This window comes from Micromonospora sp. R311 (assembly GCF_056780015.1).
The window spans coordinates 1-41,699 of record NZ_JBSWCE010000049.1 but is presented as its reverse complement, the minus strand read 5'-3'; the positions used below and the strand labels follow the sequence as shown (position 1 = coordinate 41,699).

Here is a 41,699-nt window from a genome sequence, read left to right as displayed (position 1 = left end):
CGGAGATCACCTGCACCCAGGCATCATCAACGACCGTCCTCACCGGACAGACATCGGGGTTACGAGACGTCCCTTAGTCGCGTCATTCTGGGACTCCAATCCCGGACAGGTGGCCAAGGCGATCGACATCGAGGAGAAACACATCGAGAAGCTGTTCGACTGGATCGCCGACAAGGACCTGGTCGGAGAGTTGCTCACCGTGCAGACCATCGACCTGCCGGACACGCTCTCGGTGGAGTTCCGCAAGCCGGGCACCGGGTATGAGCCGATTGAGCAACTAGCCCACGGGGAGAAGTGCACGGCGATCCTCATCATCGCGATGGCCGACGGTGCCGAACCGCTGATCATCGACCAGCCCGAGGACGCCCTGCACGCACCGTGGATCGAGGAACACCTGGTCGACCGCCTACGCTGCCTGCGCGGCAGTCGCCAGTACATCTTCGCGACCCGCAGCCCCGGGCTCGTAGTCTCAGCCGACGCAGACATGATCATCACCCTGACCTCGGACGCAACTCGCGGCCGGGTCGAGGCCAGCGGCTCCCTCGAACGGCACGACATGAACAAGCTGACTCTTTACCACCTCGAAGGAGGCGCCGAGCCATTCAAGCGGCGCACCATGAAGCTTGCTCCATCCATGACCTGAACAGGTCGAACGCCGCCCATGCCCGGCCGCCGACAACCGTGACGGCCGGGCTGACGGCGATGGATTTGTGTGTTGACCCCGAAAGCCCAACCAGATCCGTAGCTGGGGCCGGCTGGCATATTTTCCGCGCCGCGACGCCCCGGTCAGCGTCATGGTGCGCCCATCGCATAGCCGAGATTGCGCCGGGAGTACACGTCGATGGCGGTGGCCAGGTACAGCTCCCATCGCTGGCGCGAATCTCGGTCATGTTCTCCTACCCCCAGCCCACGTCCGGCGCTGGCGTACGGAGCATCCGCCTGATCAGGTCCACGCGGCCACTTCCCTGCCGGTTCAGGACGCGTCTGTCCTTGATCCCGGCCACCAGCCCTCGTTCGACCATCAGCTGCGCGACCGTCTTGTGTCGGGGAGCTGCGATCTGCTGGAGCAGCTTGAGGCCACTGGGTCGTAGTTGAAGCCTCCGCACGCCTACCTAATATCGTCCCGATCATCCTCTATAAGATCGCCAAGGCTGCCGATGACACCATCGCGCAAGTGCTCTTTGAGGAGCCGAACTCCCTTGTTCATCAGGATCTCTACGGCGCGATACGGCTCCTCCTGAACCTCGGAGGCGGGATAGTAGATCCGGACTGTACCGGCCATGAGACCTCCGGTATCGAGGCCAGGGCTGTCGTAGTTGCTACCGCCGCGGGTGCCAGGGTCGCGGGTGAGATCGGCTCCCTGCTGGACGGCGTATGCAAAGCCGAGGCGGATCAGGTCCATCTGCTCGGTGATGCCGAGCACCTGCCGCAGGTCATTGACGATCTGGGTTGCTTCGACCGTCAGAGCAATGTTCTTGAGGTCGGCCATTAGATCGTCCTCCGGAGCTGAACGCGAGTGTGTTTGGAGGTAATGCGCTCCAGCTCGTACTCGGCCACAAGGTTGGGACCGAGGGCCTTAAGCGCTTCGGTGCGGTCAAACTCGCCGTCGAACGACAGCAGGACCACTTGGCGGGCCATCCGCGGGAGCGCCGCCACGACCCGCGCCGTGTTGTGGGTGTCGAGTCGACCGAAGGGGTAGTCCATGACTACCGGGCCGCGGACGGCAGCACTGTCCTGAAGAGCCGCAATGAGCGCGAGAGCAACGAGGTGCTCGTAGCCGGCGGACCGTCGAACGACCTCGCCATCTGAGTCAATGATTTCTAGCCCATAGCGGTCGGTGATTCGCAGTCCGACGTAGTCGGCCTCCGAGGCCAGCTGCCTAAAAATTTCAGAGGCGCGTGCCTCCACCCGCCTCCGCAGCTTCGCCCGGTACGCGTCGATCGAGCTAGCGAACAGCTGCATCAGTGCCTGTGAGATTTGCTCCTTGAGCGCAATGCTTGGATCAGGCTGGACCTGCTCTTTGCGCAGTCGCCGCTTCAGCTCTTCGATGACGAGCGACTGTTCATGGAGCTCTCTGTCGCAGGCTTGCAAACGTTCACGTTCGCGGTTGAGCTGGGTCTGGCGCTCAACGCGCTTGCCCGTGAGGTCGCGAAGTGCGGTCTCGGAGCCGAGTTCGGCCAGTTCCTGTTCCAGACCGGTGATGTCTTCACGGACTTCTTGCTGCTCAAACCGGACGGACCGCAGGGCTTTGTCCCGCTCGGCTACCAGCCGGGCGTCCTCGCTGGCAAGTGTCTGCAAAACCTTGCGTCGGCTGCGCGCCTCTGCCAGCCGCGCCTCGATCGCTTCATGGTGAGCAGCGGAAGCAGCCGCCTTCAGCTCAGCCGTGAGCTGGCTTCGAAGCTCCTCCGGCAGATCACGGTGGCAGACGGGGCAGTCAGTCTCGACGTGTAGGTGGGCGAGGTCGCGGACGGCGGCGGAGGCCGCAAGGAGATCAGCCTCGGCGGCTTCGACCTCGGCTTCTACGGCCGGCAGCCGCTGGGCAGCCGAGCGAGAGAGCACCGCCTTCCAAAGGGCGGGGGTCAGCTCTTCGAGTGCGGCAATGGCTTCCTGCTCGCGAAGCTGCAAGGCGGTCTGCCGCTGTCGCAGGTTGTCGAGGGCGCCGAGGATGCGCTCTGACTTCTCCTGTTCGCGCAGCTGGAGCTCGAGATCTGCAATCTTGCCTTGGATCTCATCGATCTGCGCCAGGATCTCGTCGCGGGCCTGCTGCTGGCGTGCGGCGATGTCTTGGGCTTCCTTGAGAGAGAGCGCCGTGCGCCTGGTCTGGTCCGAAGCGGCGTACTGCTCCGTGAGCTGCCGATCGGCAACCTTGTGCAGATCGGCGACGTCCGTCATGGCGTTGCCGACAATGGGGATGCCGAGTACGCGCTCGATGGACTTCTCAAGGGCCTCGCCCTCCTCACTGTCCTTGTCAAGGAGATTCTCGTACTGGCGCAGGAGCTCACCGTCGAAGAGGAAAAACTGGCTGACGGAGTGAGGCGCGACGATCTGAAGAGTCTTCTCCATGTCGTCCTGCGCCAGTGGGACACCGTCGCGTTCCAGCAGTACCAGCTCGTATGGCTGCTCGCGTTCGTCGTAGCGCCGAGTCAGCCGGTACTGGATCCCATTATGCTCGAAGTCGAGGATGGTCTCGAATGAACCGTAGCCAACCTGCTTCTTTGCTTCCGTATTGGCCAGGTCCCGGGCCTCCTCGGCGCGGCGGCGGCCGAGGATCTCGCCGTAGAGTGCGTAGCGGAAGGCGTTGTGCAGCGTTGTCTTCCCCCGGCCGTTCGGTCCATAAACAATGTAAACGCCTCGGTCACGGGAGAAAACCATGTCTTGCCGGCCGCGGTACGGGCCAAAGTCCCGCACGGTCAGGCGCTGGAGCGTGAGCATTAGTGGCCTGCCCCCGATGCCAGCTGGCGCGCAGTCCACCGGTTGATGATCTGGTCAGTTCGCTTTCGGGCTTCGCTACGGTCCTCTGCGAACTGGTGCTGGACCGTCAGGATTTCGCCGACCAGCTTTGGGTCAAGGCTGGCGAAGTCACGCGCCCGGATCTCTTCGACGGTCGCCAGCAAGTCGGCCGTCTCCTCTGGCGTCTCAGTCACCGGTGGGGTCTCCTTCGTCGTCGTCCACTTCAACGCCTGCGGCCTGCAACTGGTCGATCTCCGCCAGCTGCATGCCCATCGACACCCATTTGTCCTCCAACCTGGAAGTAGCGGCCTGGCCAATTCCCCAGCCCGCGAACTGGAGTGCCCGCGCCAGCTCACCGACCACCAAGGACCACGTCGGGTCCCGTTGGTCGAGGGTGTCGGGTAACACGAGTACGTCGAGTAGCGTAGCGACGGTCTTGTTCGGGGAGCGGCGCAGCACCCGGCCCCGACGCTGGATGAACTCACGGGGGTTCCGGGAGCTCGCCAGGATGAGAGCGTGGGTGGCTGAGGGGATGTCCACCCCCTCATCAAGGCACTTGATGGCCACGACGATGCCACCCGAGACGTCGAACAATCTGAGCGTCGCCTCCGGGTCGCCGCGCATTTGTCGGTGGTACTCCCAGGAACGGATACCCCGGCGGTCGAGTGCCTGACGCACGTCTGCAAGCTGTGACTGGCTATCGCAGTACACCAGCCACTTTTGGTCGGAGCGGTAGTGCCCGGCGATGAGGTCAGCGGCGGCCGGAACCTTGTTCGCCGCGCCCTTAGCAATGCGCGCGCGCTCGATGAGTTTCATGCGGAGCTGGTCAGCAGTGTGGGGCTTCGCAGCGGGAGCCTTCGCTATGGCGTAGCGCCGGCGGATCTCGGTTGTGAGTGTGTCCCAGCGCAGCTGCTCGGCCTCGGTCAGACCGATCCATGAAGGTTCGTACACGTAAGGAGCCAGCACACCATCGTCCAGCGCGTCTTTCAGCGTGTAGCGATGGATGACACCGCCAAAGTAGTCGAAGACCGCCGCCGTTCCGTCGACATCTCCAGCTCGCTCCGGGGTCGCACTGAGCCCCAGCCGCCAGGGAGCGTCGAGCCACTCGAGGATGGTGCGGAATTGCGGGCTGCCGAAGCGGTGCGCCTCGTCGGCGACCACGAGCAGCTTGTGTGCCATCGGGCGGACCTGCGAACGGAAGACCGGGCTGACGGCCGTGTTGGCGACGGCCACAACGGCGTATGGCCGCTCGGCCCGGGAGGATTCGATGGTGCCGCGCAGCACGCCGCCGCGCGACCATTCGTTATGGCCACCACCCGCAAGCACGACTCGAGCACCCAACAGCTGCCGGACTTGGTTCCCCCACTGTTCGAGGAGAAGCTGAGAGGGCACCAGGATGAGCGGCACGAGCCCGGCCGCCAGAGCCCTCTGTGCACAGTAGAGGCCGGTGATGGTCTTGCCCGATCCCGTGGCATGGGCAAGCAAGCCTCTGTGCTCTTCCGCCACCCACTTATCAAAGGCTTTGACTTGGTGCCCTCGCAGCTCGATGCCGCCCACCGCGGGAGACTCGACGGATAGCTCGATGGACTGGTTCTTGCCCAGGAAACGCAGCAGCGCCTCGAGGTCAACGTCGACGGCCAGGCGCTCCAGTTCGTGGCGAATCTCGTCCGGCAGTCCGGCTACTCTGACGCCAGGTACCTGCCCCTGCCACAGCCGTTCGAAGCGTATGACAGCGTTGCGGGCCCGCTGCGCGTCACGGCCGCCCTCCCATGATGGCCAGACGTCAACCGACTCGATGTTGCCGTCGGGGGCGAGGCCGAGGTAGCTCTCGTTGAGCGAGCCTCGGAAGCCCACTACGTCGCCGGCCGCGTCCGCGAACAAGCCAACCTTGTCGTGGAACATACGTTTGTCGGCCTCGGAGACGCTCGTGGCGACCCGAGCAAGCTTGATGTCGAGGCGACCGGAGGCGACGAGGGCGGCAAGCAGCTTGGCCCCGGCGGCGTGGGCTGAGTTCAGCATCTCGGCCAGCTCAGCCTGAAGCGCCTCGACGAGGGCGGTGTTCGTGCGGGCGGCATACCCGAAGATCACACTGTCGGCGTCGGGGCCGCTCAGCCGGGGTGAACAGAGCAGGCGCATCGCTCCGCCGTTCTCGGTAACGAAGACAGCGAGCGCCGGGTGGATGAGGTGGAAGACTGTGGAGCTGAAGAAGCCGGTGATCCGGTCATAGGTCACCGACTCGCGTAGGCAGGGGGCGTAGAAATCACGGGCGATGTCGCTCGTGTCGCTGGTGTACTCGGTCGCCAAGGTCCCGAGGTTCTTGAGCATCAGAAGAGCCCACCACAAAGGGCCTGGTTGCTCAGCCGAATGCGCAGGTGAAGAGCTTCGGCAAGCTGACGAGGCCTGGCGGCGACGATGGATTCAGTCATTGATGGCCGCTTGAGTCGGCGCGTGCCCTGGCTTATGCCCCTCGCCACGGCCTGCCAGATGAGGTTCGGCGGGGCTTGGACATTTTTGGAGTACGGGAAGCCGTCGCCGATGTCGTGCAGGTCGGCGTCCCAGAGGATGAAGACGTTCAAGTCGGGCTGGTATCCAGCGAGGATGGGACGGATGTCGTCGGAGCGGTCGAAGTAGCGGTTTCTCGGCGCGGACTGGTCGTCTCGAGGCACCCCGCAGGTCAGCTGAACCTTGAACGTGCCCTGCTGTCGTTCGGACGGGTGCTGGGTGGCGCCATACAGGTAGATGCGCAGCTTCGAGGGCAGCGGCAGTGCCAGGTCGATCACGAGAGGCTTCGAGCGGAGAGCCTCGTTGGACGGCAGCCGCGCCACGGCCGGGCCGAGCGCGCGTATGAGGACCCGGTGCAGGTAGCTGCTCGTCAGGTTTCGGGTCGGCCGGTACCAGTCCTGAAACTCCTGCTCAGGCATCTCAAGCCATTCGGGCAGTGCTTCGGCCACGTCGCGGTCTCCTCCCCCACACTGAGCTGGAGCCTCGAGCCCCAATGAGAAGAGCGTCTCAGCTGCCACAACAACTTACGTTCTGCAACGGCGGCACCGCATCCCGCAGCGTTCCCACCTCTCAGGGCACAGCGACTAGGTCCACTCCCGCAGATCGCGATCCGCGCCTGACTTCTCAGCGGTCCACACATATAGTGTGAATTGCTCTATTTGATTGACCTGGCCCGCTTGTCGAGCTCACGGGCCGCCAGGCGAGGTCTACGGGATCTTGTCTATGTACCCGGGGGAGGGCCCTCGGCAACGGACAATCACACGGTAAGGTGGCCGCGATGACCAGGCGGAAAGAGGGCAATGCGCGATCTACTTGATCATCTGACGTCCGGTCAGGTCTGCTACCTGACCCGCCTCGGCGCGATGATCAGCGGAGACAGCCTGGAGCTGCTCGCTCAGCTACCTGCAGACAGCGTTGACCTCTTCGTCACGAGCCCCCCCTTCCCTCTGCTACGGCAGAAGGCATACGGCAACGAAGATCAACAGCGGTACGTCGCCTGGCTGACCGAGTTCGCCAAGCTCGCGAAGGACGCCCTCAAACCGACCGGCAGCCTGGTGATCGACATCGGTGGGGCGTACCAGCGGGGCCGGCCGGTCCGATCACTCCACCAATACAGGGCGCTGCTTGCCTTCGTTGACGACGTGGGCTACCGACTAGCGGAGGAGTTCTACTGGTACAACCCCTCGAAGCTGCCGTCGCCCATCGAGTGGGTCAATAAGCGCAAAATCCGAGCAAAGGACGCAGTCAACACGGTGTGGTGGCTGTCCAAGACCGATGAGCCGAAAGCCAACGTCGGCAACGTCCGGGTGCCCTACTCCGAGTCGATGAAGCGCCTCTTGGCCGACCCAGCGCGGTACTACACCCCTAAAGGCCGGCCGTCGGAACACAGCATCGGCGAGGCGTTCGGCCGCGACAACGGAGGTGCGTTGCCCTCCAACCTGCTCGCCATCCCAAACAGCCAGTCCAATGACGCCTACCTGCGAGCCTGCAAGGCCCTCGGGCTCCCCGGCCATCCGGCACGGTTCCCGCTCAAGCTGCCGTCGTTCTTCATTCAAATGTGCACGGAGCCCGGCGACCTCGTGGTGGACTTCTTCGGCGGTTCCAATACCACCGGTCGGGCCGCCGAGGACCTCGATCGACGGTGGTTGACATTTGAGCTGGACCCAGCGTACGCCGCTCAGTCGGCGGTTCGGTTCACCCAAAGCCAAGAGCCGGAGAAAGTACTCAAATTCATCGAGCAGATGACAAAGGGAAAATCACTGGTTGTCGATGCCCCAGCCTGAACGGACCCTCGGCGCGATCCTGCTCAACCCACCTCTTACAGCAGGTGCTGCCACAATGCGCCACCTGCAGGTAGCCGCAGGTGTGCTCGGGTGCGACCGCGTGCAGGTGGCCAACCTGTTCACGCTCCCGACAGCTACTGTCGCGGAGATCAATGAGGTGGGCCGCGGCACTCGCGGTTGGGAGGAAGCCCGCCCGGCGGTCGAACAGGTGCTGATGACATCGCATGCTGTCGTTGCTGGTTGGGGTGTGAGTGGCCTTTACGGCCCGGCCCGCCAACATCGACGAGCCCAGGCTGCATGGGTAATTCAGCAGACCCTGTCAGCGGCTCATTTGGGTGGTCTCTGGACGCTTGGTGGCGAGCCGCGCCACCCGTCACGCTGGCACCAATACGTCAGCGACCGGCACGGGCGCGCCACTGGCACGAACCTCTATGAACGTCTCTTCTCGGTTCTTCGATTCGTGGATCTCATGCCCGCATCTGAACGCCCGGGGCATGGCGGGTCGGGGTTCGACCAGCCCCTACGCGCGGGACCTGTGCTCGACACCCGACTGGATCGCGGTCAGCGGTAGCTGCGACAGCCGGCGCGCCGGGTCAGGAAGCGCAGGGCACGCCGGACCTAATGAGCGCGGCCTTCTGCGCCTCGGGGAGTCGCCACCCAGCCGGGTAAGCCGGATGCGCCTGCACACCCTGATCTTCGCCAGTCCAAGCAAGTGAGTTCCTCGAACGTCGGCGGCTGCTGCCATGCAGCAGGTCGTCATCCAGCACGTGGCATGCTATCGGGCGGTCCCCCTCCAGGATGGCAAGCGGAGGACGGGTCGGGACGGCGGTCTCGTCCCTCGTCACGGCCACCATCCTGCCGTTTGCCGATACCGCTGTGCCAGATCCCGCCGATCGCAGGGCCGGGGCCGCATGTACCAATAATTGCCATTCTTGGTGCCGCAGGCCGGGTTGCGGACTCGGCGCGGTGCGTAGCTCTCACACGCGCACTCAGAGAGGGCTGGACTCACGTCCACCGAGCGGCTCTGGCCGGAGTTCTTGCACGGCTGTTGCAGCGGATTCTAGGGCTTGGGTCAGCTGCCGCAGCTGTGCTGCCAGGTCAGCAAATTCGTCCGGAGTTCCGGGTGCCGCCACTTCATCAAGCAGGGCGGCGAGGTATTGCTGGTGGAGGAGGTGTACTTGGTCACCGGTGAGCCCCCATGTCCGGGCTACTTCGATGAGGGATGCCACCTCGGCACGGCTGAGGACGTGGTCGGCAAGGGCACGGTCGAGCATGTCGAGGTAGGCATCGGCACGGGAGTCGCCAGTGGTTGCGGCGTGTACGCGGGCGGCTACACCGGCGAGACTGATGTGGGGGCTGGTCTTGCGCGTAGCGTTGCCGACGCCAGCCGATGGGCGCGCCAGGGTGGCGGCGTGCCCGGGCGGCGCTGTCCAAGCGAGCGGGAGTTCGAGGGGATGGCAGCCGAGTTCGGCCAGGTCGGTGACGCCGGCTTGCCGGGCGCGGTCCAGGTATTGGTTGAGTAGGTGTGCGGTGGCCATTGCGTCACCGAGCGCGGAGTGCGCTGCTTGTAGGGTGATGCCTTCGGCACGGCAGGAGTCTGTGAGTCGGCGGGTTGCGCCGCGGCCGAACCGGTGGGACATGCTGAGGGTGCAGAGTGCGGGCCATGCCGGTGCGGGGTAGCCGAGGTGGTGGTACTCGGCGTCGAGGAAGCTGAGGTCGTAGCGTGCGTTGTGTGCAACGACGATGGCGCCGCGCAGGAGGTTGGCGAGTTCGCCGGCGATGTCTTTGAAGCGTGGAGCGAGGGCGAGGTCGGCGGCGGTGAGGCCGTGTACGCGGGTGGGTCCTGGGTCTCGGTCGGGGTTGATGAGGGTGGTCCATTGGTGTTCGATCTGCCCTGCGGGAGACAGACGGACGACCGCGACTTCGATGATCCGGTCGCCTCGGTGTGGGGCGAAGCCGGTGGTTTCTAGGTCGACGACAGCGAAGGGGGTCTGCCCGAGCAGAGCCAGTGGCCGCATAACAGGCTGCGTCGCTGATTGGTCAGGTGCGGGGCGGGGTGCAGGCGGTGTGTAGCTGCGATCGTGGTTCCCGGTCCCGCCAGCGAGCATAGAAGCTTGACCGGGGCGAGGCATTGCGGCCATCGACCGCAGCGTGTGCCACGTTGCCGGCACGTCGAGGGCCCGTGCCGCGTAGGCGACGGTGAGCAGCTCGTCCGTGAGGTATTGGTCGTATTTGTCTGCGGTCTTGTTCGGCACCGCCGCGGCGAGTACCAGGGGGTCGGGTGGTGACTCATCGGCGAGGCGCCTGATGACTTCCCAGAGGCCGGCAGGGTCGGTGCCGCGGATGGTCAGTGCGACACCGTCATGGCCCACCTGCAGTCCTTCTCGCGTGAGGGCCACAGCGAGAGTGTTTATGATTCTGTCCCCTCGCCACGGAAACAGGAGGGTGTCGTTGCCCCAGCCGAGGATCGCGTGGCTGTCCAGCGCGTATCTGTTGAAGGCTGCACGTCCTTCTTCGAGGAGTGCTTGTGCCTGGCGGTCGAGGTAGCGCGGCATCTCGGTCGTCGTGTAGATCGTGCGCATGCGTTGTCGGATCGCGTCGGCGACTTCGCCGCCGCTTCCTGAGAAGCTCGGGGGGCGGCCACCACCGGATCTGACCAGGTCGATGACTTTCTGCCGTGCGTCGATCGCGACGATCTTCCAGCGTCGGCCGCTGAAGATCAGCAGCATTCCTGGGGTGATCGGGTTGTCGACAGGCAGCGATCCGATGGTGCGGCCGTCCGCGACGAGGCGGAACTCCTCTGGGGTCGTGAAGGCTGTGTAGAAGCTGTAGTGGTTGACGAGGCGGTCGCCGACGCCGCCGGGCAGCAGAAGTCCTTGCGAGTCTTGTGTGAGCAGGTCCTGCTTGCCCATGCAGCGCAGGAGAGCGATGAAGGTGCTCTTGTCGACGCGTGCGAACGGGCCGTATCCGCACAATGCGTCGTAGAGCTGTTGAGGGTGTGCGCCGCCGCGTTGGGCGATGACCGAGAGGATCTGTTGGGTGAGGGTCGACAGGTGCATGCTCGCGGTGTCCGGTGGCTCGTACCACTTGGCGAGCAGTAGGTCGACCATTGCGACGCTTTGGACGAGCTGGCTGCGCAGCGTGTCGGCGGGGGGTGTGCGATCGGTGAGTTCGGGTTCCGAGACGTACATCCGCAGCACGGCGGGCTGGTCGGCTCGGCGTCCGGAGCGGCCGAGTCGCTGCCGCATTCCAGCGACGCTGGCTGGTGCTCCGATCTGGGCTACCGAGTCCACGGAGCCGATGTCGATTCCCATTTCCAGAGTTGACGTGCAGATCGCGGTGACCGGCGTGGTGCGGTCTTTGAGTCGTGCTTCGACGTGCTCGCGGATTTCTTTCGAGAGGTTGCCGTGGTGCGGGAGGAACTCGCTGGGGACGTTGTTGTTCTTGCAGCGCCGGTCGAGCATGTCGGTGTAGAGCTCGACGGCGCTGCGGGAGTTGGCGAAGACGAGGTTGTCGCTTCCCCGCAGGGTACGGAAGAGGTGGTCGGCGATCCCAGCCTTGTCCCACGATTCTTCCTCGTCGTCGGAGTCAGCGGTGGTGCCGGAGTGAGGTGTGGTGGGCGCCTGACCGGGGGGACGGGGGGCTGCGGCGACGTAGCCGCGAAGCTGAAGCCGTATCTCTCGAGCGTCATCGTCGGACGCGATCACGGTGACGGCGTCGCCGCGGCCTGGCCGGAGGAATTCTGCCGCTGCGGTGAAGTCGCCGAGGGTGGCCGACAAGGCGATCCGCGGGATTCTGCGCCGCAGGACAAGGTCCACCCGATGCAGCAGTGATTGCAGTTGGGCACCGCGTTCGGTGCCGATGAACGCGTGCAGCTCGTCGATGACGACGTGGCTGATATCGCCGAGGATGCGCGCGACCTTGTCCCCGTGGTTGACGAACAGTGACTCCAGCGACTCGGGGGTGATCAGCAGAATTCCGTCGGGCTCGCGCAGAACACGCGACTTGCGCGATCCCGCCACGTCGCCATGCCACCGGTGGACCGGAACGTCGAGCCGTTCGCACAGGTAGGCGAGCCGTTCGTACTGGTCGTTGATCAGCGCCTTGAGCGGCCCGACGTAGAGCGCGCAGACCCCGGCGACGTTGTCGCTCGCTTCCCGCCGAGTTGCCGTGGCCGAGCAGATTGGCAACCAGGCTGCTTCGGTCTTCCCGCTGGCGGTCGCGGCAGCGATGATGACGTCAGTGCCACCCGCGAGGATCGGCCGAGCGGCGCGTTCCTGCGCGTCCCGCAGTTGGTCCCAGCCTTGATCGTGGATCCACCGCTGCACTTTGGGGTGCAGGAGGTGGAATGCCGACGATGGGACGGCAGCGCGTGACGGCTCGGCTGTTGTCGTGGGCTGCCGCTGGGGGTCAGAGGCGGAAGGAAGCAAGTTCGTCGTCATCGGGAGGCAGTTGGCTGGCGGCCACCGTCACGGCCGGCGCGTGGGAGAAGCCGTGGCCTCCGGTGGAGGCGGATTCTCCTCGACGTTCGTCGGTAGGCCGGCCAGTTGGGTCGCTGGCGTCGTCGAGGGGTTCCAGGTCGGGGTCCGTCTCGGCGGCGATGTGGATCGCGCCGATGAGGGAACGCCAGTCCTGTTCGGGGTTCTGTTCGAGGATCGCGAGCAGATCCAGAAAGCCCTTGATGGTGTTACGCGGTGTGCGGAAGTAGGCGTCCCCGATGCGGGACGCGCAGTGGTTCATGTAGGCGTGTAGGGCTTCGTCGGACAGGAGGTAGGCCGCCGGGTCGCCGGCGGCGTAGACGTGGCGCAGCTTGGCCAGCAGGACGTAGAAGTCCTCAGGTGACAGGTTGGCCAGGCGCAGAACGGGGCCGGAGTAGTCGACGAGCCCGGCGGTGGCGTAGGTGTTCTCGGCCAAGCGGGATTGCAGGGCAGCATAGGAGTAGAGGCCGCGACGGGTGTCGAGCAGGAAGTCGGGTGTTCCGCCGAAGAGAAAACCGAGGCCTGACGCAGTTCCTTGCAGGCTGTCGTTCAGGATGCGCAGGATCTGCTCATAGTTGGCGTTGCGGGCTTGGGAGTTCGCCAGCTTGTACAGGTTGACCATCTCGTCGAGGCAGACGAGCAGACCGTCGTAGCCGGCCAGGCGGACGAACCGGGACATCAACTTGAGGTGGTCGTAGAAGGATGCGTCGTCGACGATGGTGCGCACGCCGAGGGCGTTGCGGGCGTCGGTTCGGGTGGAGAACTCACCGCGCAGCCACCTGACGGCGTCGATCTTGAGTTGCTCGTTGCCGGTGTCGTGGCCCTGCCAGTACTTGGCGATGACGTCGGCGAAGTCGTAGCCGCCCGTCAACTCACTGAGCGCGTCGAGGCGGACGCGGATGATCACCTGCGGGTTCTGGCCGGTGTCGCGTGCCTCGGTCAGCGCTTGGGTCACGAACCGTTCGACGACGCTGGCCAGCGCGCCGCCGTCGGGCTTGGCGCGGGTGGCCATGTTGCGCATCAGTTCGGCGTACAGGCTGCGTGCTTGCCCGCCGGTGGCATGCAGCCGGCGGTCGGGTGACAGGTCCGCGTGGACGGTGACCAGACGCTTCTCCAGCGCGATGGAGCGGATCAAATGTAGGAAGAACGTCTTGCCCGAGCCGTACTCACCGATGACGAAACGGCTGCCGGCCCCTCCGTCGGCAATGCGGGTGATGTCGGCGACAAGTGCCTGCACCTCCGCAGCCCGACCCACCTGGACGTGCTGTTGCCCGGCGCGCGGCACCACTCCGGCGCGTAGCGACTGGAGGATCGCGTCGCGCTCGCGGGGCCTGATGCGGGTGCTCTGTCCGGTGGGGGTGGTAACGCTCATCGCAGTAGCTCCTGAAGCGCGTAGTCGTTGATCACGATGTCGTCGTCGCCCTCGGCGACAGGTTCCCCTGCAGTGTCCATGGCGACCTCGTTGAGCAGGTCCAACGCTCCAGCTGGCATCACGCCGTGCCGCTCGGCGAGGTCCTCATACGCCGCGCGGGTCCACCTCGGCTGAGCGGCCAGGGACCGCAGGAGTTCGCTGTGGACCGCGTCCAAGCCGGGAATGAGGGCCTGCGTGGTGGGCTGAGCTGTTGGTTCGCCGTGACGGGCAGCGGGCCTTGGCTGGGGCGCGGGGGCTTCCTCGTCGGTGAAGATGGTCGACAGCAGCGCCGAGACGGCCGCCGTCTCGGCCAGCTTCGCGGCGATGACGTCTTCGTCGAGGACGACACCGGCAGCCCCTGGCGGAACTCGTTGACCGTTGCCCTGGGTAGGTGACCCGTGGGCCGCCGGTGCGGGCGGCAGGGTGTATCCCGCCGGGGCGGGCCCTGCGGGGCGCACGACGACGGGCCCTGCGGCTGGGGGTGGGGTCGCCGCGGGAGCGGCGGGACCGGTGACCTGTTGGTGAAGGCGGCCGTAGATGAGGTTCGGGTCAAGGCCGAGGAGCTTGTAGATCTTCGTGAGGCTCGTGACCTCCTCCGGCGAGATGACTCCGTCGGCGGCGGCAACCGTGATCAAAAAGTCGCCGATGGTCTCACGTTGGTCGGCCCGGAGCAGATCGAGGCGTTTCTTCAGCCCGGTGAGCTTGACGCCGGTGACGGCAAGCCACCGTAGGTGCGCCTGCAGGCGGGTTCTTTCGGGAGCTGTCAGATGCAGCGCGGCTTGGAGGTGGGCTGTCAGGTGATGCTGCTCGTGGTCGCTGATGGTGCCGTCCGAAGCGCTGACCGCGACCGCGAGGTGCAGCAGGGTGGCTGCGGCGGTGTAGGCGGGCGTTGCGGTATGCGGGGCGTCGGCGGTAGTGCGAAACAGGACGGCAGGACCGGTAGACAGTGTTGATCCACCGAGGCGGACGTCCGGTTCCACACCGACGCCGACACGCCCGAGGAGTTGGGCGAGGGACACCGCCTCAGCCTTGGTCATCTTCTCGGGCTGAGCGGTTGGCCAGAAGGCGATGAGTTCCGCCGCGTCGACGACGACGTGGGTCTCATCTGCCAGGCGAGCGTCGCACCAGGCGCGCAGGGCGCCGACCTGCCCTGCCTGTTGGTCGAGCAGCTCGGGAGGCAGCACTGCGGCTGCGGCGAGCGATCCACGACCATCCGGGTTACGGCCAAGCCATCGGCTGTAGGCGTCCAGGTCGTCGGTGACGGCATCGACAAGTTCGGTCAGCTTGCGCGCCGGTCCGGCCAGTTCGACGACGTCAGGCAGATCGAGCCGCACGTTGGCGCTGGCGATACCCGCACTGGCCGCACGGTAGGTCACCTCGATTCGTGCCTTGCCCGGCCTGACACGGAAGCCGTCCTTGAACCGCTGCGTGTACCGCCTGGCGAACAGATGGTCGAACTCTTCCGGACAACGGGTCTGCGGCGTGCGTGGGTACAGCGACGGCAAATACCACGCCCAGGCACGGGCCCACGCGGCTGGCACTGGAGTGCCGCTGGCGGCGAATTCACCCAACGCGAGTCGTAGCTGCATCGGGATGGGCCACCGGTCAGACGCAAGCGCTGGTGGTTGTCCTTCACTGGCGTCGGACTCAGCCGCGCCGATCAACTCGAGAACGTCGAGAAATCTGCTGGCGTAGGAGCGGAACGAGCTGTTGGCACCATAGATGTCAAGGAGCCGACGGACCTCGGCGGCGATCGCCGGCATCTCCCGCCGCAGCGCCCGGTCGTTCGGCATGTCGACCAGAACGCGCCGCTCAAGGCCGTAGAAGAAGAGGAAGACGTAACCGATGGGCGCGGCGCCGTAGCGGCGCCCGTCGGCCAGCCACGTCAGGTATGCGGCCCTGCTGCTCGCAGGGAGCGTGTCGTACGACGGCCAGTAGTCCAGCCCGCTCCCGCCCCAGTCTGGCCGATTCCTGTCGATCCGAAGCGTCGGGTCAATGAGCGCAGGCTCGGTCCGACCATTGGGAGCTGTCAGATGCTTGCCGACATAGAGAAGACCTCCCGGGATCGGGTACCCGGCGACGGTCGTCGGCTGCCCGGCTGGAACCCAGATCGTCTGTTGGCTCGCAGCCGGGACCGGCGGAGCTACCTGCCTGGGTGCCGTCGCGTGGGGCCATGCGGGCGCAGGCTGCCCCGCTACCACACCAGTGGCTGGGCCTGGTCCCTGATGCTGCGGTGCGCTACGTCGGAACCTGTCGAAGAAACCCACACAACCCCCACTACCCATGACCGGCGACGCTTGTCGCCATGCCAGTCAGGCGTCCCACCGCCTGCTCCTGGACCCGCCAAACCTCGCACATGTCCGCCACATCCCGGGTGCGAGCGAATGGAGCGGACCAAAGCCTAGGTTGTGACCCATCGTGGCGAGGACCGTACTTTCGGTCGGAAAGCGGCACTGATGGATCAGGGACCGTGGTTCTGATGTCCGCCCAGGACAGTCGGCCCCGGACACCGCAACGCTGGCCGTCGCCCGATCAATGACTGGATGGGCGATCGAGGGTCGGCAGGGGTGGCAATCGTTGATCCTGACGTCACCTCGCACTATGCCGCCTCCGGCAGAGAGGCGGGCCGGGGTGACCGCCGCCGGAATGGGGACGCCGGTGGCCGCGCGCGTGAGGTGGTGAACCAGCCGCGAAACGCCGACGACCGGGGTGCGACCACGGCGGCGTGTCCATGCGCTCGTCGGGTCGTGGCTGGGGTGGCGGCTGGCCGCGCTGGGCGGGCCAGGTCCATGGCTCGGCGGGCGGTGCGGACAGCGGCGCACATGCCTCGCTGGCCGGCGCACTGTAGGTTGCGGCAGTTGCCGCAGTTGTCGGGCTGGTGTGCGCCGATGACATCGAGGGCGAGCCGCCACAGGAGCGGGTCGGTCACATCGTCGGGGGCCACAACGAGCCGGCTGAGGCGTTCACGAGGCATGGCGGAACCCTTCGTCGATAAGTCATGTCGTCCGCCATCCAGAAGCGGGCGGACAGGACACGATCGACGCTCGCCTTTGGCAGAAGGTCAAGTCGTCTCGCGTGGGCGGCTATCCCGGGCTGGCGGCTTAGCGGTATGCGTGGCAGAGAATCCGCTGGTCGCTGGTGTGAGGAGGGGCGTGGAGGCGGTTCAGGCAGTCCCTCGATCGCCGGAGGTAAGGTTCGGTAGCGCTTGCCGCCGAACCGCCGCGCGAAGCTGGTACGGCAAGCAGCTTGTCAGGCTGGCGGCGCCCCACGACGACGCGGACAATGCCGCCGTCAGTGACGCTTGTGAGTGCCACCACTGCCTGATATGACTTCGGCCTGTCGTCGGCGCGCCGAGGCTGGCCGGTCACGGGCTCCCTGATGGGACGTCCGCCGATCAACCATGCCCGACCCCGGCCACGGCCGAGGCCAGCGCGCCGGTGACGTTTCGTAGTGTTCAGGCGGTGGTGGTGACGGTTCTCGGTGGGAGTGAGCGGTGGCGCGTACCTGGCTGTCCGTACGGGTCGAGTTGGTCTCGGGTCGCGGTGTCGACCTGTGGCCTCGGCCGGGCAGGGTCTTCGCGGCGAGCCGGTCGCATACCTTCGCCCAGCTCGCTGACGCGATCGATGTGGCGTTCGCCCGTTGGGACCTGGCCCACATGCACATGTTCACGCTGGCCGACCAGACCCAGATCACGCCGCTTGAGCTGTGGGACGGCGAGGCGCCCGAGGGCAGCGTCGACAGCGACCGGACCAAGTTGAGTCGCCTGGGTGGCGGTGAGCAGTTCGCGTACGTGTTCGACTTCGGTGACGACTGGGCGCACCTGTGCACGGTCGCCGAGTCCCGCATCGACCCGCTGGAGACGCTCGGCGGCCTGCCCGGCGAGCCGATGCCGTACTTCGGGTGGGGTGACCTGCCCGATCAGTACGGACGGTGCTGGGACGGCGACGACGGCGAGGCACCGCCGCCAAAAGCGCCGCGGCGACCGCTTGCCGAGCTTCCGCCGCTGCTGCCGTGGTGGGGACCCCGCCAACGCGGACAGTAGTAACGGCCCGAAGTCGCCGGACGGGGCGCGCCCTGACGTGCTGACCTGCCTCTGCATGAGCGAGTTCGTGCTACGGGCTTGTGATCGACGAGATGACCGGCCGGAAGAGGTAAAGGCAGCCTGTTCGCCGGCCAGGCTCTGATCGTGTGCCCCGGCCTGGGGCGCTCGGCGGCAGGCCATCTCTCGCTGGGCCGGGTGCGGAACCGCAGGTTGCCTTCCCGCGCCTCAGCTGGGGCTCGGGCGCACGCGGCCGGCGGCAGGGCAAGACGGCCGATGGTGGGGGCGGGTCAGTTCGAGGTGCGCTGACAACCGCGGGCCGGCAGGGTGACGGGAACCCTCGCTCGGGGCGTGAATTGGTGCCACCGCGTGCTGGTAGGTCGATGGTGACCGCCGTTCCGGGTGTTGGCCCACTCGGCGCGCCTATGATCGATCTTGGGCCCGTCTGCGGTCGTCTCTTCGCATGTCGCGGTTCACTGCCCGGCGGCGGCGCCACTTTCGTCTGGCGGCGCTGCCGCCGTCAGTGCTGAGCAGGCGGCGGGTTCCAGTCGTGCTCGTGATGTTGCTGTCCGCGTTCGGGACGGGCCGGTTCGTTGCTTCCTGGGCATCGTCTACGTCACCGGCACGGGGCCTGGACCGCATGGCGGAGCGTTCGAGATGCGTTGGGCCGTCGCGCCGGTAGAGGTTGATGTGCTCATCATTCGTCGTGGCTGGCTGGGATCACCAAGTCCACGTTCGGGGCTCCGGGTCCGGCCGAGCAGCGTGGTGGCGAGGGGCGGCAACCAGCCGACCGGCCGCGAGGGCGGGTGGGCGAGGTGACGCGGGCGACGCCGAGCTGCGGGCGGGGAGTTGTTGCTGATCTTCTGAGGGTGGGTGGTCTTCGACGATCGCTCTGGTGCGATGAAAAGTCAACGGCTTGCGCCGGTCACCTTCACGGCGGCGTCTGGCGAACGTCGTTGTCGTCCTGGCGGCCGCGGACACGCGCCCATTATCGCTTGTCAGACTCGGCCCGGTCCACGGGCGGCAGCCTGATCATTGGTCACCACGTGGGACCTTCTCGACCCTGCCGTCGTGGGATGTCAGCGGCCTCCTTGGGGGAGGAAGCGGAAGGAGACTCCCTCCTTTCGGAGGGAGTCTGGAACTGTCACCGCCGGTCACGAGGGCCGGTTACCGGCGGTGTGCTGCGCTGACAGCCGCCTTCAGCCGTTGCGCGGGGTGCGACGGTGGTGAGCGGGTGGTGAAGGCACGGTGAAGCCCCGGACGAAGGGGTCACTGAAGCCCCAGAACGAGTCGCCGGATGGCCGCTCGCCGACGATCTCTCCGCGCCCCTCACCTGCCAGCCGTCGAGCGCCGCCTTTGTGGGCGGTCATCGACGAGCCCGACGCCGACCTCCCGGGCCCAGTCGGCCCGCGTGGGTTCGCGGTCCGGCCTTGCGGGCGTCGCGTGGAAACTCCCACGTCCTCAAACCGGCTCCTGTCAGCTCTGGCGAACGCCCCGGGCCTCTTACAACGATCTGACACGGCTCCGACAAGGGCAGCCGCCGGGTCTGACAGAGCAGCTCAGCGGCCATGCGCCCGTCAAGCAGCTTGGGGAGGCCCCGGCCGCCGGCGTTCAGGCGTTTCCGTCACGGCCGGTGTCCGGCGGTAGCGTCAGGATCCAGCCGCGATGCTCTGACATCTGGCGCGCCCGACCGCCGAACCGGTGAGATCGGCGTGCGAGGCGAGATTCTCCTGCCAGGGCTGTCAGGGCAGCCTCGCCGCTGTTAGAGGTCTGTTAGATCAGGGGGGCGTTCGCCTGAGCTGACAGAGCCCGTTTTGAGGGTGTCAGCGAACAGCACGGCGCGGAGCGGCCTATCCCGTCCAGCCGGGGTTGGGTGAGCTCCAGTGGCGGGGAAAGGGCGTGGGCGATCTAGGCGCGGTTGTCAACGGCCAATCAGATCTCCCCGTAGGCGGCCAGTAGTTTTCCCCGCTGGCGGCCACGGTTTCTCTCCAACGGCGGCCAGATAGTTCCCCGCCCTCGGGTGGTGCTGGTTTAGGGGTCCTAACAAAATGATCTCTGGATGTCGCGTCCCTTGTAGAGGTTGATCTACGATGTCGGGCCGTGAGGCGTGGCGAGCAGCCGCCGTGGATCGTGCCTGACGGGCTGTGGCAGCGCATCGAGCCGCTGCTGCCCAAACCTGAGCGCAACCCGCGGCACCCGGGGCGTAAGCGGATCCCGGACCGGCAGGTGCTGTGCGGGATCTTGTTCGTGCTGCACACCGGCATCCAGTGGGAGTTCCTGCCCCAGGAGCTGGGGTTCGGGTCCGGGATGACCTGCTGGCGGCGCCTGGAGGAGTGGAACCGGGCCGGGGTGTGGCAGCGGCTGCACGAGCTGCTACTGGCCGAGTTGCAGGCGGCCGGCAAGTTGGACTGGTCCCGCGCCGTGATCGACTCCTCACATGTGCGGGCCGCCCGACGCGGCCCAAAAGCGGCCCGAGCCCAGTCGACCGCGCCCGCCCGGGCTCGAAGCACCACGTCCTGACCGAGGGCGCCGGCATTCCCCTGGCCGTGTCGCTGACCGGCGGCAACCGCCACGACGTCACCCAACTGCTCCCGCTGATCGACAAGATCCCGCCGGTGCGAGGCCGTCGTGGCCGGCCCCGCCAGCGCCCGGATCAGGTCTTCGCTGATCGTGCCTACGACCACGACAAGTACCGTCGGGCGGTGCGGGCCAAGGGCATCCGGCCGCGGATCGCCCGCCGAGGTCAGGCCCACGGCTCGGGGCTAGGAGTGTTCAGGTGGGTGGTCGAGCGCACGATCGCCTGGTACCACGGCATGAAACGGCTACGGATCCGCTGGGAACGCCGCGACGACATCCACGAAGCCTTCCTTGCCCTGGCCACCTGCATCATCACGTACCGACACGTCGTACGACTTTGTTAGGACCTCTTAGTGCAGGGCTTTGACGCCTTGTCCGGCGGTGGCTTGGTTGAACCGGTAGCTGTCACCCTGGGTCACGACGACGTGGGCGTGGTGCAGGAGCCGGTCGACGGTGGCGGTGGCCAGAGTTTTGGGCATGATCTCGTCGAAGCCGGACGGGTGCAGGTTCGAGCTGACCGCGAGGCTGCGTCGTTCGTAGGCGGCGTCGACGAGGCGGTAGAAGCCTTCGGCGGCGTCCGGGGAGACCGGTAGCAGGCCGATGTCGTCGATGATGATCAGGTCGGTGCGGATCAGCCTGGTCATCGCCCGGGCGACGGAGTCGTCGGGCCGGTGCCGGCGGACCATGACGCCGAGGTCTTCGATGGTGAACCAGGCGACGGTCATGCCGGCCTCGACGGCGGCTTGGCCGAGGGCTTCGCAGAAGTGGCTCTTGCCGGTGCCGGATGGGCCGCAGATGGACAGGTTCTCCTTGCGGTGCACCCATTCCAGGCTGCGTAACGCGTCCTGGGTCGGCCGTGGGATCGACGATGCCTGTTCGTCCCAGTCGCCGAAGGTCTTGCCCGCCGGAAACGCGGCGCGTTTGCGGCGGGTGCGCAGGTTGGCCTGGTCCCGGCCGGCGGCTTCCTCGGCCAGCAGAACGCGCACGACCTCGGCCGGGTCCCATCTTTGGGCTTTCGCGGTGGGGATCAGGTCGGCCATGGCCCGGCGCAGGTGCGGCAGTTTCAGCCGTCGGGTGAGCTCGATCGCTTCGGTCAGCGGGTCACCGGCCGGTCCGGTGACCCGCGAGGGGGTGAGGGTCACTGCTGTTCTCCAGTCGTCGTGCCGAAGGTCGACCAGGCGGAGGTGCCTGGCTGCAGGCTGTGGGTTTCACTGGCCCGGGTTGGTGCCGCGTCGTCGTCGCGTTGGTGGGCCAGGATGCGGATCAGGTCGTTGTCGGCGAACCGGCCCGCCAGTGCCGCGGTCCCGAGGGCCCGGTCAACCCTGTCGACACCGTGCAGCTTGGCCAGGGCGACGGCTTCGGCCATCTTGCGGCGGACCCCGCGGACCCCGGCGGCTGCGGCTTCGACCAGCCACGCGGCGGCGCCGGGGCCGAGGGCGAGGAACGCGGCCTCGTCAGCGGTGCGGGCCCTCGGCACCCGCTCGGTCGTGTCGGACTGGCGCGATCGGGGCGGGTAGTGCTCATCGAGAATTGACGGGCGGCCAGGCTGAGCCCGCTGGTGGCGGGCAACCTCGGCCGGCCCGGTGTCGCCGACGGCGGTGACGATGAGTTCGTCACCGTGGAACCGGGCCCAGACCCGAGTGTCGACCAGGTGGTGGGGCACGGAGTAGCGGACTCCGTCGACGGAGATGGTGCAGTCCCAGTTCACTCGGCGGGTGGTGCCGAACGCGACGGTGAACGGCTGCGCCGGCAACGGATGCAGCCGATCCCGTTCCTCCAGCAGAGCTTCGGCCGGTCGGCGGCGGGTGTCGCGGTGGATGCGGGCGTTGACCTCGTCGGTGAAGTCACGGCAGGCCGCCTCCAGCTCAGCGAACGTGCGGTACTGGCCCAGCAGGTTCGCTGTGGTGGGGACCAGGTCCGCCTTGGCGATCTTCACCGTGTTCTCGGCGCCGCCCTTGGACTGCGGGTCCGCCGGCACGCAGGTGCGGATCGTCATCCCGTAATGCCGGGCCACCTGCACGATCTCCGGGTTGCGCACCGCGATGTCCGCGACGTGCTCGACCGTGATCGTCTTCTCGTTGTCGGTCAGCACATAGGCCGGCACCCCGCCGAGGCGCCGCAGGGTGGCGTCCAGGCAGGCCACGACCGCCGGCAGGGTCTTGTCCAGCACCGGAATCACCACCCGGAACCGGGACCAGGGCAGCCAGGCGCACCACAACGTGGTCCGCCGGCCGCCGATGCGTGGCCCTTCACCCCAGTCGAACTGCAGCCACAGCCCCGGCTCCGGGATCCACGGGCGGAACACCCGCCGCTGCCACGCCTGCCACGACTTCTTCACGGCGGCGACCGCCCGGCGGGTAGTGCGTTCCCCACCGGCGAAGCCCATCGCGGTGATCCGCCGATGCACCACATCGGCGCGGACCCGGCCACCCGAACGGGCCACCAACTCCTCGATCTTGTCCATGAACTCGTCGATCGGCCGAGCCCGCTGCGTCCGCTCCTCGGGGCTGCGCCCCTCGGCCCGCAACTTCACATACCGGGCCACGGTGTGGTGGTCACACCCGGCCAGCTCGGCCGCCGCACGGTAACTACCCGTGAGGTCGTACGCCTCCAAAATTTCCACGATCTCCCTGCCGCGCTTCACGCCGCCGACCCTCGCCGACCAGCGTCTCGTCATGATCAGCGGGGAGATATCTGGCCATCCACGGGGAGAACCCTGGCCACCAGCGGGGCGGTAAATGGCCGCCTATGGGGATCTTTCACTGGCCGCGGACACGCGGTCAGCACGCCGTGGTCGGCAGCCAGCCGAGCGACGTGGTCGCGGACGGTCAGCGTGGATTGGGCGCGAAGCAGATGGTTGGACATGGTCTGGGTCTCCCGCTTGGGTAAGGGAAAGACCGGAGGGTCTTTGTCGGCTGGGACGGATTCGATCACCGGCGGCGTGTACTGCGGTGACAGCCGCGTCCGGGGTCCGTTTCGGGGTCAGGTTCAAGGGCGACCCAGCAACGGGGGCCGACACCGACGCCAACACGGGCCCCGGGCACGGGTCACCGGGCCGCTCGACCTCACTCCAGGCTAGGGAGGAACGCCTCGTGGACGACGTGACGGCCAGGCGCAGTGAGGTTGGCGGGCACCGGGTCCGCCGACGCGCTGGCACGCGACGCCGCTGCCGGGCGGCGACAGCGCCAAGGGCGATCCTCAGGGGCGGTCAACGGAACCGGGCAACCTACCGTGCCCCCATTTATGAACCGTCGTTTGTGTGCTCGGACGAACGCCTGCCGAACTCACAGCCACTCACAGCAGCCTGCCGCGCCGCGCGCGCCAGCGGTCAGTGGGATCTCCCATCTGCGCCCTGAGCAGGGCTGTGAGTGCGAGCGGACGCGGAACCTGTCACCCAAGGAGGCATCCCCGAGGCGAGCACGGCCTCACTGACACCAGGCCCCTCGCGCCGCTCACAGCCGCTCACAGGAACCCATAGCGGCTCACACGCCCACCAGCCTGGTCGGCGACGGCCGGCGCGGCAGCCCCCTGTCTGCCTCCGGCTGCTGTGATACGGCGGCAGACGTGCCGTCATCAGCGCCTTCCCACGCAGTGAAGCACCGAGCGCCACCGCCGCGGGCGTGACGGACACGTGGTGCCGCCGCGCCATGTCAGAGAGGCCCGTCGATTGATGTGGGCGTGATGGCCATGGCGCCGCCGTCCCAGCTCGCCGGCCGCATGTCCGGACACGCACCCAATGTCAACGAAGAACGCCGATTGACACCGTGGCCGTTGACACGGCAACGGCGGTCGCGCGGAGGTGTCCGCGGCACGGGTCGCCGGCGATCGTGGCACGCGCCGGCGCGCCCTGACCTCGTGTCCGGAACACCACCCATGTCATCGGCGCCGGTCGTTGACATTTTGTCTGGCAGGGCCGTTGAGCAGGGCGTTGACATGCTCGCGGACACCTGCCGCGGGCGCTGGACGCTGTGCGGGTGGCCACGCTGGACACGTCCTTCGCCGACGTGGCCATCGCGGTCGTGACAGTCGACCTGGCCACGCGGCGCGGACACCACTGCGCCGTTGACACCGGCGGCCACGGTGCCGTGTCACGGCACCGTGGCCATGTCCGGCGTCACTGGCATGTTGTCCGTCCACCGGGGTGAGTGTCACGCACGGGGCTGCCGCCGACGTGAGCGGAGTGCCATGTTCGTCGATGACATGCCCGGCGGCCACTGGGCCATGTCATCGACGGATACCTCTGTCGCTGCGCGCCGGTGGCGGTGGCCCGTCGGCGGGAACAGGCGTGGGCTGGCGCGGGACCCAGCGACACGAGACGCGAGAGGCAACTCTGCGAGCCGTTGTGAGCCGTTGTGAGTCGCTGTGGGTGGGGCAGGCGTTCGCCAGAGCACACAAACGCGGGTTTAAGAGTGTCAGCGCGTCGCAGGCGCGACGCGACCACCAGATAAGCGAGCACGGCCGTATCAGCGGGGGCCTTCACCTCGTCGGCCCCCACCGGGTCTCGGGTCGGCCGGACCCTGACCGATCCGGTTGCCGGGCGATCCGCCCCGCCGTGTGGCGCGCCGTCGGCCCCCGGGCGGCGTCCGCTGCCGTATCGGCGTCGGGTCGGGCCTGCGGCCTCACCATGTCCGCCCGTATCCAGCCGGGCGACCTGTCTCTTGATCCACCGGAAGGACCACTTCGCGATGACCACCCCTGAGCGCCACTCCAGTCCCGTACCTCCTGCCTGCCCGTCCTCGGACGGCTCCGACGGCGTATGGACCGCGCAGCGGATTCGCGCCCTGGGCCCGGTCACCGACCTGACCACTGCGGCGCGGATCTTCGGGCTGTCCCGGTCTGTCGCCTACGACTTGGCCAAGCGCGGCCAGTTCCCGGTCGCGGTGTTGCGTTTCGGTAGCCGCTACCGGGTGCCGGTCGCTGCCATCCTCCACGCCCTGCACCTGCCGGCCACCGACGACCCCGAGCCGATCACCCCACCGCCCGACGACGGCGACTTGATCGCGGGTGGAAGGCACGCGTCGATCACCCCGGACCGAATCCGCAGCCACCGGCTGCCGCAAACCACGACCGAAGGGAACACCTGATCATGGCGGAAGGATCCGTCTTCAAACGCTGCTCCTGCCGCGACAGCGACGGCCGTAAAATCGGCAACCGCTGCCCCCAACTCCGCCGCACGGGCGGAGCCTGGAGTCCCACCCACGGCCGGTGGGCCTACCAACTCGAACTACCCACCCACCCCGGCCAGCCGCGCCGGCAACTCCGGCGCAGCACCTTCGACTCTCGCGACGCCGCCACCACCGACCGCGACCACGCCAAAAGCCTCCTCGCGCTCGCCGGCGACGACCCGGGCGTCGCCGCCGAGATCGCCGACCTGCTCCTCGCCGTCGCCTCCGGCGCCCCGCTGCCGGATCGCGACACCATCGCCAGAAGGGTCAGGGCCGGGCTGCCCGCCACCGCCGCGACGACCGTCGGCGAGTACCTCCACTCATGGCTGGCGGCACGGCGCGGCATCGAACCCGCCACCGTCCTGACCTACGCGTCACACATCCGCATCCACCTGGTCCCGCACCTCGGCGACATCCCCCTGGTCAAGTTGCGGGTGGAACACATCGAGGCGATGTTCACCGCCATCGCCGACCGCAACACCGCCATCGAGATCGCCCGCCAAAGCGACGACCCCGCCATCCGCGCCAGCGTCCGCGGCGTGCGCCTTACACGGCCGTCCACCATGCACCGCATCCGCGCCACCCTGCGCAAGGCCCTCAACGACGCCATCCGCAGAAGCAACAACCGGCTCATCGACTTCAACCCCGCCGCCCACGTCGAACTACCCTCCGCGACACGCCCCAAAGCCAGGGTGTGGACCGCCAACGCCGTACAGAAATGGCGCGGCACCGGCGAACGGCCCAGCCCCGTCATGGTGTGGACCCCGCAACAGGCCGGCGAGTTCCTCGACTACGCCGAGGACCACGACATCGTCCTCTACCCGCTGTTCGTGCTCATCGTCCACCGCGGCCTGCGCCGCGGCGAGGCCATCGGACTCACCGACACCGCCGTCGACCTCGACAACGCCTTGATCAGCGTCACCCAACAGCTGACCACCCACGGCTACACACCCGTGATCAAGAAGGTCAAATCCGAATCCGGCAACCGGGTGGCGTCCCTGGACAGCTTCACCCACGCCGCGCTGCGCGCCCACCACGCCCGCCGCGCTCAGTGGAAACTGGCCTGCGGCGCCGCGTGGCCCGACACCGGACTGTTCTTCGTCCAGCCCGACGGGCAGCCCTGGCACCCCCACGCCGTCACCGACCGGTTCGAAGCCCTCGTCCGCGACTCCGGACTACCCCCGATCCGGCTGCACGACCTACGACACTGCGCCGCCACCTACCTCAAAGCAGCCGGCGCCGACCTCAAAGACATCCAGGAACTCCTCGGCCACTCATCCCTCGCCATGACCGACATCTACACCTCCGTCATCGCCGAACTCGACATCGAACGCGCCAAAGCCGAAGCCGCCGCCAAACTCGTCCCCCGCCGCCAACGACGCGGACAAGCCGCGTAACGCGCGTACACAACTCGCCTTCGCCGATGGTGAGCGACGCCGGATGCGGTCGACACGCCAGAACGGGTCGATCGCATCCGGCCGGCCACCGCGCACAACCCAGACAGCCAGCACCGCGTTCACCTATCGCCGGAGCCGCCCCTGGGCGCTCCGCCCCACCCACCCAACACCGACGCCACCAGGTGGCCTGGCCGAAGGGCAGCGGTGGCCCACGCCGTCGCTGCCGAGTGCGCCGCCCGGCGGCACCGGGCCGCGCTCCACCAGCGGCGGCGAGCGACGTCGCCTGGCGTCATTCCATCGGTGGGTGCTCGGTGGGTGCTCGCACACCAAGGCCCCAAATCCGACAAATGCCCACGCCGAGAGCGGAGAGAAACAGTGATGCCCGACTATTTTCCCAGTTCAAACGTGGGCCGCCGGGGACTCGAACCCCGAACCTAAGGATTAAAAGTCCTCAGCTCTGCCAATTGAGCTAGCGGCCCGCCGAGCCACAAGGCTACCCGAGCCCGTGCCCGCTCGGCGCACGGCTTTCCCAACGCCCTGCCGGGGGCCAACCCCTGCCTCGTCTCTGCTGGTCACCGGTGCGGCGCGCATCGTGGTGGGACGGCGGCACGAACGGGTCAACGATGGTGTGACCTGACTTCAGTTCGACACCTGGCACCACCGGATGCGTGGACGACCAACGTGACGGCGGAAGTAGCCGGAGCCAGCCGAATGCCCCGACGATTACCGGGAGGAGCCGTGACCGATGCTTTGCCTGCTACCGCTACTACGACAGGAAGCCGTCCTTGGCGCCTCTCAGGAAGCTCATCCAGGCCGTGCGGCTGAAGACGAGGGCCGTACCGGTCGGATCCTTGCTGTCCCGCAGGGCCACTGCGTCGGCGAGATCGGCGACCTCGACGCACTGGCCGTTCCCGCTCGATCGGCTGCTCTTCCTCCATCGGGCGCGGGACAGGTCGGCGGGGGTCATCCCGTACCTCCTTTCTGGCCGATCGCGGCGGCTTGCTCCTCGATCAGCTTGATCGAGTTGGCGGGATCCAGCGCGGTCGCACGAAGGTGTTCGAACGTGGTGGCGTAGCGGCGAACATCTGCCTCACGTTCGAGGAACAGGTCGCCGGCCATGCTGTCGACGTACACCAAGGCAGGGTCGGCCGGGTCGGGGAAGTCCATGACGACGAACGACCCGGGCATGCCGGCATGTGCGCCGCTGGTGAACGGGATGACCTGGAGAGTGATGTGCGGCTGGTTGGCCGCCCCCACCAGCGCCTCAAGCTGTTCGACCATGACCTCCGCCCCACCGGTCAGCCGGTGCAGGACGGCTTCGTCGAGGATCGCCCAGACACGCAGCGGGTCGGCCTTGCGGAGCGACTCCTGGCGCTGCATCCGCGCCTCCACTCGGGCCTGCACGTCCGCGTTGGTCGCGAACGGCAGGACACCGCGGATCACCGCGCGGGCGTAGTTCTCGGTCTGGAGTAGGCCGGGGACGAAGAGGGATTCGTAGTTGCGTACCGAGCGGGCTTCCGCTTCGAAGCTGATGTACGTGGTGTACAGCTCCGGCAGTTCTGACTCGTACGCCTGCAGCCAGCCGAGCTGCGCGGCCTGGCGCGACAGGGCGATGAGTTCGCTGCGCTTGTCCTCGTCGGTGACGCCGTACTTGTCGAGCATCGCCATCAGGGTGCGCCGCTGCGGGCGGACCTTGGCCGTCTCAATCCGATAGAGCGTGGCGGGGTTGATGCCGGTCTGCTCGCTGACCTCATCGCGCGTGAGGCCGGCTGTGGTTCGCAGTCCGCGCAGCTCCGCCGCGAGCCGCCGGAGGCGCACGGTGGGTGGCTGCCGTCGAGCTGACAACTCCATGTCCCTTCGCTCCTGTCGTAGTCAGAGTGTGCCTGCCGTGCGGATGCAATATCCAGGCAGGCCGAGCAGGTGACCTACATGCGAATGCAAGCCTTGCATTATCCCTAATGCGTGGGCACTATATGCATGAGCATGTCAGGCCGGCGCGGCACACGAAAGCCGCGCGGTACGGCGGCGGCCCGCGCTCCCAGGGGCTCGCCGCTCGTCCGGCCTCGGATGCCTCTTGATGGGACGCAGTCCGGAACCCGAGGCGGGCTGCGTCCCCGAGGGGCCGAGTCAGGGAGGTAACACGTAGTGGTCCCGTCCCTTGTACTGGTGGTGGTCGCGGCGCTCGGCTTCGCCGCCGGACTGCTCCTGTTCAGGGTCAAGTCCCGGTGGTGCCCGCGGTGCGGCTCGGTACTGAACTGCCCTGACTGCGGCGGGCGCAGGTCCCGTCCGTACCCAGGCCGGGCTCGCTGGACGGGCTGGCTGTGACCCCCACACCGATCACACCCCACGTGACCGTCTCACCCGGCGACGTCGTCCACCTGCGCGAACGCGACTACCAGCACACCACCGGCCCGCTACGGCTGCGCATCACCTGCGTCCGTCTCGACCTCAGCATCTGGTACGACGGGCAGTGGGTGTGGCTCGAAGGCGTCGAGATCCGAGCAGACGGCCAAGCCGGACCCCACCGGCACGTACTTGCCCACGTCGCCGCCCTCCCGAAGCCGGAGGCGTGACATGGCCGCCACCGTCTACCTGTCCGCAGCGGTCATCGATCAGCTCACCGCCGCCCAACGAGTGCTCGACGAGCACGTCACCTCCAGCGCCTCCGGCTACTGCCAGCGCTGCCACCTCGCCGGACCCTGCCCCGCCAACGAACAGGCCGCCGCCGCATTCGCCCGCTACGGCCGCCTCCCCCGCAGGACACCCGGCGCCACCCGCCCCGAACTCATCAACGCCCGCCGGTTCGCCGTCCGACCCGACCGCGCTACCGCTCCCACATTCGCACCCATCCGGAGGTAGGAATCATGACCTTGCCCGGCATTGCCGCTGCCCTGCGCGACGTCCACCTCTCGATCAGCCAGCAACACGAGCTGACCAAGGTTGTCATCCAGAACGCCGAGAGCGCCCGAGCCGAGTTCCGAACCCTCACCGCTGGAGCCGCCAACCCCCTGGTCAATCGCGTGCTGGGAAACTACGCCCAAGGGATCGTGAAACTCCGGGACGGCTCCTGGCTGCTCGCCGAAGCCGGCGGGATCCTGGCCGAATACGCACGGGCAATCGGCGTCGACATCCCAGCACACCAGCCCTCCGACGACCGGCGCACCCTCAATCCGGTCCCCGACGGGCGAGCCGAACCCCGTCCCGGCCTGCCCGGACAGCGGGCCGCCCAGAAAGACGAGCCGTCAAGACCCGACGCGCAGAGCTGACCCCAGCGGGTCCCACGGCATCACGGCGCTCGTGGCGACGGCCGGGGAATCAACCGCCGGTCGTCGCCACCGCCACCAGATGCCGGCCGACGAGATCCTGCGCCTGCTTGGCCTCGTCCACGCCCTCTTCGAGGCGGACGGGTGCCTGCCGACAGGCGCGGACAGCACTATTCAGCAGGTTGTTGCCACCGCCCCTGCTGACCTTTTGGAAGTGGGCCTGGGCCTTGTTCACGGAATCGACGACCTCGGCGATGCCCCGACCCACCTGGTCAAGCGTCTGCAACACCATGCTCAGCTCCGCCATCACCGAACCGATCGGCCCCCCACTGCGGCCGGCGGCGATCCGGTCCAGTCCCGCGTTCATCGCACGGCCGACCAGCCCGCCGACCTTCATTCCGGCGTAGGCGGCGCCGACCGCGATTAACGGCGACGGGTGGTAACCAGCGGCGTCGACCGCAGCTGTCGCCGCCACAGCCATCCCAGCACCAGCCGCCTTGCCGACCTTCTCACTGACGTTCTTGATCCCGTCCCGGGCTGATTCCACTGCCGTGTCCATCAGCGCGCGTCCGGCCGACCGTCCAACATTCCCGAGCCGGGAGCCGGATGTCCCGGCCCGGTTCGTCTGCCGCCGCCAGCTCATCGCTACAACGTCTTGTCGAGGACCGCACAGCCTGCGGAAATGAGCAGCGGCAGGTTGCCAGCGATCGCCTTCGCGGCCTCGTCCGGAGTAAGCGAATCGATATCCTCGCCCTGAGCTCGGCCTTGCTCGGCATCTTCGGCCAGGCCTGAGCATGCGGCCCACAGCGACTCCTCCGTGATGGAGAAGGCCCAGATCCCGTAGACCGTCGCGCTCACTTTCAGTAGAGGTTGGCCGTTGTGGCCGATCCGTTCCCACCCGGGCTCGTCGGCGGTGTTGCCCATGCCCTCCGCCGTGGGATAAAGCTTGAGCTGGCGAAAGGCTGTCTCAAGCGAGCCATTTGGATCGAGCTCGAGAAGGAGACCGCGTTCCAGCAGCCGGTCGATGACCTGCATTGGTTCGGCGGGTCCCTTCCCGGCCGCGAGAACGTCGTCGCGAAGCGTCCTCCGATTGATCTCCAGCCGAGCGTGACGTTGGGGGTCGAGGAACGCCCGTCCCCAGACCTGGAATTCGTCGGCGCTCAGCTGTTCGTACTCCTGACCGAGCCGGACCCGGTAGAACTCTGGCTCCGGATCAGGTGGGGTGACGTACCGGTAGGAGGGGCCGAGGTTGAGGCCGACGGGGACGATGACGGTGGGCATTGGAAGGACCTTCCGGGGTTCGGTGTCAGAGGACGGCGTTGTACTTCTCGGTCTGGGCGATGGCGGCCTGGATCAGGCCGGCACCCTCGCCGAACTTCTGCTTGGCGGCGCTGAGCTTGCCGATGGCACCCATGACGGCGGGCTGCTGAGTGCCGGCAGCGAGGGCCTGGAGCACGGCGATGGCCTTGTCGACCTGGGCGTTCACGCCGGCGAGTTGGGCGAGCGCCTTGTCGGCCTCGGACTTGCCGTGGGCCAGGCCCGCCTTGATGTCTCCGATGGTGGCCAATGGATGTTCCTCCCCTGATTCGTGGTGTCCAACGCCCCGCCGCCGGTGGCAGGTGCGTCTGCGGGTTCAGCCTCGGGTCGCGGCGATGAAGATGAACCACAAGATCGGCATGCCGACAAAACAGATCACTCCGCCTGCCCGCGCGGACCGGGTGCCGCCACCGCCGATGCGGGGTTGCCCGACGAGGCTGATGGTCAGGTAGCCGGCGAAGAAGGCCAGGGCGGGCAGCCCGCACAGGGACCAGGGCACGAGTTGCCAGGGGATGCGGCCGAGGTCGGCGTCGGGGCTGACGGCGAACATCAGCAGCGAAGCGAGGGTGCCGAGCGTCGCCGCGGCGGTGTAGACGAGGGCGTTGCGGGCCAGAGGTGTGAGGCTGGGCAACAGCGGTGGTTGCGCGGCCCGCCGGTGGGCGTGCTCGGCGGCGGTGTCGGCCGCGTCGGCCGCCGCTGTGGCCCGGCTCAGGGCTTCCACAGGGTCGGGGACCGGGCTGGGCGCGATAACGCCGGCGTGGGGTTCGGGCAGCCGGAGGGTCACCGCCAGCTGCTGCAGGTGTTGACGCTGCGCGGTGAGGCGGTGGGTGATCTGGTCGAGGGCGGCTTGCCCACTGCGGCTAGCCGCAGCCTGCTGCTCTGCACGGGCGCGTTCCTCGCGCAGCAAAGCTGCCAGGCGGCGGGCGTGGTCGGTGTAGGCGGCCCAGCCGCCGTCGCGGGGCATCGGGGTGACGGGGTGGTCGGTCATGCGAGGTCGTCGATCTGGTCGAGGGTGCCGGGACGTACGTAGGGGACGATGAGGGTGCGGCGGTTGTCGTGCCGGTCGATCAGCAGCGCCCGATTGGGGCGGGCCTGCCATTCCGACGCGTAGTCCCCGACCAAGGCTCCGATGTCGTTGCCGGGGAGGTTGAGGGCGACGAGGCAAGCGACCTCGCTGCCGCCGGTCGGGCCGAGGTCGTCGGTGAACCGGCCCACGGTGCGCCACCAGCCGAGCAGGTGGACGCCGTGGGTGGGTCCGCTGGCGAGGACGTCTCGCAGGTCGTCGCGCCCGGAGCGGTAGGTGGTGGGGTCGCTGGCGGCGAGGAGGCTGCTGGCGCTGTCGGCGCCGAACACCACCAGGTATGTCGTCTGTCCGGCTGCGGGGGCGGTCGACTGTGCGAGATCCGCCAGCCGTGCCCGGAGTTGTGCCGAAGTGATCGCCTCGCAGGGTTGCCCGGCGGAGGTGACCGCCTCGACGGTGGCATCGGCGGCCTCGTCGGCTGCGGCGACCAGCGGTGCGACCAGGAACCGTGCGGCGCCGGGGGCGTGCTGGCGGGCCAGCCCCGCGGTGGCCGCGTAGAGAATGTCGGCGCCAACTGGTGAGGTGCCGAGCACGGCGAGGTGGCTGCCGGGGGTGGCGTCCAGGGTGAACCCTGCAGTGGGCAGGCCGACGTCGACGGCGCGGCCCACCAGCGCTCGTCGTCGCCGTACGTCCGGTGTCAGGCGGGCGAAGGTGGGGTCCTGGTCGGGGTGCTGTTCGGCGTAGCCGGCGAACACCGCTGGTGGCGCTTCGCCGGGTGGTCGGGCGTTCCACAGCAGGTGCCGCTGCGCGGTAACCGACTCTGCGTCGGCGTTCGGGAACCGGATGACCCGGTTCGCGCCCGCTATGCCGGCTGACGCGTTGATGACCGCGCCGCCGATCGGCAGGGTGTCTGCGCCGTCGTTGAGCTCGTCGAGGACCCCACCTCCACCGGCGAGCGCCACCCGCAGCGGAAACTGCCCGAAGATCGACTCGGTCTTGGTGAACAGGGCCTCCACCCCGGCGATGGTCTGCGACGCCAGGATCAGGTGAATGCCGTACGAGCGGCCTTTGCGGGCCAACTCCTCCAGCAGGGCCACCGCCTGTCGGGCCACCGCGTCGTTGCCCTCGAACAGCACGTGGAACTCGTCGATCACCGCCAGCAGCCGAGGCATCGCCACGTCCGGCCGCCCGGCCCGCAGGTCGGCCAGCTTGGTCACCCCGGCCCGCTTCAGCTCACCCGCCCGGCGGGTCATCTCCCGCGACAGCGTGCGCAGCACCGCCAGCCCGTACTCCCGGTCCGACTCGATGCCGACGGTGCGGGCGTGTGGAATCCATGACGGGTCCACCGCGGTCGGGGTGAACTCCGCGAACGACACGCCCTCCTTGAAATCGAGCAGGTACAGGCCCAACTCGTCCGGCGAGTACCGCGACGCCAGCCCGTAGAGCACGTCGAGGAGGAACACCGTCTTGCCCGACCCGGTACGACCACCGACCAACCAGTGCGGCGTCGCATCGTCCAACGCCAGAACGCAGTCGGCGCGGCCCTCCCGGCCCACCACGGTCCGCAGCCCGTGCACGGACGACTCCTGCCAGATCTCCCCTGGCATCAGCGCCGCGAAGTCGGTCGACGCTTGCACCCGCGCCGTCTTCGCCAACCTGCGGCAGACCGCCTCCACCAGGTCGTCTGGCGGCCCGGCATCCAGCCGCAACGGCACCGCCAACCCCGTACCGTCGGCGCTGAACCGGTGCGGACCCGGCGGATCCGACACCGCAAACAACCCTCCGCCGGCCGCCGTCAGGTGTGTCGTCCGCTCCAACCGTGGTGCCGCCTCCAACCCGGGATGCTGCGGGGGCGGATACCCGGCGAGCAGCAGGAACACCCCTGCCGCCGGTCCGGCGTGCGCGATGGCTGCCAGCCGCGACCACTCCGTACGCCCCGCGCCCTCCGGCAGCGCCGCGACACACACCAGCAGCACCGACGGATCCGACTCGCCGGCCTGGACCCGCTCGATCCGCTCCTCCGCCTCCGTAAGCACCTGCTGGAAACCCGGCAGATCGATCGCCGGCCGCCGCCACGCCTCCGCATCCACCATCGCCCGGAACGGACCGAACACCGCCCCCAACGTCGCGCCGTCTACTGCAGCCACTCGCAGCGCGCCGTCGGGTAGAGCGGCCAGCACCCGCAACAAGACGCCGCGAAGCCACCGAGCGACGACCGGGTTGCGAGCATCCACGTCGGTCGCCAGGTGACCGGCGCCGACGAATGGCACCACCACGGAGAAGCCGGTCCCGGAGGCGGGCGAGGCGTCGCCCAGTCGGATTGGCATCGGGCGACCTACGGCAGCGCCGACCCCGGTGGCCAGGTCGACGGCTGAACTGTCCAATCGGCAACTCAGCCAGCCCGGCGTCAGCGCCACGGCGAGCTGGCGCATTCCGGCAGACAACCGATGAACCTCTGCGCCCGCCTGCGGCGACAAGCCGGCCTCGCCCTCGCGGTCACGCAGCCTCGCACGAGCAGCCTCCACATGCGAGACAGCCTCCCGGTGCGCCGCTACCGCCCGCCCGAACGCCGACGCCACCGACTCCACGCACGTCTCCCCAAACCCATGGATCACGGTCACTCGCGCAGACCCTACCCAAGGCCGCCACTCGCAGTCAGCCCCGAGTTGCTCACCGTGGCACATCTTCCGAGCGATACGGCAACCCCGACTCGGGTCAGCCCCAAAGTCTCTCCGCAGCGACTGGCCCGGCACCGTCCCGCCGAGCGATGCTCCGCCGTGCGCGTCGGACCTGATACCACCCGCCCCGTATGGATGGGAATAGGGTTCCACGAGCCGTATGGGGGCGTAGGTTCGCCGGTGTGGTCGACCTGCCGCTCGCGTCCGCGTTCGTGGTCTTCGACGCCCAGGATTCCGGGTGTCTGTCCTACGGTGTCGAGGCCGGCGGGCGCCGCTGGTTCGTCAAGAAGGCCACCGCGCCGCAGGCCCGTCTCTCACTGACCCGAGCCAGCCAGTTCCACGCCGCAGTGCGGCACCCGGCGATCGTCCGCCCCGAGCGGATCCTCGACGGCCCCGACGGGCCGACCCTCGTTTACCCGTGGCACGACGGCAACGTGCTCAACCAGGCCACCACACACGGCTCGGACCGCAGCACGTTGGCCCGGTTCCAGCAGCTACCCCGCCCCGAGGTCGAGGCGGCCATCGACACGATCCTCGACGCGCACCTGGCCGTCACCACCGCCGGCTACATCGCCGTCGACCTCTACGACGGCTGCTTCCTCTACGACTTCACCGCCCGCCGGATGCGGCTGATCGACCTGGACGAGTACCGGCCCGGCCCCTTCATTCTCGACACCGACCGCCTCCCCGGCTCCCGCCGATACATGGCCCCCGAAGAATTCGCCCGCGGCACCGTCATCGACCAGCGCACCACCGTCTACGCCCTTGGCCGCACCATCCAGCACCTGCTGGACTCCCCAAACGGGGGGCGAGGATCCCCGACCCAAAACCAGATAGCGGCCCGCGCAACCCGCGCGGCACCCGCCGAGCGGTATCACGATGTGACGGGATTGGTCGAGGCCTGGCGCACCGCGCTGAAGTCGTAAGGCACACCCCATAAGCTCGGCCGTCTTGCTCTACACGGCGGTTCATCCCTGATGTGTCTGCCGATCGGTCAGTGTTGAGCGGTGCCGGCCCGATGAGATGGCGATCTGGCGCAGCTGGTACGCCGCCTCGCGAATAGTGTCGCAGGGCCGGGCTAGATTCAGCCGTGTGCGGTTGCTCAGGGGCTGCCAGATCAGTTGCGACGTCGAGGAGGGCCGGTGCGGCTCACACGGGTTTACGTCCGGTTTTTCAAGTCGTTCAACTTCGACTACGAGCGCCGCGCGAAGGAAAGCGCCCAGCGCCACGAATGGGAGATCCTCCCTGAAGGCTGGTATCCGCACGTACGTCTCGACGTGGATCCGCAGGTCACTGCGGTGGTCGGGGCGAACGAATCGGGCAAGAGCCATCTGTTGGATGCGATCGAGTGCGTCATGGGCAAACGACGGGTGACTCGTAGCGACTTCTGTCGTTACTCACAGTTATACTCGGTGGAGACCGATCAGGTACGCCTACCCGACGTTGGCGCCGTCTTCACCGTCGGGCAGGAAGCCGAGTCCGCGCGGCTGGCCGAGTTGGGTGTGACCTGCGCAGTGGACGAGACATTCTTGTTCATGCGACCCGGTGATGGGCACCCGTTCATCGTGTGCGGCGAGACGACAACCGACCTCAGCGACAGCGAGCAGGTGAAGTCTCTTGAGGCGATTCTGCCGCAGGTGCTGCGCTTCTCCACGAGCATCGCCGTTCCCGACAGCGTGCCGATCGCGTCTCTGTGGGGTGGCCGGCTGGGAAGCCTCGCCGACCGACGTGTTCGCGGAGAGTTTCTTGATGCCGCAGAGCAGGCGGAGCCAGAAGCCGACGAAACGACCTGGGCCCAGATCAGCACGAAGCTGTGGTCGTTTGTCCGCCGTCCCGCAACCTCGGCCGAGACGGAGGAGGAGCGCAGGAAGCGCGCCGAGATGGCACTGGCCCGGCAGCTGTTGGTGGACGTCGCGCGGATCGACGAGAACGTCTTCAAGGAGCTGCAGAGGGCCATAACGAACGGCAAGGAAGGCGAAGTCAGCGGCCTTGAAGGAAAGATCAACGAAAGCCTGGCGCGCCACCTGAACCTTTCCCGCTGGTGGAGCCAGGACACCGACTTCAAGCTACGCGTCACGACCCGAGAGCGTGAGCTCGTCTTCACCATCAGGGACCGAACGGGAACCGAGTATTCGTTTGGCGAGCGCAGCCGTGGTCTGACGCACTTCCTCGCCTATTTCGTCCAGTTGCGCGCCCACCGGCCTTCGGAAGAGCGGAGCGAGATCCTGCTCATGGATGAACCGGACGCCTACTTGTCGAACTCAGGACAGCAGGACCTCCTTCGCGTTCTGGAGAACTTCGCCGTTCCAGACGACGGCCTGCGCGCCGATCAGGTCGTCTACGTGACACACTCCCCTTTCCTGATCAACAAGAATGCTGCCTCCCGACTTCGTGTTCTCGACAAGGGCGCGCAGGAGGAGGGCACCCGCGTCGTCAAGGACGTCGTACGCACCCACTACGAACCCCTGCGGTCCTCGCTGGGTACCTATGTGGCGGAGACCGCGTTCATCGGCGGCAAAAACCTCATCGTCGAGGGCACGGCCGACCAGGTCCTTCTGGCCGGAATGTCGAACGCACTCCGTGCACGCAGGCCGGAGGCAGCCCGCCTGCTGGACCTCAACGAGGTCACCATCGTGCCTGCGGGAAGCGCCGACAGCGTCCCGTACATCGCCTACCTTGCGCGTGGCCGCGACCCGATCAAGCCTCCGTGCGTGGCGCTGCTCGACGGCGACGACGACGGCAGGAGGGCCGTCGGGAAGTTGAAGAGGAGCGAGGCGAACCGGAAGCCAGTCTTGGACGAGAAGTTCGTCGTTTGTCTCGATAAGTGGGCCGAATCGACCCGTGCGAAGGCTAGCACTGGTGCGGGTTCAGACGCCGACGGCGGTATCGCCCCAGTCGCATCGACCAAGTCCGGCATCGTCACCGAGATTGAAGATCTCATCCCGCCGCGCATCGCGGTCCAAGCCGCAAGGTCCTACGCCAGCCGGCTGCTTGGACTCGACTCCGAGGAGACCGACAAGATCAAGGAAGGCGATCTCAAGAACCGGCTCGACTCGGGCGGGCCCCTCTGGGACGCGATCCGAGACCTGTTCACGGACACCCTCGGCGAGCACATCGACAAAGTCGGGTTCGCCCGCGAGGTCGTCTCCTACCTGAACGCGCTTCCCCGAACCGGCTCACGTCCATCTGGCGTGAAAGCGCTCGAGGACAACTTCATCAGTCTCTTGAGCCACCTCACCGACCTACTCGACGAAGCTGCGGCGACAGAAGCGCACCGCCGCCGCGAGAAGCGCATGGGGCGCATCGTCCGCGGATTCCTGGACGACTACCAGACCGGCGCCACCCGCACGCTCGCAGACAGCCGATTGCGCGAGATCGAAAGCAGCCTGGACGACTCCGCCGCGCACGATGTTTTTAGGCTTGGCGTCGCGAGACTGCGCCGCGACTTCGCCCTTCGGACAGACCCGACGAAGCCCATCGACGACTTTCCCAGCTTCCGGCAGCGACTGGAGGACCTGACCCGCCAGGAGCGTCTGGAGAGCCAAGAACCTGAGGAAGAACACGCTGGTCCCGGTTACTGACCGATACTCGGAGGGCTTCGTCCGGCCCTTGGTCCGATCTCCCTGCACGTCCACGCCCACCGGCTGGCAGCTCATCAGCTTGGGCACCAACATGGCGCTGTCGGCGATCGCGAAGCCGCCGATACACATCAGGTGGTCCAAGCTAACTGCAACAAGATCCAGTCTTAGGAAGCCCAGGGCGGCGGGTTGCATCCGATGGAGCACTTGCTATCGCCGATGCCGCCCTACGCTGCTGTCGTAGGCTCGGGGGAATCGTCCCTGCTGAGCGTTCCACCAGCGACCATCAATCGCGAAGCAGAGCGCAGTCCTATCCAGCCTGCCCGGGATGAGCCGCTGTGGACCGTGCAGGGCCGGCCCGTCAATCACGCCTTTGAGTTGGGCACGAGGTAGTGCGGGCCTACAAAGCCGACGTGGACGCGGCCAGTGACCCCATCGGTGTCGTCGTAGAAGTAGATGCGGGGTGCAAGGTTGCCCCCGCCCTCGCTGACCTTGATGTGCGCTTCCATGAACACCCGTGGCCCGACACCGACTCGGGGATCGATCGGGAACATCCGCGACTCGGCGTGTTTGCCGTTGCGGAGGGTTTCCGACTCTCGCATCGCAAGCCGTTTGCTGGTGGCTGGCCACCCGCGTGGTTCTCCGCGTTCGCACCACGACCAGAAGTTTCCGCTCACGCCCGCCTGCTTTGCCCGCGCGTACGCGGCGAGGGCCTGCAAGCCGCGCCATGCCTGGTTACCCAGGGCGAAGGCATTCGGGCTGGTGTCGATACCCTGTAGCTCGCGCGGCGCGCTTGCGGGAACGGTCACCGCGTCGCTTAGGTGTTCCTGCGCTGCAGCAACGGCTTCGGAAACGTCCTGAACGGTCTCCGGCACCTCCGTGGCGTCATCGTGCCCCGCAGGCTGCGACGACGTCCAGTACAGATCGGCGAGCCCCCGAGATTCCAGCGTTCGCCGCAGTCGATCGAGGTGGCCGTTTGCCCGGGCAAGATCCCGTTGGACATCTGCGAGTTCCTCGTGAGCGAGATCCACCTGGAACTGCAGCTCCTCGCGAAGCTGCTCTACCTCGGTCGGATCGACCGTGGCCTGCTCGTCGTCCGTGAATACCCGCAGCTCTGCTGGGATTCTCCGCCGGGTCGATAGCTGAGCGACGGCGTACACAGTCCGGTCGATGGCGGCATGCCGGCCAGGGCCGGCAAGCGCGGCTGCCGGGACGTACCGATGCCGCCACCCGTCAGCGTCGGTCTCCAGCGGTGCGGGAACATACGTCCGGATGGCGCCGCCCCAGACCGCCAGCGATCCAAGCGCCTGCCGGAACGCCGCCGTCGCCGCCGGGTCCAAGGCGATGACGGTCGCGATTCCACGCACGCGGTGGGCGATCTGGGATGCGCGGGCGCGCCCTGTGTCCTGGTCACCTGCTGGCGACGACACGACGATGAACGGCAGGGTCCGATCAGGGTCTCGAAGCACGTCGGCCAGCACGGGAACACCAGCCACTTCGATGGGGACCGCGTCGGTGGCCAGGTTGCTTTTCCCCAACGCCGGCCGCTGGAAGAGGACGAGTAGGTCTTTGAGCAGGCCAGGGCCCGCGACGGCGATTCGCTGGCTTGGAGAGTCTGTCTCCATGTCCACGTCGACCCACGCATGCACGCCGATGTCTGTGGCCAGGAGACGCATCCGGACCGACCACACACCCGAAGGCAGGTCCTCCCGCGAGCAAGCCTCGACGCCATAACCCCGGTCATCGTCGATGAGCTTCACGGTTACGGACTTGCCATTGATGATCGTCTCGCCGCTTCCCAGCCTGGCCGCAGCCGGATCGCCGGTGGCCCACCGGCTGAAGCACTCACGCGCCAGATCCACCACCGCGCGTCGGTCAGGCTCCGTCGCGTCCTTCCAGACCGCGCGATACAGCAGGCTCACGTGTCCACAACCTCCCCCGGCCTCAGCCGTATCTGATCGTAGAAGCACCCGGCCGTACGGTCACATCACGCCCATTCGAAAGCTGCCCCAGGCAGCCCGCTACCCGAGACCTTCAGCCCGCCCTCGTGCACGGTCAGCGCCCCGGGCGGTGGTGCAATGCCGGAGGCGGGGGAGGAGTGCGGGTGGGGCGGCCCGTTCGTTGGTAAGGCTGTGAGTGTCCGTGATGATCTGGTGACCGACGTCGAGCGGCGTAGGCGAAACCGCGAGCAGCGGCGGGAGATTCGCCGCCGGCTGGAGGAAGAGGCGGCGGGACCTCCGCCGTTCGGGGTGACCCTTGCCCAGGCTCGGGCCAAGTGGCCGGAATGGGAAGCGGCGCACAACGATCGACGCGAGAAGGGCCGCCGTGTCGCTATGGACAAGGTCGGTCCGGTCGTCGCCAACTTCCTCCTCGACATACACCTACCGGAACTGCCGGCGCCAACAGAGGTCGTTGCCTACGCGCTGGAAATCGAATGCGGGCACGAGGACTTCTGGCTGGTCAAGCGCACCGACGTGTCCAAGCCGCCACCCGAGCGGACCCCGTGCCCGATCTCCTGGTCATGCCAGCTCAACGACGGCAGGACAGCGGTCCGCTATATCGAGCCGGGTGAACCCAAGCCGGAGCACGCCGGGTTCGGCATGACACGATGGTCGGTCACGCTAGCCTGCGGGCACGAGAGCGAGGTGCTGCGCACGGAGGACGAGAAGTCCCGCGTCGGTGACTACATGGTGTGCCGCATGTGTGCGCCGGACGACCCAGACTTCGACGTCGAGATCGTCGCGCTCGGCGAACGCCTTCCCGACGTGATGGTCCAAGACTGGGAAGTGGAACTGAACTGTGGGCACCTCGGCACCGATCACTTCATCCCGGTCAGCTTCCGGCATGATCCGGCCGCGTACCGAGCGCAACATCCCCGCCGCAAGGGGCTCAGCTGCATCGATCGAGCGTGCGACGAGCGAGAAGTGCGCAATGTCCGCCGGCTTGGGGTGGTGGGGAAGATCTGTCAAGCCCCGGGTTTGATGGAGAGTTGGTTAGCTGGTTTTCAGGGGTGCGGTGACCGGGTGGGTCATCGCGTGT

At 67.4% G+C, this 41,699-nt stretch carries 30 protein-coding genes, 1 tRNA gene and 1 pseudogene; 13 read left to right on the top strand and 19 right to left on the bottom strand.

The window, feature by feature from the left end; genetic code table 11:
• A partial coding sequence (locus AC1WTP_RS30625; protein WP_481652711.1) for an ATP-binding protein occupies positions 1–643 on the top strand: 643 nt, incomplete at its 5' end.
• Positions 644–1,108: 465 nt separating this feature from the next.
• Here AC1WTP_RS30625 and AC1WTP_RS30620 read toward each other — a convergent pair.
• The 5 genes from AC1WTP_RS30620 to AC1WTP_RS30600 are packed head-to-tail and all read right to left on the bottom strand — an operon-like array spanning position 1,109 to position 6,401.
• Positions 1,109–1,489: a hypothetical protein gene (locus AC1WTP_RS30620; RefSeq protein ID WP_481652710.1), complete on the bottom strand. Its 381-nt coding sequence runs from the start codon at positions 1,487–1,489 to the stop codon at positions 1,109–1,111.
• Positions 1,489–3,432 carry an AAA family ATPase gene (locus tag AC1WTP_RS30615; RefSeq protein ID WP_481652709.1) on the bottom strand — a complete coding sequence of 648 codons (1,944 nt, stop codon included), beginning with the start codon at positions 3,430–3,432 and terminating at the stop codon, positions 1,489–1,491. The genes AC1WTP_RS30620 and AC1WTP_RS30615 overlap by 1 nt, the downstream gene beginning before the upstream one ends.
• On the bottom strand, positions 3,432–3,644 hold the full coding sequence (locus tag AC1WTP_RS30610; RefSeq protein WP_481652708.1) for a hypothetical protein: 213 nt from the start codon (positions 3,642–3,644) through the stop codon (positions 3,432–3,434). Before AC1WTP_RS30610 ends, AC1WTP_RS30615 begins: the two co-directional genes overlap by 1 nt.
• Complete coding sequence (locus tag AC1WTP_RS30605; RefSeq protein WP_481652707.1) at positions 3,637–5,775, bottom strand: DEAD/DEAH box helicase family protein; 2,139 nt, start codon at positions 5,773–5,775, stop codon at positions 3,637–3,639. Before AC1WTP_RS30605 ends, AC1WTP_RS30610 begins: the two co-directional genes overlap by 8 nt.
• Positions 5,775–6,401 carry a hypothetical protein gene (locus AC1WTP_RS30600; RefSeq protein WP_481652706.1) on the bottom strand — a complete coding sequence of 209 codons (627 nt, stop codon included), beginning with the start codon at positions 6,399–6,401 and terminating at the stop codon, positions 5,775–5,777. Before AC1WTP_RS30600 ends, AC1WTP_RS30605 begins: the two co-directional genes overlap by 1 nt.
• A 351-nt stretch (positions 6,402–6,752) precedes the next feature.
• Between AC1WTP_RS30600 and AC1WTP_RS30595 the strand changes: the two genes are divergently transcribed.
• Together AC1WTP_RS30595 and AC1WTP_RS30590 are read left to right on the top strand one after the other, a co-directional pair.
• Positions 6,753–7,736, top strand: coding sequence for a DNA-methyltransferase (locus AC1WTP_RS30595; RefSeq protein WP_481652705.1), 984 nt, complete (start codon positions 6,753–6,755; stop codon positions 7,734–7,736).
• Positions 7,723–8,307, top strand: coding sequence for a DUF1643 domain-containing protein (locus tag AC1WTP_RS30590; RefSeq protein ID WP_481652712.1), 585 nt, complete (start codon positions 7,723–7,725; stop codon positions 8,305–8,307). Before AC1WTP_RS30595 ends, AC1WTP_RS30590 begins: the two co-directional genes overlap by 14 nt.
• 418 nt (positions 8,308–8,725) lie before the next feature.
• On the opposite strand, the gene AC1WTP_RS30585 is transcribed toward AC1WTP_RS30590, so the two are convergent.
• The 3 genes from AC1WTP_RS30585 to AC1WTP_RS30575 all read right to left on the bottom strand — a co-directional run bounded on the left by AC1WTP_RS30585 (position 8,726) and on the right by AC1WTP_RS30575 (position 15,892).
• The gene (locus AC1WTP_RS30585; protein ID WP_481652704.1) at positions 8,726–12,064 is read right to left on the bottom strand and encodes a DEAD/DEAH box helicase; all 3,339 of its coding nucleotides are present in this window, start codon (positions 12,062–12,064) and stop codon (positions 8,726–8,728) included.
• An 82-nt stretch (positions 12,065–12,146) separates the two neighbouring features.
• The gene (locus tag AC1WTP_RS30580) at positions 12,147–13,586 is read right to left on the bottom strand and encodes an ATP-binding protein (RefSeq protein ID WP_481652703.1); all 1,440 of its coding nucleotides are present in this window, start codon (positions 13,584–13,586) and stop codon (positions 12,147–12,149) included.
• Positions 13,583–15,892 carry a TerB N-terminal domain-containing protein gene (locus tag AC1WTP_RS30575; protein ID WP_481652702.1) on the bottom strand — a complete coding sequence of 770 codons (2,310 nt, stop codon included), beginning with the start codon at positions 15,890–15,892 and terminating at the stop codon, positions 13,583–13,585. Before AC1WTP_RS30575 ends, AC1WTP_RS30580 begins: the two co-directional genes overlap by 4 nt.
• 1,226 nt (positions 15,893–17,118) lie before the next feature.
• Here AC1WTP_RS30575 and AC1WTP_RS30570 point away from each other — a divergent pair.
• Positions 17,119–17,667: an IS1096 element passenger TnpR family protein gene (locus AC1WTP_RS30570; protein WP_481652701.1), complete on the top strand. Its 549-nt coding sequence runs from the start codon at positions 17,119–17,121 to the stop codon at positions 17,665–17,667.
• 2,097 nt (positions 17,668–19,764) lie between these two features.
• Positions 19,765–20,585 (top strand): annotated as a pseudogene (locus AC1WTP_RS30565) (IS5 family transposase).
• A gap of 6 nt (positions 20,586–20,591) precedes the next feature.
• On the opposite strand, the gene istB reads toward AC1WTP_RS30565, so the two are convergent.
• Positions 20,592–21,383: an IS21-like element helper ATPase IstB gene (gene istB, locus AC1WTP_RS30560; protein ID WP_481652700.1), complete on the bottom strand. Its 792-nt coding sequence runs from the start codon at positions 21,381–21,383 to the stop codon at positions 20,592–20,594.
• On the bottom strand, positions 21,380–22,885 hold the full coding sequence (istA, locus tag AC1WTP_RS30555; protein WP_481652699.1) for an IS21 family transposase: 1,506 nt from the start codon (positions 22,883–22,885) through the stop codon (positions 21,380–21,382). Before istA ends, istB begins: the two co-directional genes overlap by 4 nt.
• A gap of 2,041 nt (positions 22,886–24,926) precedes the next feature.
• Between istA and AC1WTP_RS30550 the strand changes: the two genes are divergently transcribed.
• Together AC1WTP_RS30550 and AC1WTP_RS30545 are read left to right on the top strand one after the other, a co-directional pair.
• The gene (locus AC1WTP_RS30550) at positions 24,927–25,325 is read left to right on the top strand and encodes a helix-turn-helix domain-containing protein (RefSeq protein WP_481652698.1); all 399 of its coding nucleotides are present in this window, start codon (positions 24,927–24,929) and stop codon (positions 25,323–25,325) included.
• Positions 25,326–25,327: 2 nt separating this feature from the next.
• Entirely contained in the window at positions 25,328–26,803 is a 1,476-nt protein-coding gene (locus AC1WTP_RS30545) for a tyrosine-type recombinase/integrase (protein ID WP_481652697.1), read from the top strand.
• 406 nt (positions 26,804–27,209) lie between these two features.
• Here the strand turns inward: AC1WTP_RS30545 and AC1WTP_RS30540 are convergent.
• The 3 genes from AC1WTP_RS30540 to AC1WTP_RS30530 form a co-directional block, all read right to left on the bottom strand.
• A tRNA-Lys gene (locus AC1WTP_RS30540) sits at positions 27,210–27,282 on the bottom strand.
• Positions 27,283–27,569: 287 nt separating this feature from the next.
• A complete protein-coding gene (locus AC1WTP_RS30535; RefSeq protein ID WP_120331780.1) occupies positions 27,570–27,770 on the bottom strand; it encodes a DUF397 domain-containing protein in 201 nt (66 codons plus the stop codon).
• A complete protein-coding gene (locus AC1WTP_RS30530; protein ID WP_120331781.1) occupies positions 27,767–28,654 on the bottom strand; it encodes a helix-turn-helix domain-containing protein in 888 nt (295 codons plus the stop codon). The genes AC1WTP_RS30535 and AC1WTP_RS30530 overlap by 4 nt, the downstream gene beginning before the upstream one ends.
• Before the next feature lie 497 nt (positions 28,655–29,151).
• On the opposite strand from AC1WTP_RS30530, the gene AC1WTP_RS30525 reads away from it, so the two are divergent.
• From AC1WTP_RS30525 to AC1WTP_RS30515, 3 genes are read left to right on the top strand one after another with little or no spacing between them, the layout of a single operon-like run.
• Positions 29,152–29,376, top strand: a complete 225-nt coding sequence (locus AC1WTP_RS30525) for a hypothetical protein (RefSeq protein WP_120331783.1) — start codon at positions 29,152–29,154, stop codon at positions 29,374–29,376.
• Between the two features lies 1 nt (position 29,377).
• Positions 29,378–29,662 carry a hypothetical protein gene (locus AC1WTP_RS30520; RefSeq protein ID WP_120331784.1) on the top strand — a complete coding sequence of 95 codons (285 nt, stop codon included), beginning with the start codon at positions 29,378–29,380 and terminating at the stop codon, positions 29,660–29,662.
• 5 nt (positions 29,663–29,667) lie between these two features.
• A complete protein-coding gene (locus tag AC1WTP_RS30515) occupies positions 29,668–30,069 on the top strand; it encodes a hypothetical protein (RefSeq protein WP_120331785.1) in 402 nt (133 codons plus the stop codon).
• 49 nt (positions 30,070–30,118) lie between these two features.
• Here the strand turns inward: AC1WTP_RS30515 and AC1WTP_RS30510 are convergent, their stop codons facing one another.
• From AC1WTP_RS30510 to AC1WTP_RS30490, 5 genes are all read right to left on the bottom strand, one after another.
• Positions 30,119–30,547, bottom strand: a complete 429-nt coding sequence (locus AC1WTP_RS30510; RefSeq protein ID WP_120331817.1) for a hypothetical protein — start codon at positions 30,545–30,547, stop codon at positions 30,119–30,121.
• A gap of 164 nt (positions 30,548–30,711) precedes the next feature.
• Positions 30,712–31,347: a hypothetical protein gene (locus tag AC1WTP_RS30505; protein ID WP_120331786.1), complete on the bottom strand. Its 636-nt coding sequence runs from the start codon at positions 31,345–31,347 to the stop codon at positions 30,712–30,714.
• 25 nt (positions 31,348–31,372) lie between these two features.
• Complete coding sequence (locus AC1WTP_RS30500) at positions 31,373–31,633, bottom strand: hypothetical protein (protein WP_120331787.1); 261 nt, start codon at positions 31,631–31,633, stop codon at positions 31,373–31,375.
• A gap of 66 nt (positions 31,634–31,699) precedes the next feature.
• Complete coding sequence (locus tag AC1WTP_RS30495; RefSeq protein ID WP_120331788.1) at positions 31,700–32,371, bottom strand: hypothetical protein; 672 nt, start codon at positions 32,369–32,371, stop codon at positions 31,700–31,702.
• A complete protein-coding gene (locus AC1WTP_RS30490) occupies positions 32,368–34,836 on the bottom strand; it encodes an FtsK/SpoIIIE domain-containing protein (protein ID WP_120331789.1) in 2,469 nt (822 codons plus the stop codon). Before AC1WTP_RS30490 ends, AC1WTP_RS30495 begins: the two co-directional genes overlap by 4 nt.
• A 428-nt stretch (positions 34,837–35,264) precedes the next feature.
• On the opposite strand from AC1WTP_RS30490, the gene AC1WTP_RS30485 reads away from it, so the two are divergent.
• Together AC1WTP_RS30485 and AC1WTP_RS30480 are read left to right on the top strand one after the other, a co-directional pair.
• Positions 35,265–36,008 carry a protein kinase family protein gene (locus AC1WTP_RS30485; RefSeq protein ID WP_120331790.1) on the top strand — a complete coding sequence of 248 codons (744 nt, stop codon included), beginning with the start codon at positions 35,265–35,267 and terminating at the stop codon, positions 36,006–36,008.
• A gap of 216 nt (positions 36,009–36,224) precedes the next feature.
• Positions 36,225–38,663 (top strand): AAA family ATPase, encoded by a 2,439-nt coding sequence (locus tag AC1WTP_RS30480; protein ID WP_481652696.1) that lies wholly within the window; start codon positions 36,225–36,227, stop codon positions 38,661–38,663.
• Between the two features lie 362 nt (positions 38,664–39,025).
• Here AC1WTP_RS30480 and AC1WTP_RS30475 read toward each other — a convergent pair whose 3' ends face one another.
• Positions 39,026–40,582, bottom strand: coding sequence for a hypothetical protein (locus AC1WTP_RS30475; protein WP_120331792.1), 1,557 nt, complete (start codon positions 40,580–40,582; stop codon positions 39,026–39,028).
• Positions 40,583–40,813: 231 nt separating this feature from the next.
• Between AC1WTP_RS30475 and AC1WTP_RS30470 the strand changes: the two genes are divergently transcribed.
• A partial coding sequence (locus tag AC1WTP_RS30470) for a hypothetical protein (RefSeq protein ID WP_481652695.1) occupies positions 40,814–41,699 on the top strand: 886 nt, incomplete at its 3' end.

Coding starts and splice junctions, on each gene's coding strand:
- AC1WTP_RS30620 (WP_481652710.1), bottom strand. CDS start 1,489: ATGGCCGACCTCAAGAACATTGCTCTGACGGTCGAAGCAACCCAGATC.
- AC1WTP_RS30615 (WP_481652709.1), bottom strand. CDS start 3,432: ATGCTCACGCTCCAGCGCCTGACCGTGCGGGACTTTGGCCCGTACCGC.
- AC1WTP_RS30605 (WP_481652707.1), bottom strand. CDS start 5,775: ATGCTCAAGAACCTCGGGACCTTGGCGACCGAGTACACCAGCGACACG.
- AC1WTP_RS30595 (WP_481652705.1), top strand. CDS start 6,753: ATGCGCGATCTACTTGATCATCTGACGTCCGGTCAGGTCTGCTACCTG.
- AC1WTP_RS30590 (WP_481652712.1), top strand. CDS start 7,723: ATGCCCCAGCCTGAACGGACCCTCGGCGCGATCCTGCTCAACCCACCT.
- AC1WTP_RS30580 (WP_481652703.1), bottom strand. CDS start 13,586: ATGAGCGTTACCACCCCCACCGGACAGAGCACCCGCATCAGGCCCCGC.
- AC1WTP_RS30550 (WP_481652698.1), top strand. CDS start 24,927: ATGACCACCCCTGAGCGCCACTCCAGTCCCGTACCTCCTGCCTGCCCG.
- AC1WTP_RS30545 (WP_481652697.1), top strand. CDS start 25,328: ATGGCGGAAGGATCCGTCTTCAAACGCTGCTCCTGCCGCGACAGCGAC.
- AC1WTP_RS30535 (WP_120331780.1), bottom strand. CDS start 27,770: ATGACCCCCGCCGACCTGTCCCGCGCCCGATGGAGGAAGAGCAGCCGA.
- AC1WTP_RS30530 (WP_120331781.1), bottom strand. CDS start 28,654: ATGGAGTTGTCAGCTCGACGGCAGCCACCCACCGTGCGCCTCCGGCGG.
- AC1WTP_RS30520 (WP_120331784.1), top strand. CDS start 29,378: ATGGCCGCCACCGTCTACCTGTCCGCAGCGGTCATCGATCAGCTCACC.
- AC1WTP_RS30515 (WP_120331785.1), top strand. CDS start 29,668: ATGACCTTGCCCGGCATTGCCGCTGCCCTGCGCGACGTCCACCTCTCG.
- AC1WTP_RS30510 (WP_120331817.1), bottom strand. CDS start 30,547: ATGGCTGTGGCGGCGACAGCTGCGGTCGACGCCGCTGGTTACCACCCG.
- AC1WTP_RS30505 (WP_120331786.1), bottom strand. CDS start 31,347: ATGCCCACCGTCATCGTCCCCGTCGGCCTCAACCTCGGCCCCTCCTAC.
- AC1WTP_RS30495 (WP_120331788.1), bottom strand. CDS start 32,371: ATGACCGACCACCCCGTCACCCCGATGCCCCGCGACGGCGGCTGGGCC.
- AC1WTP_RS30490 (WP_120331789.1), bottom strand. CDS start 34,836: ATGCGCCAGCTCGCCGTGGCGCTGACGCCGGGCTGGCTGAGTTGCCGA.